The organism is Kitasatospora nipponensis (assembly GCF_039528135.1).
GTDB classification, from domain to species: domain Bacteria; phylum Actinomycetota; class Actinomycetes; order Streptomycetales; family Streptomycetaceae; genus Kitasatospora; species Kitasatospora nipponensis.
Genome location: NZ_BAAALF010000050.1, coordinates 1 through 46661 on the forward strand (window position 1 = coordinate 1; position 46661 = coordinate 46661).

Here is a 46661-nt window from a genome sequence, read left to right on the forward strand (position 1 = left end):
CGGCGCCTTCACCACCTCCACCGACGCCCCCGGCGGCGGTGGCACCTTCACCACCGACAACCTCACCAACTCCCTCCAGGGCGCCTACTGGACGGCCCTGTGGGGCAGCGTGAAGCTGTCCGCGCTGACCGCCCTGGTCGGCACGGTCATCGGCCTGCCGCTCGCCCAGGCGGTGGCCACCTCGCGGTTCCGCGTCCTGCGCGAGGCGGTCCTGTCCGGCTCCGGCGTGCTGGCCAACTTCGGCGGCGTGCCGCTGGCCTTCATGTTCGTCGCCACGCTCGGCAACGCCGGTGAGGTCACCAAGCAGTTCCACCTCACCAGCCACGGCTGGAGCCTGTACACCTTCAGCGGCCTGACGGTGGTGTACCTCTACTTCCTCATCCCGCTGATGATCCTCACCGTCACCCCGGCCCTGGAGGGTCTGCGGGTGCAGTGGCGTGAGGCGGCCGCCAACAACGGCGCCACCCTCGTCCAGTACTGGCGGCACGTCGCGCTGCCGATCCTGCTGCCCTCGCTGCTCGGCGGCTACGTGCTGCTGTTCGGCTCCGCGTTCGCCGCGTACGCCACCGCGGCCGCCATGGTGGGCAGTTCGGTCCCGCTGATCAGCATGCAGATCGCCGACGCGCTCTCCGGCAACGTGCTGGTCGGGCAGGGCAACCTCGCCCTCGCCCTGGGTCTGGACATGATCGTGGTCGCCTGCCTGGTCATGGCGATCTACCTCCCCCTGCAGCGCCGGAGTGCCAAGTGGCTGAGCTGAAGCGTCGATCCCCCGTGGCCAACGTCCGGTTCGGACGCGGCGCGATCCTGCTGCTGGGCACGGTCTACTTCGCGGTGCCGCTGGCCGCCTCGGTGTACTTCAGCATCGACAGCCCGCACGGCCTGGACTTCCACGCCTACACCGCGCTGCTCCAGGCGCCGGGCTTCCTGACCAGCCTCCAGCTCAGCATGGAGCTGGCGCTGGTGACCGTGGCGGCGCTGCTGCTCCTGCTGGTGCCGGCGATGATCGCGGTCAAGCTCGGTGCGCCCAGGCTCGCCCCGGTCGTCGAGGTGGTCTGCTCGCTGCCGCTGGTGGTCCCGGTGGTGGCGCTCACCACCGGCATCATCGGCGTGCTGCGCTGGGGACCGGACTACCTGCACGACACGCCGTTCTTCCAGACCATCGTGGCCATCCAGGACCCGGACTTCCCGGTCGTGCTGGTGATCGCCTACGTGCTGATGGCGCTGCCCTTCGCCTACCGGGCGATCGACGGCGGCCTGCGCGGCGTGGACGTCAAGACCCTGGTCGAGGCGGCCCGCAGCTGCGGCGCGAGCTGGCCGCGCGCGGTCCTGTCGGTCGTCGTGCCCAACCTGCGCACCGCGCTGCTGAACGCCTCGGTCATCACCGTCGCGCTGGTCCTCGGCGAATTCACCACCGCCTCGATCCTCGGCTTCGCGCCGTTCTCGGTGTGGATCAACTCCAACGGCAAGAGTGACGGACAGATGTCGGTCGCGGTCTCGATCCTGAGCCTGCTGATCGTCTGGATCGTCCTGCTCCTGATGTCCGCCGTGGGCCGCGAGCGGCACAGCCGCACCGCCGCCAGGTCCTGATCCCCCACCGCTTTTCCTCCAGGAGTTCTCACCGCCATGACCATCTCCCCGATCTCCGCCCCGCCCGCCGGGGTCGCCCCGCGCCCCGGTAGCGCCACCGTCGAGTTCCGCTCGCTGCGCCGCGCGTTCGGCTCGACGGTGGCCCTCGACGGGCTCGACCTGACGGTCCACCCGGGCGAGCTGCTCGCCCTGCTCGGCCCGTCGGGCTGCGGCAAGACCACCGCGCTGCGGATCCTGGCCGGCTTCGAGACGCACGACTCGGGCGACGTGCTGGTGGACGGCGAGGACGTCACCAGGATCCCCGCGCACAAGCGTGACGCGGGCATGGTCTTCCAGTCCTACAGCCTCTTCCCGCACCTGAGCGCGCTGGACAACGTCTCCTTCGGCCTCAAGATGCGCCGGGTCGGCAAGGAGAGCCGCCGCAGGAAGGCCATGGAGCTGCTGGAGCTGGTCGGCCTGCCGCAGCGCGCCGAGCACTACCCGCACCAGATGTCCGGCGGCCAGCAGCAGCGCATCGCGCTGGCCCGCGCGCTGGCCCTGCAGCCGCGGGTGCTGCTGCTCGACGAGCCGCTCTCCGCGCTGGACGCCAAGGTGCGGCTCAACCTGCGCGAGGAGATCCGCCGCCTGCAGCAGGACCTCGGCATCACCACCCTGTTCGTGACCCACGACCAGGAGGAGGCGCTGTCGATGGCCGACCGCGTCGCGGTGCTGCGCGCCGGGCGGCTCGAGCAGTGCGCCACCCCCTCCGAGCTCTACGCGCGCCCGGCCACCGCCTTCGTCGCGGAGTTCGTCGGCACCATGAGCCGGATCCCGGCCACCCGCTCGGGTGACGGCGTCGAGGTGCTCGGCCGCCGGCACGCCGTGGACGGCACCGTGCCGGCCACCGGCGAGATCGAGGTGCTGGTGCGCCCGGAGAACGTCGGCCTGGTGCCGTCCGCGGGCGGCCCGGCGGTGGTCGTGGGCGCCAGCTTCCTGGGCGCCGTGACCCGGCTGACCGTCAAGCTCCCCGACGCCACCCTCGTCAAGGTCGACCTGCCCACCGAGCAGGCCGCCCGACTGCCGATCGGCGGCGGCGCGCAGCTCACCCTCCCGGACCGCCCGGTCCTGGTGGACGTCCGCGCCGGCTCCGGGCAGTGACCGCCCCGATGGTCCCCGGCTCCCTGCTCCCCGCCGCCGTGCTCTTCGACATGGACGGCACCCTGGTCGACACCGAGCACCTGTGGTGGGAGGCGACCGCCGAGGTCGCCGCCGGCTTCGGGCGCACGCTCGACGACGCGGACGTCCCCGAGGTGCTCGGCCACGCGGTCGAGCACACCGCCGCCCACCTGCACCGCACCTCGCCGCGGACACCGGGCGAGGCGGCGCTGGCCGCGCGGCTGAGCGCCGCCTTCACCGCCCGGGTGCGCGAGCAGGTCGTCCCGCGCCCCGGCGCGCTGGACCTGCTCACCGCCCTGCGCGCGGCCGCCGTGCCCACCGCCCTGGTCTCCGCCTCGCCGCGCGCGGTGGTCGACCTGGTGCTGCGCACCCTGGGCACCGAGTGGTTCACCGTGACGGTGGCCGCCGAGGACACCGAGCACACCAAGCCCGAGCCGGACCCGTACCTCGCCGCCGCGGCCCACCTGGGCCTGGACCCGGCGGACTGCGTGGCCGTCGAGGACACCCCCACCGGCGTCGCCTCCGCGCAGGCGGCCGGCTGCGCGGTGCTGGCGGTGCCCTCCTCGGACGCCGCGATCCCCGCCGGCGCGCGGACAACGTTGCTGGCCAGCCTGCTGCAGGCCGACGTACCCCTGCTCGCGGCCCTCGCGGCGCGGAACGCAGAATAGGCGCCATGCCCTACCTTCTGCTCACGTTCGCCATCCTCAGCGAGGTCTGCGCCACCAGCTGTCTCAAGCTGACCGACGGCTTCAGCCGGCTGTGGCCGAGCATGGGGGTCGGGGTCGGTTACGTGCTCTCCTTCCTGCTGCTCGGCCAGGCCCTGAAGCAGATACCGGTCTCGGTCGCGTACGCGGTCTGGTCCGGCGCGGGGACGGCGGCGGTCGCCGCGATCGGCGTGGCCGCCTTCGGCGAGCAGCTGGGCAAACCGCAGCTGGCCGGGATCGCGCTGATCATCGTGGGCGTGGTGCTGCTCAACCTGCGCGCCTCGCACTGACGCCCGGTCACGAGGGGGTGTCCGCTTCGGCGGACACCCCCTTCGTCGTGCCACCATCAGTGCTGGCGCCGGACGCCCGGCACCTGACGCCCGGCACGTGACGCCTGTCGCGCCACCCGCACCGCCGTACCGCTGCTCCGCCGCACCGCACCTGTCGCACCGTCAGCCCCAGGAGAGAAGCATGTCCGTCGCCACCGGAACGGATGGCCGACCGAAATACCTCGTCCTCGCCGCGATGATCTTCGCCGTCGCGATGACCTTCATCGACCAGACCATCGTGTCCATCGCCGTGCCGCAGATCCAGAGCGAGCTCGGCCTGAGCAACACCGGCATCCAGTGGGCGGTGAACGCCTACCTGATCGCGCTGGCCGCCCTCTTCGCCTTCGGCGGCCGGCTCGCGGACACCGTGGGCCACCTGAAGATGGTGGTGCTGGGCGTGGTGATCTTCGCGGGCGCCTCCGCGCTCTGCGGCCTCACCCCCAAGGGCGGCCTGGCCGAGGCCTGGCTGGTCACCTTCCGCGCCCTCCAGGGAGCCGGCGGCGCGATCATGTTCCCGGCGGCACTGGCGATCGTCGTGCAGACCTTCGCCCTGCGCGAGCGCGGCAAGGCGCTGGCGATGTTCTTCGGCATCGCGGGCGGCCTGACCGCGGTCGGCCCGGTCCTGGGCGGCTACCTCACCCAGTGGACCTGGCGGGCCATCTTCTGGGTCAACATCCCGGTGGCGCTGATCGCCCTGGTGCTGATCGCCCTCTCGCGCCCGCGGACCGAGCACCGCCCCGCGCCGATGGACTACCGCGGCCTGGTGCTGATCGCCTCCGGCGTGGGCCTGAGCGTCTTCGGCTTCCAGCAGGCGCCCATCTGGGGCTGGAGCAACCCCGCGATCGGCCTGTGCATCGCGGCGGGCGTGCTGATCCTGGTGGCCTTCTACTTCGTCGAGCAGCGCACCGCCTCCCCGCTGATCCAGGTCTCGATCTTCCGGATCCGGGCCTTCTCGGTGCAGAACCTGGTGCTCGGCATCTCGATGCTGGTCTTCGTGCCGATCTTCTTCTTCGCCAGCGAGTACGCCCAGGTCGCCCTCGGCAAGAGCGCCTCGCAGGCCGGCCTCTACCTGCTCTACTTCTTCCTCGGCTTCGTCGTCGCCGCGCAGATCGGCGGCCGGATGCTGGACCGCGACGGCGCCAAGCGCCCGGTGGTCATCGGCTGCGTGCTGTCCGCGGTCGGCTTCGCCCTGTGGGCCGGCCAGGTGACCAAGCTCGACTTCAACAGCCAGCAGTGGTACGTCGTCATGGCCGGCGCCGGGATGGGCTTCATGCTCGGCACCGCCAGCACCGACGCGGTCAACCGCGCCTCCCGGCTCTCCTACGGCGAGGCCACCGGCATCACCCAGACCGTGCGCAACTACGCGGCCAGCCTGGGCCTGGCGATCCTCGGCACCACCTTCGTCGCCGAACTCAGCCGCCGGGCCACCGACTCGCTGGTCGCCCAGGGGATGCCGCGCCCGCAGGCCGAGGCGCAGGCCAAGGCCATCTCCCAGGCCCACGGCGGCAGCGGGGGCGTCAGCGCGATCCCGCAGTTCATCCGCCTCGACTTCGCCTACGCCACGCGCACCGTGCTGTACGCGATGGCCGCCGTGATGGCGGTGGCGGCCGTGGTGGCCTTCGTCGGCCTCCAGGCCGGGCGCCAGGAGGCCCCCGAGGAGGAGACCGCCGACGCCGAGGCCGGCCAGCCCTCCGACGCCGCCTGACCGACCTCCCACAGTGCCGTCCCGGCGGATCCCTCCGCCCGCCGGGGCGGCACTGTGCTGCCTGCTCAAGAAGGAGGGCCTCACCATCTCGGCCTACCAGGAGAAGGGCGCAGACGGCACCGTCGACGCGGAGGTCCGCGCCAACCACCCCAGCGACTACAACCTCGCCGCCAACTCTGCCGGCGACGGCGACGAGATGACCCTCAGCGCCACCAGCCCCTGCCTCCAGCCGCCCGGCAGCCCCACCGCTGCGCCCTGAGCTCAGCCGTCGAGCAGGCCGCTCGCCACCCCGATCCGGCGGATCCGCTCCACCGGGTACGGGGTGCGGCGGCTCTCCTTCTGCAGGGCGCGGTAGAAGTCGGCCATCACGTCGGCGATCGGGGTGTAGCGCGCGATGATCTCGGTGGCGGCGGGCGGCAGCGGGTGGGTGTGGGCGGCCCTGGCCAGCCAGTGGGTGAAGTGGGTGACCGTGTAGCAGCGGTCGTAGGTCGCATGCGTGCGGTGGAAGGCCGACTCGGCGGGCGTCAGCGCGAAGCGGTTCGATATCGCCAGGCCGAAGTCGGTGAAGTACAGCCGCTCGCCGTCGGTCATCACGTTCTCGAAGTGGCCGTCGAAGTGCAGCAGCCCGCGCGCGTTCATGAAGGCCGTGGTGGCGGCCAGTTCGCGTTCCACCAGCGCGCAGGCCCCCTCGGCCGCCGCGCCGCCCTCGGCCAGCCGTTCCGTCAGCCACCGGTCCAGGTTCTGCGGGACGTACTCCTGGAAGAGCAGCACGCTCGCCTCGGCCCCCGCCAGCGCGGTGAGCCGGGCACGGACCGCCGGCGAGCCCTCCCAGTAGGCCACCGTGCGCTCCACATCCGCGAGTTCGTCCGGCAGGCCGCTGCCGACCGCCGGCAGGACGCGCCAGTGGTGGAGCAGCGTGAAGCCGTCGTGCGCACCGGCGAGCACCCAGCCGGTGGCCCAGGTGTGCGCGGCGACCTCGCGCCAACTGCCGAAGCCCGGGCTGCCGATGCCGTAGTGGCAGAAGGTCGGCAGGCCGAAGAGGTTGGCCGTCGACCGCAGGTGTTCGGGCCGTTGCTCCAGCGCGGTGAGTGGTAGCCGCTTCACGAAGACCGGCACGCCGTCGACGTCCAGCAGCGCGCCGGTGCCGCCGATCCCGGCACCGGTCGCCGGCGCCGCCGCCACCAGCTGCGCCAACTCGCGGTCGCCGAGCTGCGCGAGGGTGCCGCAGACGTGCCGGTGGGCGGTCAACCGCTCGGCCCGCGACGACACCATGGCCTGCTCCCCCTCGCGCCCGACCATCGGACCCCCACGAACGAACAGTACTGAGCGGGCCGCCGCTTGGGCAGATCCGACGGCGTGATCACACCGCACCCGCGGCGCGCCGTCCACGAGGTGCCGGGCGACCCGGCGGCCACGGCCGCCGGGCCCAGAACGCCGGTCGGTCGACCTCGCAATTAATTCGACAGAACTTCCACATTTCGCCGGCCAAACGAAGAATATCAGGACAAAATTCCATATGGCGCACTACATGGCAATCTTTGCACGAATTGTATTTCATGACCCTGTGATAGCCTGCGACTACTCATTCGCGATATCGCCACGGAACGGCGATATCGCCACTGGCATTGGGGGAGAGAATGCTCGGAAGCAAAACACTCAAGGCCGTCCTCCTGGTCGCGGCCCTGCCGGCCATGACCATCGGAATCACCGGTTCCGCCACTGCGGACGCGTCGGTCACCTGGCGAAACGGCGCGGCGAACGGTTCCCAGGAGCAGGGCCGCTACCTCTACGGCCAGGCCGGCGGCGGGGACGTGGGCCTCTACGACGGCGGCGGCTGGCGGGACGTACTGAACACCGACGGCAGCTGGAACGAGATCGACACCTTCGGCCGATGCCTGACGGGCTACGGCCAGCACGCCTACACGGAGAACTGCAACTCCGGCAAGGACGCCACCAACTGGTACGAGCGGTGGCGCGAGATCCCCGCGAACGGCGGTGGGTGGAAGCTCCAGAATGTCATGAGCGGTTACTTCCTGGACTGGGCCGGCGATCAGAACAACACCGGCCCCGGCTCGGTCTACGTGAACCCGACCGACTGGAACAACCAGAACCAGCGCTGGTACTGATCCCGGCACTCCGCTGGTGGCCGGGCTGGGCCGGATGGACTCCCGGTCGGTGAGCACCCGGCCACGAAAAGTCGGCCGGAGCGACCCCCCCCCCCCCCCCGCCCCACCTCGGTACCTCAGGGCGTCAGCGTCAGCCGCGCGCCGCCCGGCGACGCGCGAGGACCACGATGCCCACGCCCGCGGCCAGCACCACCGCACCCGCGACGCCGTACCCGACCGTGTCACCGGCACCGGTCGACGCCAACTGCTGACCGGCGGCCGGCGTGGCGCTGCGGCTCGCCGACGCGGACGGCGCGGCGGGCGTCGCCGACCGCGAGGCTGCCCCGGCCGCCGTGGACGCGCCGGCCGAAACAGTCGCGGAGGTGGGCCCCGCGGCGGGCGCCGAAGCACTCGCCGAGGCGCTGCCCGACGTCACGGCGGCGGGCTTCACCGTGAAGGTCCCGACGGCGGAATGCGCGCTGCTGTAGGCATCGCTGTGCAGCGCCACCCGGGCCTCCTTCAGGTCGGCCGCCGCCTTGAAGGTCATCTTCACCGTGGTTTCGCCGGGCTGCACGGAGCAGGACACCAACCACTCGCCCTCCCCGCCCCGCCGGTGCTGCCATTCCTGGCTGACGTTCTCGCACTGCGCCCCGTTGTCATAGGCCAGGTCGACCAGGTCGAGGCCGTACGGCAGGCGCAGCCGATCCGGGTTCGGCGTCGGGTCCCACGGCTGGCCGCCCACCGTGCCGTCGGTCGTGATCGTCCAGCCCGTCTGACTGTTGCTCTGCAACTTGACGCTCTGCACCGCGCTCTGCCCGGCGGTGAAGTCGGTCAGCTGGTAGGTGGCCGTGTTCTGCGGGGTCCAGCCCTTCGGTAGGACCTGGTACACGGTGCTGTTGCTCTGGAAGGCCTTGCCGGCCTTCTGGTCGGCTTCGACCTGCGCGAGCGTCAGGTCCGCGTGCGGGACCAGGGTCTGCGAGAGGTCGAACTGCGTGCCGTCCACCACGCTCGCGCCGACGGTGACGGTCCCGTCGGTCCACCCAGACATGGGGGGCGAGCTGTCCGGGCTCGCCAGGGCCGCCCGGGTCACGTCGCACATGAAGGCAGCGGCCTCGGCCGGTGCCGTTCCCGGCACCGCCGGCGTGCAGTTGCTCCCCTTGAAGCTCAGCGAGACGCCGGTGGGCAGCGACGCGGTGGTGCTGCCGTGCGGTTTCACGGTGACCAGGACGTTGGCGTCGACCTTGCCCCCACCCGGGGCCTGCACCCAGATTCCGAACGTCGCCGACCCGCCGGTGAGCACGGAGGACTGGCTCAACCAGTCAGTGAGCTTCAGCGAGCCGAGGTCGTCGGCGGAGGCGGCCGAGCCGGCGGCCAGCTGCAGGGCGCAGAGACCGAGCGCCGCGAGAGCGACTGCCGACGAACGAACGAGTTTCACGAAGCCGTCCTGCTTCTGGTGCGGCGGCCCTCTGGGGCCGCGTCAGCCCGAAGGGCCGTCCCCCCGGAGCGGGGTCACCCTATCGAGTGCTGTGCACACGTTCGACCCCGGGTCCGCAGGGAACCCGGGGTCGAACGGAGGCGTCCCGGAGACCGGGTGGCGTCAGCCGCGCACGGCCCGGCGGCGCGCGACCAGCACGATGCCGACACCGGCGGCCAGCACGGCCGCACCGGCGATGCCGTAACCGACCGTGTTGCCGGCACCGGTGGAGGCGAGCTGCTGACCGGCGGCGGGCGTGGCACTGCGGCTCGCCGACGCGGACGGCGTGGCCGGCTTGCCGCTGGCTGCCTTGGACGGCGTGGCCGAGGCGGTCGCCGGGGCCGAAGCGCCGGCCGGCGCGACGGCGGCGGCCTTCACCGCGAAGGTGCCGGTCGCGTCACTGAACGGGCGGCTGAACGGGTCCTTGGCGTACACGTTGTAGCCGCTGTGCAGCTTCACCTGGGTGTCCTTCAGGGCGGCGTCCGCCTTGAAGGACAGCTTCAGCGTGGTGTCGCCGGGCACCAGCAGGCAGTGCGCGATCCACGGGTCCTCGACCGACTGCTCGTGCTGCGCGGTGACCGGGAGCGCCTGGCAGGTGGCTCCGTTGTCCGCCTCCGCGCTCACCAGGTCCAGGCCTGCCGGCAGCGGGATCTGGCCCTTCGACGTGGGGGTCCAGCTGGCACCGCCCACCGTGCCCTCGGCCGTGATGAGCACGTCCGGGTGGTCGGCGGCGTGCACCTTGACGGTCTGCACCACGCTCTGGCCGGCGGTGAAGTCGGCCAGCTGGAAGGTGCTCTTGCCCTGCGAGGCGCGGTCCTTGGACTCGACCTCGATGACGTGGGTGACGTTCTTGAAGGTCTTGCCGGCCTTCTGGTCCGCCTCGACCTGCGCGAGCGTCAGGTCCGCGTGCGGGACCAGGGTCTGCGTCACGTCGAACAGCGTGCTGTCCACCGCGCTCGCGCCGAGCTGGACCGTCAGGGTGTTGTGCCCCGGCGAACCGTTCGCGCCCTGCGGGCTCGGCGGCATGGTCGCGGTGGCCTTGGTCATGTCGCAGATGAAGGCGGCGGACTGGGCGGCGGCCGTGCCGGGCACCGCCGGCGTGCAGTTGGTGCCGTCGAGGGCCAGCGAGACGCCGGTGGGCAGCGCGGGGGCGGCGGCGCCGTGCGGCTTCACCGTGACCAGGATGTTGGCCTGGGTCGTGGCGCTGGCCGGGCCGCCCACGTAGAGCCCCAGGCCCATCGAGTCACCCGGGGCGACCACGGAGGTCTGGTGCCCGGTGTTGTAACCCCACTCATTGAGGGTCAGCGAGTCGAAGTCGTCGGCGAACGCGGCCGAGCCGGCGGCCAACTGCAGCGAGGTGAGACCGAGCGCGGCAAGGGCGAGCGCCGACGAACGAGCGAGTTTCACGAGCTGTCCTGCTTCTTCTGCGGCGGCCCTGTGGGACCGCGTCAGCCCGAAGGGCTGTCCCCCCGGAGCGGGGTCACCCTATCGGGCGCTGCGCACACGTTCGACCCCGGGTTCGCACTGGGCCGGGGTCGAACGATGCGCGGTCACGACGGGCTGGCTCAGGTGTAGTTGATCCAGCCGTTGGTGACGGTGGTGCCGGGCGGACAGTAGAGGTACACGTCCATGAACCCGCTGTACGGGCCAGAGCTGTTGGTCGCGCCACTGGAGCACTGGACGACCAGTGTCCAGGTGTGCGCGGTCACCGGCGAGCACTGCGCGTGCAGGAACTGCTGGTTGCCGGCGGTGCCGATGTAGACGTTGGCGCAGTTCACCGGTGTTCCGGCGGCCGGTACGGCCGGTGCCGCCTGGGCGGCCGGCGCCCCGATCACGGCCACCGCCGCGAACGCGGCCCCGGTCACCAGACCGGCGAGTACACGCTTACCCATCGAAATCTGCCTCCCCTCGCATGGACGAACCACGGACGGTTCAGGGACCGGTTGTGCAGGTCCCGGGGAGACCCTGACACCCTGTGGTGGATGTGTCCATGACGCGCGCTATGCCACTGGCACGTTCCGGCCAGCGCGCCCGCACCGGCCCGGCCGGGCCTGCCGCGTATGCTTCGGAAGGCCTTGCGTGGTGGGCGCGGGGTGACGGGGCGTGTGGCAGCCTGCGGCGGTCCGCGGCGGCGTGAGCGGAACGGGGACCGCGGGTGAGGCGATGGGTGCTGCGGCACGCGGCATGGCTGCTGGGTCTCTCGCTGCTGGTCCATCTGGTGCTCACCCTGACGGCGACCGACATGTTCGACCTGCGGGTCTACTACCGGGCCGCCCCGCACGTGCTGAGCGGCAGCCTGTACGACTTCCAGCTGGTGCGCGCCGACCCGGGCGCCCTGCCGCTGCCCTTCACCTACCCCCCGTTCGCGGCGCTGCTCTTCCTGCCACTGGCCGCGCTCCCCTGGTGGGCCGCCGCCGGAATCTGGCACCTGCTCTCGCTGCTCTCGCTCGTCCTGCTCATCCGGGGCGCCGCCCGGATGCTCCCCGAGGGCACCGCCCGTCCCACCCGTGACCAGCTGACTCTCTGGACGGCGGGCGCGCTCTGGCTCGAACCGGTCCGTCACACCTTCAACCTCGGGCAGATCAGCCTGATCCTCGGGGCCGTGGTGCTCACCGCCGTCGGCCACCGCCGGCCGGTGGTGGCGGGGCTGGGCGTCGGGCTGGCGGCGGGTATCAAGCTGACGCCGGCCGCCTGCGGGCTCTACTTCCTGGCCGCGCGCAAGTGGGCGGCGGCCGCGTGGTCGGCGGCGGCCTTCGCCGCGACGGTGGGACTGGCGTGGCTGCTGGCGCCGGCGGACTCGGCGCAGTTCTGGTTCCACGCGCTGCGCGACACCGGACGGATCGGACACCTCGAATCCCCGGAGAACCAGTCGCTGCGCGGCGCGCTCACCCGCTTCGTCGGCCACGACATAGGGTTCGCGGCGCCCTGGTGGATCGCGGCGGCCCTGGTGACGGTGGCCGCCGGTCTCGCACTGCGCACCGCTGCCCGGCGCGGCGACACACTCGCCATGGTGATCACCGCCCAGCTGCTCGGGCTGCTGCTCTGCCCGATCTCCTGGAGCCACCACTGGGTCTGGATCCTGCCCACGCTGATCTGGCTGGTGCACGGACCCCTGGCCCGCGCGGCGTGGTGCCGGGTGGCGGCGGCGGCCTGGCTGGTCGCCACCGCCACCTGGGCGGTCCCGCTCACCGGCGTGGTGACCAACCTCAACCCGGCCGCCACCGCCCGCACCCCCTGGTACCTGCTCGGCCCCAGTTGGATCTACCCGCTCTGCGCGCTGCTCACCTTCGCGGCCATCGCCCTCGGGCGCGGGGACGGCGAGTCGGCTCAGAGCGCGTCGGCGGCGACGGCCCTGGCGAACCCCGACCAGGCGGCCGTGGTGAAGGTCAGCGCGGGACCCTGACGGTCCTTGCTGTCACGGACAGGGACGACGGCGTCGAGGTTCAGCGCCCCGCCGTCACGAGGTGGCGCCGAACTCGCCGTCGGTGACGGCCTGCGTGAAGGCGGACCAGGCGGAGGCGGTGAAGGTCAGCGCGGGGCCCTGGCGGTCCTTGCTGTCGCGGACGGGGACGACGGCGTCGAGGTTCAGCGCCACCTCAACGCAGTTCCCACCGTCGCCCTCGCTGTAGCTACTGGTCTGCCAGTCCGCCTTACGGTGCGAGTACACGACTGGCTTCGACTGCTGAGTGATGGTCACGTTGCAGAGCCCTCTCATGACGTGGCGAATCAGGCGGGCAGAGTCCGGAGCGGACAATGCTTCCGCCCGGAGCCGATCATAGAACCGGGAGTAGCCTGCGAGGGCCTCCGGATCGCTGATCAGATGCCCTCGGCTCATGCTTTCCGAGTAGCCCCAGTGCTCGCCGCCCGGCAGGGTCAACAGAGTCATACTGCCGCTCCTGCCAGTACGCTCCCCCAACTCGAACTGGGCGACCTGGATAACGATGTTGGGGTATCGCTCCCCGACCACAAGCAGGCGCTCAAGCTGCTCACGCATCACCGCCCTGCCTCCGACATGGCTCCGGATGCTCGCCTCGTCAAGGATCGCCACAATCTGCGGCCCGCCAGCCGCCAGGAAGCGCTTCTGCCGACTCATCCGGGCCGCAACGCTGTTCGCGATCTCCTGATCACTCGCATCAGGTCGCACGAATCGGAACAACGCCCTCGCATAGGCCGGAGTCTGCAACAGGCCCCAGACCCGCCTGGCGTCGTACCCCCTCGCCACCTCCGCCTTGGCCTCCAGACTCGCGTACAGCTTGAACCAGTCCGGGTGCACCACCTCCCGCTGCCAGTCCACGTCCTTCCACGCCCGCAGCAGCGCCCCCTCCGCCTTCAGCAGCAGGTCCAGCCGCTCGACGTACTCGAGCCGCGGCGCCCGCTCGGCGGCCTCGAAGCGCGACAACAGCGAAGCGTCGCAGTGCATTTCACGGGCCAGCGCGGCCGCCTTCCAGCCCGCCCGTTCGCGCCAGTCGCGCAGCAGCCAGCCCCAGGCCTCCGGCGTCAGCGGAGGGTGCTCGTTCGAACGCCGTGACGCCATGTCCCCACCTGTCCTTCGAGGATCCGTGACAGATACCCACTGTCACGGGGATGGATCTCCCCAACGTACTACCGGCTGCCGATGCTTGGTGGCAGACAGCGACGAAAGGACCGGTGGTGGAGAAGCACAGGGAGAGCTCAAGGCTCACCGTGATCACGAAGCAGGCGCGCGAGGAGGCCGCGAGCGCCCTCGAACGGCTGACCGCCGCGCTGACGGCCGCCGGGCTCGTGCTCCCCTCGGCCGGGCTCGACTCCTCGTCACCGTTCACCGGCATGGTCCTGGTCGACTTCGGGCGGGCCCGCCCGGACGTGGTGGTCGAACTCGCCGACCTCCTCACCGATGGACTGAACGCCCGTGCCCAACATCAGCTTTGAGTCGCCCGACGAGCGGTTCGTCCGCGAGCAGCGAGCCGCCGCGATGCGGACCGTCACGGCCATGGTGGACGCGCTGGCCCTGGCCGGACTGCCCCCACTGGTCTCGCTGGCGGCCGCCCGCGTCACCTGGACACCCCACGGCGTCCACATCGAACTCGGCGGGTGCGGCGTCCGCACCCTCCAGGCGATCGCCGACCACATCTCCGAGCACGCGCACTGCACGGGCCGCGTCATCCCAGGGCACACGCTGCCCTCTGGGCTGGCCGAACTGCCCGGTGTGCGAAAGGAACTGAGCACGTGAGCCGCATGACCCTCGGCGTCTACCGCGTCACCCCCACCGGCCGGCGGATCGACCTGGTCCCGGTACGAGAAGTCAGACCCGCCAACTTCTGGGAGATCAACGCCGCCCTGATCTGGCCCCAGTGCGTCTGCGCCCGCTGCGGCCCGGCCCCCACCGCCCGCCGCCACCAGTGACCCCCTCAGCCGGCGATCCCCGCCAGGTAGTCCCCCAGCTCGATCGCGTAGTTCCCCGAGACGACGGATTCGGCGCGCGGCCCCAGCTCGACGATGAAGAATAGCCCTTGGGCTCGGACGAGGGGCTCTGGCCATCGGGGTCTATTGAGGAAGTCATCGTGCTTCATGCAGGTCACCGGGCCTGGTGCGAGCAGCCCTCGGAGTGCTCCCGCAGGTCATCACGGTGATCGCCGCAGGGAGATCGTCCGTCAACGGACCACTCGGTCACCGCCCGCCGCCATAAACATCATTACATCGCCACGGCAAGCGAGTTGATCGCCCACACGCTCGCCCGGATCCGCGCCCACCGGCACCTTACGATCGCCCGACCACCCCGCCAGGCCCGAACCGCCCGCCACCGCCTCAAATTCAGTAGCGGCGTCAAAAACTTCGCCGCTGGCCTCCGCCGCAACGCACGCGACGCCCGTCGACCCCTCGCACTCCTCGGCCTCGCGTGATCACAAAACGGACACCTGCAGACTATGCCGAAGCCCTGCAGCGGCCCCGGCGAAGCAAACTCCGTTGGGGCCACTGTCGCCGCTGATGGGTCAATGCGTGTGAAATGCGGACCCGCCCGGCCCGCAGACGCGCAACTGGGCGGCAAGCTGCCGCCCAGCACTGCTTCGGCGGGCACGATCACATTCAGCGCCCCGCCAACTCCACAGCCCTGCTCCTGGGCGCGTTCCTCCGACGCGAAACGACGTGTCCCGCTGGGAGATCGGCACTCGGTCCCCGCGCGAGTGGCTGCCCTTCCTCGCGCTGGTGCTGGAGGTGCCGCGCGAGCTGCTGGAAGCGGCGAAGGCGGTCCAGCCCCCCGAGTCCGCGCCGCGTGTGCTGACCGTGGCCGACTTCCTGCCCGAGGGCGACCCGCTGTCCCTGCTGAGCGCCCGTACGGGCCGTCGGATCGGGGCTGGGCAGGTGGCCGACCTGGCTCAGCAGGTCCACGGCCTGCGGCTGGCCGATGACGTGGTGTACGGCAAGGACCTGATCGGCCCCGCCCTGCGGGATCTGCGGGCGGCGGTGAAGCTCTACCGGGAGGGCACCCACACCGAGGAGGTGGGAAGCGAACTGCTTCGGGTCATCGGTGAGTTGTCTCAGATCGCCGGGTGGGTGGCCTCCGACGCGGGCGAGCATGCCGAGGCCGAGCGGATCTACCGGCTCGGCATGAGTGCGGCCCGTGCGGCGGGGGACGGGGTGCTGTCGGGGAACGTCGCGGGCTCGCTGGCCTACCAGTGGAGCAACACCGGACGGGCAACCGACGCGGTGCACCTGGCCCGCGCGGCCCTGGACAGCGCCGGGCCGGACGCCCCGCCCAAGGCTCGCGCGCTCTACCTGGACCGCGTGGCCTGGGCCCACACCCGCGCAGGGCAGGACCGCCCGGCGATGACCGCCCTCGGGGAAGCGGGCGAAGCGCTGGCCCAGGACTCGGCCGGCACCGAATCGCCGTCGTACCTGTACTGGATGGACGCCGGGGAACTCCAGGTCATGGAGGCCCGCGTCTACACCGAGCTGCACCGGCCGCTTCGCGTCGTACCGCTGCTGACGGACGTCCTGGGCCGTTACGACGCAAGTCACGCGAGGGAGTTGGCGCTGTATCTGTCCTGGCTGGCCGTGGCCTACGCCGACGCGAACGAGCCCGAGGCCGCAGCCGGGACCGCTGGCCGGATGCTCGCCCTGGGGCAGAGCGGCAGCGAACGCACCACCGAGCGCGCACGGATCGTGCTGAACCGGTTGCGAGCGTTCCGTGACGTTCCCGAAGTCACCGAGCTGCTGGCGTCCTGATCGTGATCGCACGGGGGTCGAGTTCGGACTGCTGCTTGCGGGAGTCTCGGCACTCGGCGGGCTTGCGCACGCTCTGGTCGCTCGGCACAAGAGCGGTCGGCGGGGAGCCTGCGCTGCGGAGCCGAGGCGGCGTCGGACATCGCCCACGGCGGGCCCGGCGGCGGGAGAGGGAGGGTCGGACCCCTGGCCGACCCTATGCCCGCGATCGGACCGTAGGACGGTCGCAGGCGACAACTTGCTCCGCAAGGCGCAAGGAGTCCTTACCCCACAACTTGCTCCGACCCTGGGCGGTGCTGGGGTAAGCAGCGCTTACCCCACAACTTGCTCCCATCGGGCACCAGTCGAGCCCCGCTCACGACCCGACGGACCGCTGACCGCCTACACCCGTGAAGACCTCGGGGCCGGTCCGACCCTGGGTCGGTCGGCGACGCCGGGCCGGTCCCAGCGGGCGGGACCCGCCTTGAACCTCGTAGAGAAAATCTGGACGCACGGCTCCAGCCCCTGTCGTCCAGCGGCCGACGGGTCAGCAACCTCGCTCGGTGTCGCCCGCTTCGAGGGCTTCGACGCGGGCACGCAGGGCGGTGAGCTGTTCGAGCGTCTCGGCCAGTGCCAGCTCCAGCGCCTCGACGCGCGCCGCCGTCCCGCCGACGGGCGTGTTCCCGGCCTCCCCGTCACCTGAGTCACCGTCAGCGTCGGGGTGGGCGACGAAGGCTCCCTTGCCGGGGCGGGAGATCGCGTAGCCGTCCTGCTTCAGCAGGGCCATGGCCTTCTGCACGGACAGGCTGGAGGCCCCGTACTCCGCCATCAACACGGTCTGTGTCGGCAGCGCGTCCCCGGGCTTCAGCTCCCCGGAGCGGATCCGTTCCCGCAGGGCCCCGGCGATGACCTCGAACGTCAGCAGCACCGTGCCGCCCGCCGGTCTACGTCCCCGCCGCCCCACCGTCACCGCAGGTCACCCCGCCTTCTCTGCGCCTCTACCACCGAAATCCGGCCCGCCCAAAACGGAAGACCGGGGCCACAGTACTCGCGTCCCCACCGGCCACCGAAACAGATGAGGAGGGATGCACTTGAATGCGCGCTTGAAGCGATGCTACCTTCACGCACCGCTGGTGAACACCACCGCTGACCAGGCCAGACGTCCCCGGCCCACCATCCGCGCCCGCCGTCACGCGCACCGTGCCCACGTGCGCCGATCACCCGGGTCGCCCCTCAATCGCCTTTCCCCTTCTCCCGACTCCTGCCGGAGGTCTGTCCCCATGCCCGTGCAGCTCCAACTCCCCACGCCTGCGACCACCTCCACTCCCGCCAGCGCGGCGTTCGCCGCACCGGCGCTCACCAGCAGCGCCGACACGTCCGCAAACAGGAACTCGGCGCTGGAACGCCGGGCGCGGCTGACTGCCAGGCTGGCAAAGCTCGCTGCCGCCGGATACCTCGCACCCTTGGCACCGCCCGCGACCAGCCGCAGTGCTGCGCCATCGGAACGTGCTGCTCCAAGCGGCTGTCCCCGCTGACGCTGGCCTACGTGCACTCCGTGCTCAAGTCCGCTTTGGAGCACGCCGTCCGGGAGGAGGAGATCCCGCGCAACGTCGCCCGCAACGTCCGCATGGGCACACCCCGCCCCCGCCGCTTCGAACCCCTCACCGCCCAGGAAGCCCGCGCGTTCCTCTCTGCCACCCACGGCCACCGGCTGCACGCACTGTTCGAACTCGCCCTGCGCACCGGGCTCCGCAAGGGCGAACTCCTCGGCCTGCGCTGGGAAGACCTCGACCTGGCCGGCGGAACCGCCAGCATCCGCCGCACCCTCCAGCGCACCAACTCCGGCGGCCTGACCGCCCTCCCAACCAAGACCCAGAGCTCCGAACGGCGGATCGCCCTGCCGACGCCGTGCGTGCGCTCACTCGGACAGCACCGCGACCGGCAGCGCCAGGAGCGCGAAGCAGCAGGTTCGGGCTGGAAAGGCAGCGGCTACGTCTTCACCCGGCCGGACGGCTCCCCGATCGAGGGGGCCACCCTCACCCGGCATTTCAACACCCTGCTCCGCCGGGCCACGCTCCGCCGCATCCGCTTCCACGACCTCCGGCATTCGGCGGCCACGCTCCTCCTGGAACAAGGCGTCGAGCTCGTCGTCATCAAGGAACTCCTCGGCCACGCCCACATCGGCGTCACCGCCACCGTCTACGCCCACGTCCGGCTCCGCCTCCAGCGCGACGCCATCGACCTCCTCGGCAACGCCCTCCGCGCCCCGGCCACCCGGCCCGACGACGGCGACGAACCGCCGCTTTGTGCAGCACCCGTCCGCTGACGTTGCCGTCAACTACTGCCGTCAAGACGGCGAAATCCCCCGCCGGAACCTATTCCGACGGGGGATTTCACTATTTCACCTCAACTCAAGAGGCTTGGCGAGCAAGGGCTGGCAAGTCGCTTGTCAGAATCATCAGAAAACGACCTAGCAATTCCTCTATCGACTCATATTACGCGCCAGCCATCGGCCTATCACTCGATCACATCGAGTGATAGGCCGATTATTGCCTACATCGAGCGTGCGAAACTTTCCACTTCGCCCAGAAGGGATGCTTCCCTCTCGGATTTCGGAGCAATCGCAACCCCCGCTCGCCCCAATATTACGAGAGATGCGAGTAGCACGCCTCGCATTAGGCCATGCTGAACTGGGTGCCGCGTCGAGCCGTAGCAGTCGAGCAAGCCCTCAACGAACTGTCGAAATGCCTGGACGTCTACGGCGCACGTATCATCATCCGACGGCGTCAAGCCAGTCGGGCGCTGGACCAGCTCTGACGCACTCTCCGCGAAGGCCAGGTACCACTTTCCGATGCGGAGAGAGGGATCCCACACGGTCTCGCCGGCAACCTCGAAATAATAGCTCATTGAGCAAACTCCAGCCTGATATCCACGCCAGGATTCGCCTGCCTCAGATTGTCGATGTGTGATTCAAGCGCAGATCGGAAGCGAGGATCGATTGAGGGATTAGTCAGCCGGAAACCGATGGGAGCATTTTCATATCCAGGCATGTACTGGCGAGCCTCGATATACTTCTTCAGCTTCCCGTCAATCTGCTTCGAAATCCAGCCGTCATCGCCATACAGTGCACTCTTCTCTTCCCAGAGCACGCCCCCGCCGACGTGATCAATATCAGTGATCCTATTTCCAGTCTCTGGATGATACACGTCGTAATCCCGCTCACCCTCAAGCAGCCCACAGCCCGGTCCAGTGTTATGCACAAGAACCGGCGTAGTACCGGCCAGTACATAGTACGTGTGAAGGCTGTCCACGGTCAGGTTGTAGGTGACGATGCGGCTCGTGTAGTTGCGCACGTTGGCCACGGACGCTGACTGACCGTTGAGGGTTGTGAGGTGGTCTCCGGCGTGAAGATCTGCGGCGTTGGTCCACTGTTTGGTGGTGTCGTCCCAGTAGGGGTGGTGCTGGGTCGACGTCAGGCTCTGATCGCCATGGTCCGTGTGAATGACTAGGTCGGTGAAGTCCGTGTCGGTGAGGGTCTTGATGACCGCGGTGATCTTCTCGGGACGCGTCGTGCCCGAGACTGGGTCTGTGGCCTGAACGCCATCCCCGACCTTTGCGCTGCCAATCTGCTCGGTCTTGCCGTCTGCCAGAGCGATTTCCGTCTCGGCGGGGAAGCTGTTGGTCTCGCAAGCATCTTCGGCCGCGCCCTTGATGGCCTTCCAGATGCGGCCTACCGCCGAGTTTTCGATCGCCTTCCCGATCTTCGTTGCAGCGAGCCCCTTGCCTCCCTTCCCTCCACCGTGCTTGAAGTCCATCACGGCAAGGCCGCCGATGATGCTCTGCAATGCACTGGAGCCCTCGTTGCTGTCGGCCTCGCCGATCGCCGACTGCAACGTGCTTGCAAGGATTCCCTGGTTCATGACTTCCCAGGACTCCTTGGACTGAGTGGGCGGAACGCCAGTGACGGAGTCGTCGTAGCCGTCGATCCGGCCGCCATTGTCCCTCTCGACGTCCGCATAGAAATGCTGACGCAGCGAAGAAAGGTTCTTCGTGTTGTTCGGGACCACCACGCCCGGGTAGATCTCGGTGAATCCCTCGGTCGTCGTCGGGTCCGGCAAAGAGGCATCGAGTTCGGCGCGGCTGACTTGACCGCCCACGTCGGGGCGGGAGTTGGACATCAGCCCCGAGGGGTCACTCTGGTTGACCGGACTGTTGCTCGCGTAGGCGTAGCCGTTCCACTGCTGGGGGTCGGCGCTGTCGAGAAGTGAGTCGACATTGAGGAAACGGCCCGATGTCGGCTGATACTCACGGGCGCCGAGGTTGGTCAGCCCTGTCGACAGGTCCTGCGTACCGCCGACGAAGCCCTTGTCACCGGACCAGGTGCTCGGCTGCGAGCCACGCGGAGCGCCGAACGGGTCCACTGGGCGCCGCGACTCGACCAACGAGGTGGCATCGATGGAGAGTGTGTTGGTGCCGTGCGGGTCGGCGAACTGGTAGGTGGAGGTGCCGCCCTGGCGGACCAGGGTGATGCCGTTGGGGATCGCGTAGGAGCGCACGCCCGAGGTGGTCTGCGCCGTGGTGTCGTAGACCAGCTCGTCGCTGCCCAGGGTGATGGTGGTCTTGCCCGGGTCGTGCCGCACCAGCTGGTTACCGTCGGCGTCGTAGACGTAGGAGGTGGTGCCGGCGCCGCTAGGGGTGATCGAGTCGAGGCGGTTCTCGACGTTCCAGTTGAGTGAGGTGGTGCCCGAGGTGTCGGTCACCGCGGTGGTGTTGCCCGCCGCGTCGTACTGCGAGGTGGCCACGCCGGTGGAGCCGGGCGCCGTGGTGGTGGCGGTGAGCAGGCCGTGCGGGCCGCCGGTGCCGCCACCGGTGTTGGGCGCGCTGGTCGGGGTGTTGCGGGCGGTACCGAAGGTCTGGTTGACCGTCACGTCGTTGGCGGTGTTGCCGCCGGTGTCGTGCTTGATGAGCGACTTGCGGTTGCCCGTGAGGTCGTAGCCGTAGCTCTGCCAGTACGCGGCGGGGCCGCCGACGGTGGTCAGCGAGGGCGCGCTCGCGCCGCTGGTGGGCGTGGAGTTGGCGCAGTTGCCGAGGCCGCCGACCAGGTTGGTGCCGTTGGTGAGCTGGGTGAGCTTCCCGGTGTCCGACCAGGCGGTGGTGAGCCGGCCCAGGTAGTCGTAGCCGAAGCACTGCAGGTCGGTGTTGGCCGGGACGTTGTTCGGGATGTCGCGGACCGCGGTGATCTTGCCGGACTGGTTGTAGGTATAGGTGGTCTGCTGGACCGAGCCGGTGGTCGCGGTCTGCTTGTCGACGAAGCGCTGCAGGGTGCGGCCGGTGGACTCGTCGTAGGTCGTGGTGGAGATGATCTGGGTGCCCCACGGGTTGACGGTGGAGCGAATCGACCGGCCGTAGGCGTCGTAGTCCGAGGAGACGTCGTAGACCGCGCCGTTGTAGCCGGCAATCTGGTCCAGCAAGCCGAAGAGGTCGTGGTTGTAGCCGAGTGTCTCGCTCGCGATGTCACCGACCGCCGAGCGGTTGTCCTTGGACAGCGCACCGGTGATCGGGTCGTAGATCGCCTGGTAGGTGTAGGTGAACGGGGTGCTCTTGCCGATCTCGCTGCCGGGGATCGTGATGGTGGTCTTGGTCGGCCGGTAGCCCACGTCGTAGGTGGCCACCGCGGTGGTGTAGGCCGAGCCGGAGGTGCCACCGACGTACCGGGTGGAGCTGGCCGGCTGGCCGGGCAGCACGGTGTCGTAGGTGTGCGCGGTCAGCTGCTTGCTCGGGTCGGTGGTGGCGGTGCCGCTGAAGGAGCCGGTCTGGCGGCCGAGCAGGTCGTAGCTGTAGGAGACGCTCTGGCTGCGGGCGTCGGTGCTGGTGGCGAGTCGCCCGTCCTGGTCGTAGCTCTGGCTGCTGCTACCGGTGTCCGGGTCGAGCGCCGTGACCTGGTGGCCCTTCAGGTCGTAGCCGTAGCTCCAGGCGTTGCCGGCCGCGTCGGTGCGGGTGGCCGGCTTGCCGTCGGCGGTGTAGGCGTACGAGGTGACGTCGGCGTCGGTGGCGTTGCCGGTGGCCGTGGCGGTCCTGTACTGCCACAGCTGGGTGGTGCGACCACGGGCGTCGGTGACCGTCGTGGTCGCGGTGGTGCCCGCCGGCGGGTTGACGTCGGTGCGGTCGGCACCGGGGTAGGAGGTGGTGCTGCTCACCTGCACCACGCCGTACGCGATCGTCTGCGACTGGACTGCCCGGCCCTGGCCGTCGTAGGTGGTGATGGTCTGGTTGGGGATCTGGTTGGTAGGTGAGTTGTAGTACGTGCCGGTCGGGGCGCTGTCGCCGTTGTACCAGGTCGCGTTCGAGATGAACGCCCGGCCCTGCGAGTCGTACCGGGTGTCGGTGATCAACCGGCCGGCCTGGTAGGCCGAGGTGGCCGGGGTGTCCTGCTGCTGCACGGTGCGGGCCAAGCCGTCCAGGATCTGGACCGAGACCCGGTGGTTCTGGCCGTCCGCGAGCAGCGTCGAGGTGGTCTCCGAGGGCGGCACGACAGTGCCGTTGACCACGCCGGGGATCGAGTAGCTGTAGGTCTCGTTGGCCGGCTGGCCGGTGGTGCGGCCCGGCGCCCAGACCGCGACCAGGCGCCCGAGCTGGTCGTAGCTCTGGCTGATCACCCGCCCGTTGGGGTCGGTGGTGGTCAGCGGCAGGCTGCGCTGGACGTCCAGCACCGTGGTGGTCGAGCGGCCGGTGGCCGCGTCCGACGCGCCGGCCGGGGCCGGGGTGGTGGTGACCGTCTTGTTCGGCAGCTCACCGGGGCCGGCGGTGCCGTAGGAGGTGGTGATCACCGCGCCGTTCGGGTGCGCGCTGTCCGTCGCGTTCGGGTCGGTGACGGAGACGGTGCGGCCGTAGACGTCGTAGCCGGTGTTGCGGGTGACGGTGAACTGCGGGGTGCCGGAACCGTCGAAGTGGTCCAGCTGCAGGCTGGAGCCGGCCTCCTGTTTGGCGCCGAGCTGGCCCAGCGGCAGGCCGTCGTAGACGATCCGGGTCCAGCCGGTGGTGTTGGCGGCGGTCGGGGTGGCGGTGCAGGCGTTGGCGCCGCTGACCTTGACGGTCTCCGACGGCAGGCCGACGACCACCGGGTTGGGACCGGTCGCGTAGCTGGTCCGGGTGCAGATGTCGGGGGTGCCGTCGGCCGAGTCGAGCTCGGTCAGCATCCGGTTGCCGTGCGCCGGGTCGGTGGTGACGGTGGTGCTGCTGGTACGCCAGCCGGTGGTGGTGCGCTCCTTGGTCGCGGCGACGCCCGTGGTCGCGCCGTACCGGGCGACCAGGGCGGGCAGGCTGCCGCGGTTGTGGGTGGCGGTGGTGACCGCGCCGGCCGTGGTGGTCACCGTCGCGCTGTTGGGCTGGGCGTTCGGATCGGTGGTCGCCTGCGGGTAGGTGTCCACCTCCAGCGGCTTGCCGGAGAGCCAGTCGGCGTCGGTCACCGCGCCGCTGGTCGGGCCGGCCACCGAGGCCGAGCGGGCGCTGCCGTTCGACAGGATGTCCCCGTTCATTCCCTGGTAGTAGCTGGTGCTGTTCTGCGACTGCGGACCGTCGTCGGTGCCGGCGCCGCTGACCGCGGTGACGGTGGCGTACCCGCGGAACTGGTCCCAGGTGCGGTCCATGTCCTTCGTGGACGGCGAGTCGTTGCGGTGCCAGGCGGCATTGCCGTAGCTGTAGCTGGTCTGCTGGGAGAGCGAGCCCGGTGTGCCCGGGTTGACGGTGACGCTCTTCACCGGGTAGCGCAGGAACCAGTCGTTGACCGGCTGCGCGCCCTGCGACTGTCCGGCCGGGTGCCACTTGACGTTGTAGCAGGAGAGCGTGTCCTGGTCCGGTTGGAGGTTCTGGGTGTCGCTCGCGGCGCAGCGCGGGGTGCCGTAGTCAACCTGGATGTTGCCGCCGGTCTCGGTGGTGATGCCCTGGATCCGGGGACGGTTGTAGGTCGGACGGGCCGGGGTGATGCTTGCGTCGTAGACCCGGTTGCCGAGCAGTTCGCTGACGAAGCCGACCGGCGGCAGGGTGATGGCGTTGCCGCCGGCGCCCGCGTCCTGGCCGGTGCGCTGCACCGAGGCCAGCCACGGGACGGCGGTGTTCTCGGTGGAGTTGTTGGACTGGACGAAGGTGTGGTTCAGCACGTAGCTGTCCACCGGCTGCAGCTGGCCACCCACCTTCACCTGGGTGGTGATGGAGTTGAGCCACTTGGTGGTGAAGAAGCTGGGGCCGGCGTTGTTGCAGGTGCCGGTAGCCGGGCAGTACTGGTCGAGCGGCACGTCCGGCCAGTTGCCGGGGCTGACGGTCCACTGCGAGGGATCGCAGCCGCTGGGCGAGACGGTGCACCGCTCACCGGAGTTGAAGACCACCTGGGCGGCCGGCAGGTAGCTGCCGTTGTTGCTGAGCTGGTCGGTCAGCAGTTGGCCGTAGGAGATGGTGGAGAGCACGCCGGCCCGGGTGTAACTGACCGCCGTGCCGGTGCCGTTGCCGCTCTGGCCCCTGCCGAGCGAGTAGGTGTTGGCCTCCGGCGTGTAGCTGTAGCTGACCAGGTTGTCGTGCGGGTCGACGACGTAGTCCAGGTTCCAGCGCCAAGCGGTCTGGCACCAGGACGCCTTGGTCTTCGCCGCGTCGTAGCAGGGGTCGCCCGGGTTCGGTGAGAAGACCGGCTCGGTCCAGGCGGAGCCGGAGGCCGGGCCGGTGGTGGTCGGGTTGCCGTCGGTGCCGGGCAGGTGGTTGAGGCCGAAGTAGTAGACCGTGCCGTCGGTGGTGGTGACCTTCAGGTACGAGCCGTTGAAGGTGCCGTTGGTGGCGCCGGTGAGGAACTGGATCCTGGTGGCGTCGTCGTCCTTCAGGTGCCAGCTGCAGTTGGACTGCTCCTGGCTCCCGGGCGCGCCGGACTGGCAGCTGCCGTCGTCCGGCACCAGCTCGCCGGAGTGGCCGGCCAGCGACATGGTGAGGTTGGCGCCGCCCCAGCAGAGGTCGCCGGAGCCCTGGATGCCGTCGTCCTGGCAGGACTTGTAGGTGCGCTCGACGAAGCCGGGGTTGTAGTCCCAGCCGTCACCGATCCAGGAAGCCTGCGCGTTGGTGGAGGAGGTCTTGCCGTCCACCGAGGAGGAGTCGTAGGAGAGCGCGACGCCGGGGGCGGAGCCACCGAGCGAGGGCGGCGTGGAGATCGGGTACGAGTAGCTGAACGAGCCCGCGGAGCCGCCGGACGACCAGCCCTGGGACGGGTTGAGGCTGGTCGCGGAGTAGGAACCCAGGCCGCTGGTGGAGCCGCTCACGGCCGCGAGCACCATCGGTTGCGCGGCACTGGTGGCCGCCTGGGTCAACGCGCTCTGCACCGCGCCGGTCCGGGTCGTCGGGGTCGGCGCGGCGGTCGCGTCCTGCTGCGGCAGCGTCACGTCCGCGACCAGGCGGCCGGCGGTGGCGTCGTAGTGCGAGGGCACCGGGGTCTGCTGGCCGCAGCCCGGAGCCTGCGGGGTGGTCAGGGCGCAGGCGGGCAGCTCGACCAGGGTGGCGCGGGCGGCCCAGTCGCCGCCGTAGCCGGCTGCGGCCGGGTCCAAGCTGACCTGCACCGGGCGGGCCTGCCCGGCCTGCTGGCGGGTCAGCGAGATGACGGGCCCCGCGACGCCGGCTGTCTTCGCCGGAGTGACGGCAACCTTCAGCGGCTCGGCGGCGGCCGCGGCGGCCGGATCACCGGCCGGTGCGGCGAGTGGGGCTACCGAGACCGGCAGACCGGCAGCCGTGGCCTCCACGCCGGCAGCCGGCTGAGCACCGTTCTCGGCGGCGGCGTTCGGCCGGGCACCGGTGGAGTCGGCCGAGGGGGCCGGCGCCAGGGTGAGCTGGGCCGAGGACTGCGGCGCGGGGTTCTTCGCCTGGTTCGGGTGCCACTCAGGGGCGACCGGGAAGGCGGGCTTGGGCGCCGGCAGCGGCTTGGCGCCCGCGCCGTGCACGCCGGCCGTCCTCGGCAGCGCGGTGTTGGGCGGCGACCACTTTCGCGAGTAGTCGGGCTTGCCCGCGGCCAGCGCGAACGTCACCGGTGAGACCAGCGTAGTCAGCACCGCGAGCACGCACACCACGGCGACGCGGAGCCGCAGTCTGCGGACCACTTCGCGAGCACGCCGGACATAGAGACGTGAAGAGAACACCGCGACCCCCACTGATGCACGGTCAAACGCGCCACGAACAGACGAACAGCCGTCCACAAACGGAGCGCACTGTACAGGTGCCGCATCGTCAGGAGTCAATGAGAAAAGCGGAGTTCGTCGTGGTGACCAACGTCACTGTGATCACAGATCATCCACCCTGTGGAGAATTGGGGCACATCGCGACTACGGAGAGTCATATTCACTTGACCGAGTCGCACACCAACCGCCAGGGTGCGAATGATCCGTGCGCGCGACGCGCCGAGCCGTCCCACACGAGGGAACTTCTTCATGCCTTCCAGTCCCAGACGGCGCGGGCGCGCCGTTTCCGGAGCGCTGTCCGCTCTCGCGGCCTTCACGCTCAGCGCGGCCCTGGCGGTTCCGACCTCCTTCGCAGCCGCTCCGTCCGGCTCCTCCCCACAGCCCCCCTCGGACAGCGAGATCGCCGCTGCCGCCGCGATCCGCTCCAAGGAGTTGCCGCCCGACGCCGGTGACGGCCCGATCGCCCAGGCCAAGGCCAAGGGCGTCGACGTGCCGATCCCCTCGCTGACCACCGAGTTCAGCGAGACCGTCGCCACCCCGCAGGGCCACCTGCGCGAGGTGATGCACGGCGACCAGCAGCGCGTGAAGCAGGGCAACGGGTGGGCCGCCCTGGACCCGACCCTGGCCGCCGGCCCGTCCGGCGCCCTGACACCCGAGGTCGCCGCCCACCAAGTGTCGCTCTCCGGCGGCGGAAGCGGCCCGCTGGCCACCCTGACCAGCGAGGACGGCAAGCAGCTCGCGGTGGGCGCGCCCTTCCCGCTGCCCAAGCCCGTACTGGACGGCGCGAGCGCGCTCTACCCCGAGGTCCTGCCGGGCACCGACCTGCGGGTGACGGTCAGCAAGGCGGGCGGCTTCTCCACCGTCCTGATCGTCAAGAACGCCCAGGCGGCGGCCAATCCGGCGCTGAGCAAGCTGCACTGGCCGACCACCGGCACGGGCGTCACTGTCCAGGACGACGGCACCGGCGGCCTGACCGCCGTGGACGGGGACAACAAAACGGTCTTCACCGCACCGACCCCCACCATGTGGGACTCCAGCAGCGCGCTGCCCCCGACCGCCAGCGCTCCCCGGGCTCTGCGCGCCGCCGCGGCGATCAGCTCGGACGCGCCTGCGTCCGCGGCTCCATCCGCGCCCGCGTCCGACCCCGGCCAGCCCGACCCGGCCCTGCTCAGCAGCGCCGACCACCCGGGGCTGGGCGCGAAGGACGCCAAGCTCCAGGTGCACGCCGACGCCTCGGGCGTCGACCTCACCCCGGACCACGACCTGCTGACCGGTTCGGGCGTCAACTACCCGGTCTACATCGACCCCGACTGGATCCACGGCCTCTCGGGGCTCGCCGACTACACCTGGGTCCGCAGCGCCTACGCCGGCAACAACTTCTTCAACGACAGCCACCTGCTCGGCGTGGGCGTCTGCGGCAGCTACCCCACCGGCACCAACTGCAACCCGGCCGACAAAGAGCGCACGATCTACGAGTTCGACACGCGCGGCTGGAACAGCAACATGGTGATCAACAACGCCACGTTGACCACCAACGAGACGGCGAGCGCCGACTTCAGCTGCACCAAGTACCCGGTCAACCTCTACCGGGCGAACGGTCCGATCACCAACGCCGTCACCTGGAACAACCAGCCCGGCTACACCTACCTGCAGCAGCAGCCCGTGCAGGGCGCCGGCCGCAGCGGCTGCTCGGCCACCGTACCGGTCAGCTGGACCGTGACCAGCACGATGCAGCAGGCCGCGCAGAACAACTGGGCCACGCTTCCGTTCATGCTGCAGGGCGACGAGGGCAACGCCTACGCACTCAAGTACTTCGACCACTCCCCCAGCCTGACCGTCGACTTCGACCAGGTGCCGCTGCAACCGGGCAACCCGGCGATCGGTCCCAACGGGCCGCACAGCGTCTACCCGGCCACCGGCAACCAGCAGAGCTGCAACCAGGGCTGGGGCTCCTTCTCCTGGCTCGGCGCGGGCGCCGACCTCTCCGGGAACTTCCTCAGCGCTGTGACGGCCAGTCCGTTGCAGAACCAGACCAGGGTCTGGGGACACCTGTGGGACTACTCCCAGAACGGCTACCCCGACATCTTCAACGGCTGGTCCGGCTGGACCAACAACTGGGGCACGGCCACCATCCCGATCCCGGCCGGCACACTGCAGGACGGCCACAGCTACGGCTTCAGCCTGATGGCCTCCGACGGCGTGACCGGCTTCGGCCCGTCCACCCCGTCCTGCGGCTTCAAGGTCGACGCCACGCCGCCGGTGCTCAGCCAGCCGAACGCCGACAGCGTGATCAGCGAGGCGCAACTGCAGGCCGGCGTCTTCCCTCCCTCCGGCAACGGGCAGGCCCCGCATGCCTTCGTCAACCAGGACGGCTACGTGCCGTTCACCGCGACCGACCCGGCCCCGAACGGACTGAGCTCCGGGATCGCCTGCGTCCGCTGGGGCTGGGACGTGAACGCGTCCGACGACCAGTGGCAGTGCGGCCCGAACATACCCGACCCGTCCAAGGGATTCCCGGTGCACCCGAACCACTGGGGCACCAACATCGTCTACTCGCAGGTCATGGACAACGTGGGCAACGTCTCCCCGCCCGCCCAGTACGCCTTCTACGTGCCGTGGAACCCCGCCGGGCCGCCGGCCGTCTTCGGCGACGTCACGGGTGACGGGCTGCCCGACATCGTGCTGCCGGACGACAACGGCAACCTCCGGGCCATCACCATCCCCGCCGCCGGCCTCTCGGGCGCCAGCACCCCAGTGCCCGCCGGCCGCAACCCGGTGATCGCCAAGGCGTCGGTGGCCCCGTACCAGGAGAACACCGGGTTCACCGGCTACCAGCTGACCCACCGCGGTTCCCTGGTGGGCGGCAAGAACGTGGACGACCTCTTCGTCCACAAGCCCGGCGACAAGTCGCTCTACATCTACGACAACCCGGGCAACACCGGTGGCAACGGCGTCCTGGACAAGCACGAGACCGTGGCCAAGCCGGCTTGCCAGAGCAGTACCACCAACTGCGCCTCCTACCAGGCCGACTGGTCGACCACCCAGGCAATCGCCGCGCTCGGCGACCCGCTGCGGCCGGGCCTGGACACCGGTGCGAAGTTCGCCAACAGCACCGGCCTGGTGACCATCGAATCGACCACCGGTGGTGACGCGGCGCTCTGGTACTACCCCACCGCCAACTATCAGCTCGGCAACCCGGTCAACCTCTCCGCGAGCGGCTGGTTCGGCTACGACCTGATCTCCACCGGCGACTGGGCCAACACCGGCCACCCCGGCATCTTCGCCCGCAACCGGGCCAGCGGCGACATCCGTGGCCTCACCTTCAACACCGGCACCTACACCTACAGCGATGACTTCGGCACCACCTACAGCGTCAACACCCTGACCGGCATCGCCGTCAACACGTCGGTGGGCGGCGGGGTGACCGCCACCTGGTGGCCGACGATCGGCTCGGACGCCGACCCGACCGGCAACACCGGCCGGATGTTCCTCTGGGTCGCCAACGCCAACAACGACGTGGCGATGTGGTCCGGGCAGACCACCAGCGGCCCGGGCGTCTCGTGGACCTCGGGGCCGACCACCTTCACCAGCACCGCGGCCGGCACCAGCCCCGACAGCTGGTCGCTCAGCCAGGCCAGTGGCGGTCAGGACAGCAACGGAACCAACCCGCTGCACGCCCAGAACAACCTCGTCTGGACCACCGACCGCAAGGGCGCCGCGAACGCCGCCGCCATGACCAACGGCACCGCGACCGGGCCGGTCTACTCCTCCAACGGCCTGGTGCTGGACACCGGCAAGAGCTACACCGTGACCGCGTGGGCCAAGCTGAACGGCGGCACCGGTGGCGACCAGTCCGTGGTCTGCCAGGACGGCGTCAACGCCCCCTCGTTCAGCCTGCAGTACCAGCAGTCCACCCAGTCATGGACGGCCAACACCAGCTCGCAGGACGGCTGGGCGGGCAACTGGCAGAACGCGACGGGTGCCCCGCAGACCGCCTACAGCGGCACCTGGACCCACCTGGCGGCCACTTTCAACGCGGACACCCACACGCTGCAGCTCTACGTGAACGGCCAGCAGGCCGGTATGGCGACGACCCCCGCACCGTGGTCGGCGGCCAAGCCGATGACCATCGGCGCCTGCCTCGGGAACAACGACACCACCGTGGTGAACCCGCTGAACGGCGCGGTGGCCGACGTGCACACCTACAACTACGCGCTGACCACCGACCAGGTCGACTCGCTCTACTCGGCGCCGGCACCGGTCACCAGTGACGTCGCCGCCAACAAGTGCCTGGACGACAACACCGCCAGCAGCGCCAACGGCACCAAGGTCCAGGAGTGGACCTGCAACCCGACCACTGCCGAACAGTTCAGCCGGGTGGGCGACGACACCCTTCGGATCCGGGGCAAGTGCCTCGATGCCGCCGCTGCCGGGACGGCCAACGGCACCCTGATCCAGCTGTGGGACTGCAACGGCGGGGCGAACCAGGTCTTCCAGTACCGGTCCGACAAGACCTTCTATAATCCGGCCTCCGGGCGCTGCCTGGACATCAACAACGGCAACACCACCGACGGCACCCAGATCCAGCTCTGGGACTGCAACGCCAGCCCCGGCCAGCGCTGGAACCCCGGTGCGGTGAGCTGATTCAGCGGCACCCGAAGCGCTGAGGCGTGGTCAGGCCATCCGGCCCGGCCACGCCTCAGTCGTTCTGCCTGCGCCTCGGACCTGCGGGTCCACCGGGTCGGTCACCAGCAGCGCGGGGACGACCACCGGAGCCTGTGACTGGCCGTCAACCGGACCACCTCACATGGCAGGCCACCCCCTCGCGACCGGCCGCACGGCAGAGCGGGCCACCCGGCCGAAGAGAACGGCCCGCCATGAAATGCACGGTCATCAGCAGACGATGCTGATCGAGAACGGACGGTCGCTGTCGACGGCGGCGCTACCGGCGCTGGAGGGCGTCGCGGTGCGGATGAAGAGCGTGTTCGAGCTCACCTCGCCGACCAGGATGGACGAGCTGCCCGGACCGGGGTCGCCCCCGCCGTTGGTGTTGATCGTGCCCAGCAGGGCACAGGAGTCGACGCTGCCGGAGGTGAAGACGTCGTAGCGCCCGCCGCCGAAGTGGTTGATGCCGGTGATGCCCGACGAGGCCAGCAGCACGCCGCTCGCGCTGACCTTGGCCCACGCGGTGGTGACCGACGCCGGACGCACGACCTGCCGCGTCTCGGCCGAGGCGGACGTCACGGCGACCGTGCCGCCGATGGCCAGCGCCATCACCGTGGCCCCGAGGACCACCTTCCTGGATCCGTTCATGGCTTTACTCCCTGCCGACGAAGGTATCGATGCAGGTGGAACCCACCCCGGGTCAGGGCCCACTGGAGAGAAGCCTCTCCCGACCCCCTGCCGGTCGCGAAGCACCCGGCGGGCAAAGGCACGTCGAATGGGCCAGCTGTTGACGTGCCCACATCATTCGCCTGCGCGAGGGATGCCACCACTGCGCCCCCTGGGCCGCACGGTGTGCGACGCGGCGGCGCGGCCCGCCGCTCAGAGCAGCAGCCACTCCTCCAGCGAGCCCGGCCAGGTGACCCCGCTCGGCTGCAACTCCCCGTCCGTGGCGGGCCGCGCGGCCTCGATGACGCGCCGCACGCCGTCCCGGCCGCCCACCGCCTGCGGCACGTCCGGGTTGAGCCAGCCGCTCTCGCCGTCCGGCACGTACCCGTTGCCACCGCCGGTCAGGGTGATCGTCACGCCGTCGCGCTGCAGCACGTAGCCGGGCGCGTTCCCCTCGCTCCCCCGGAACCAGAGGCCGGGGCCCTCCTGGACGCACGGCGGCGTCGCGCCGATCGTCCGGTACCCGGTGCCGTAGAGCAACGGCCCGCAGGGGTCGACGAATCCCGGCGTCACCGTCTCGACCACATCCGGACCGACGTCGATCCCGCCCGGCCCGTTCCCGATCCCGAACGGCGTGACCAGCCGCGTCCCGTCCCACACCGAGGCCAGCCGCACCATCCCCGGCACCGTCACCACCCGGGCCACCGCCCGCGACGGCACCCCCTTCTGCGCCACCCACTGCTCGACCCCCACCTCCCTCTGTACCGACCCGATCGGCACCGCCACGACGCACAGTCCGACCAGCGCCACCGCCGCCACGGCCCTCCGTCCGGGCGCGCGGCCCGCCACGGCCCCGGTGACCGCCAGCGTCGCGCCCGCGAACAGCAGCACCGACAGCACCCCGAAGCGGAACGGCGCCACCTGCCAGAGCGCCACCTCCACCAGCACACCCGCGACCACCGCCCCGATCAGCACCCCCCACCGCGGCCGCCGCCCCCAGGCCAGCCACGCCACCAGCCCCACGCACACCCCCGCGGCCGTCACCCCGCTGCTCCCCACCAGCGCGATCAGCAGCACCGCGTCGATGCCCGACCGGCCGGACCCCATCCCCTCCACCAGCGCACCCGTCGCCACCGGCAGCACCCCGGCCTGGGCGGCCAGCCCGGCCCGCAGTCCCACCACCCCCGACCGCCCCACGACCAGCCGTTCATCCACTCCGGCCACCGGAGCCCCCTCTCCCGCCGCCCTACTGGACGAGGGCCCCGGCCGAGCGGTTCCCGCCCGGAAGGTCTACCCGGTGCTCGCAAGCCGGAGGACTCCATGCTGGTGCCCGACGATCACCTCGGATCCCAGGCCTGCCCCCGTGGTGGCAGCGGCCAGGCAGGTGACCGCCACGTCCAGGGCGAGGAGCCGGGCCACGCCGGACTCCGGCTCCCACACCCGCACGCTCCGCCCCGTCCTGCTGCCGGTGACCACGACGTCGCGCCCGTCGTGCAGGGTGGTCGCGGTCAGGGCCGTCAGCGGACCGGCGGCCGGGTCCGGCGGCAGCCCGTCCCCGACCGGGGCGCCGGTGGCCGGATCCCACAGCAGGACCACGCCGTCGCGGTCGGCGGTGGCCAGCAGGGTGCGGCCGTGCAGGGACGCGGTCGCCACCAGGGTCACGCGGTGGCCGACGTCCTTGAGCGCGCGGGCGCTCAGCGGGACGGCCGCGCCCGCGTCCCACGGGTCGTCGACGGCCGGGTCCCAGACGTGCACGCCGCCCTGGGCGTCGGCGGGGACGCTCAGCGGGTGGCCGGCGGCGATCGGGACGGCGGCGACGGCGACGATCGGGCGGCCGGAGGGGTTGAGGCGGCCCACGGACTCACCCGTCAGCGGATCGCGCAGCCGCACCGCGCCCCGGTCCGTCGCGGTGACGAGCAGGGTCCTGCCGCCGGGAACGGTCGCGGCGCACATCCCGGTCACCGCGCCCAGCCAGTTGCCGACCGGCTCGCGGAACGGCTGCCCGGCGACCGGGTCCCAGAGCGCGATCGTCCCGCCGTCGCCGCCGCCGGCCAGCAGCAGGCCGCCGTTGGGCCGCGGAAGGGTCGTCATCGCCCGGACGCGGTCGGGGTGTCCGGGCAGCGGCCCGTACTCCAGGCGGCCGCCGTCCGCGTCCCACAGGCAGAGCCCGCCGCCGTCCCCCGCACCGGCGACCAGCGGCGGCAGACCGGGCCGGGGCACCACCGCCAGCGCGTTGACGCCCTCGCGCGAGCCGGGGGCGGGAGCCGCGAACAGCGTCACGTCGACGGCGCCCGGTGCCCGGCCGGCTGTCGGCAGCGCCGTCCCCCGGACCGGCCCGGCCTCACCCTGCGCGACCCCGGTCAGCGGTCGGGCGCCGCCGGGATCCTCCGCCAGGCAGTCGGCGACCGTCCAGGTCCGTTCGCAGTCCGGGCAACGGAAGTGCCCGGTCAGCAGCATCAGCTTCCTGGCCCACAGCGCGCCGGACCACCCCGGGGCGCCCCCGACCGCGACCAGGGCGGCGGCCAGGCACAGCACCGCCTGCCCCGACGCCTCGCGGGGCACCCCCGCCGCCGCGACCGCGCGCGCCACCCGCAGGAAGGGCTCCCACCCCTCGCCGAGCACGTCGTCGCGCAGGGCCTCGGCGACCTCACCCCAGGGGTGTTCACCCCGGCGGACCAGGGCCGGGTCCGGCAGCGGCGGGGCCTCGAACGGCGGCCGCACCGGGTCCACCAGGAAGGACGGGAGCTCGGTCTCGGCCTCGCACCCGGGGCAGGACAGCACGAGGTCGCTCTGCTGGGGATCGAGGAACCGCCACAGCGCCCCGCCGGCGTGATGACCGGCGAGGGCGACGGCGGCCAGCGCGAGGTGGCCGCCGTCCGCCGCGGGGATGCCGGCGGCGAGCAGGCTCCGCACGGCCGCCCGCTCAGCCGGCCGGAGCGCCGCCTCGAACCCCGCCACGAGGTCGGCCGGGACGGGCGCTCGACCATCCGAGGTCACCATGAAGCCCAGGTCCACCCAGAGGTCCACGAACCGCTCCGGAGCCGGCTGCCGCACCGCCGCCTCGACGAGATGAGGCAGGGCCGCGTACGCGCCGTCGTAGACGGTGTCCGACTGCATCAACCCGTCGGCCACCCCCTGCCAGGCCTCCCGCCACTCGTCCCCGTCGCCGGCCATCAAGGCGACGACCTGCCGCACCTCGTCGGCCGTCACACCGTCCACCTCGGCCCAACGACCGCTCCCCAGGGGCACCTTCGCCATCATGCGAGGAGCGTAACGACCGCCCCCGACACCATCCCCGGCGACCTTCCCCGCCGGGCCCCCGGTCCCTCCAGGAACTCCCGTGACAGCCCGCCACCTTCTCCGCGAGACTGGCGCGATGGCCCTCACCGACACCTCCCCGCACCGGCACCGGCGCCGCGACCTGCTGTGTTACGCCGCCCGGCGCGCAGCGGTGGCCGGGGGCACCGGGGTGGTGCTCGCGGTTCCGCTGGTGTGGCTGCAGCGGGCGACCGAGCGGTGCGATGACGCCTTGCCGCCCGGGCCGATGGCGAGTTCGGAGTGGACCTGCACCGGGTGGATCCTCGCGTGCGTCGGGGCCCTGCCGGCGGTGGTGCTGCTCTGCTGGGCGCTCTTCGCCCGCCTCGGCGTCCGCCCCGGCTGGGCCGTGGCACTGCTCGCGCCCGTCCTCGCGATCCGCGTGATCAGGTTCACCGACCTGCCCGTGCAAGAAGTCGGCTACGCGGTCGAGTTGGCGCTCGTCATGGGCCTCTCCTACGCGGTGGCGGCCCTGCTGCTGGCGCCCCGGCTCGACCGGCGCTACCGGCTCGGGGCCGCGGCCCTCCTGCTCGTCGCCGTCCTCGCACCCTCCGCCCTCGGCTGAGCACCGGGCAACCCTTCCGGCCCGCCGGCCCATTGAAGGGGTAGGACCGGACGCGGAAGGTGGGCATGACCGAACCCGAGGGGTTTGAGGAGTACGTGGCCGCGCGGCAGGGCGCGCTGCTGCGGACCGCGTACCTGCTGACCGGTGACGCCCACCTCGCGCAGGACCTGGTGCAGTCGACGCTGCTGCGGGTCTGGCAGCGCTGGTCCCGCATCGGGCCGATGGAACACGCCGACGGCTACGTCCACCGAGTGATGGTCACCATGCTCGCCGGCTGGCGCCGTCGCCGCTGGCAGGGCGAGGTGCCGCACGGGGATCCGGCGCTGGTGCCGGCGCCGGGCAGCGGCGCGGCGCACGATCCGCACGCGGCGCACGGGGACCGCGCGGTGCTGGTCACGGCGCTGCGCACGCTGCCCCCGCGGCAGCGGGCGGTGGTGGTGCTCCGGTTCCACCTGGACCTGTCCGAGGCACAGGCGGCCGCGGCGCTCGGTTGCAGCGTCGGCACCGTGAAGAGCCAGACGGCCAAGGCCCTGGCGCGGCTGCGCGGTTCCGTGCCCGTCCTGCTGGACGAACCGGCGGACCAACCGGCGGACGAACCGGCGGACCAACCACGCGCCCCGCAGATCGGTCGGAGCGGTCAGAGCGGTCAGAGCCCCGAGGAGGCGCGATGAGCAGCCGGCAGCAGCAGGAACGGGCGCTGGCCCGTGCGTTGGACGATCTCGCCGAGGACGCGCCGTCGCCCACCGGTGACCTCTACGGCCGACTCCGGGCGGGGGCCGCGCGCCGTCGTCGCGCCCAGCAGGTCGTGGTCGGGGCGGGCGTGCTGGCCGTGCTGGCGGTCGGGGTGATCGTCGTGCCGGTGTTGACCGCCGAGCCGACGCCGCGCACCGTGGTGGCGGCGGGCGCGAGCGGCACGCCGGCCGACTGTCCGGCACGCGCCGACGACTGGACCGCCGGCCCGCAACGTCAGGGCTCGGAGCTGGAGTTGGTCCCTCCGGGCGCGGTCGTCGCGCGGGTCTGCCGCTACCAGCCGCTGCCGCCCGCGACCCTGCCCGGCGGCACCGACCAGCCGCTCGTCCGCTCGGGCCTTTTGACCGGCGCTCCACTGGCGACCGCGGTCCGCGCCCTCGACGGCGCCCGGCGGGGCGTGATGCACTGCCCCGCCAACTCCACGACCACCCTGCTGCTGCGCTTCCACTACCCGAGCGGCCCGGACGTGGATGTGCGGATGGGGGCCGCCGGCTGCCGCAACAGCACCAACGGCGCCCTGAACGCCGTCGCCACCGGGGTCGAGATCCCCGGCTACACCGACTGAGCCCGCCGCCGGGCCCCGGTCAGCCCGCCCGGACCACCGGGCGGACCGCCCCGGCGAACTGCGGTCCCAGGACGGGGTCCTGGAAGACGTCGTCGAGGCGGGCCACCAGCGTGCCGGTGCTCCGCGCGTGGATCATGGCGGTGCCGCCGGCGAAGAGGCCGACGTGGTGCAGCGGGGCGTCGGGGCGGGAGAAGAAGAGCAGGTCGCCGGGCAGCAGGTCGGCCCGGGCGACCGGGGTGCCCTTGTGGAACTGGGCGACCGTGTAGTGCGCCAGGTCCACGGCACCGCCGGTGGCCTGGTACCAGCAGTAGAGCGTCAGGCCGCTGCAGTCGAAGCCGACGGTGTCCTCGCCCAGGCAGACGCCGTCGAGGGTCCCACCCACGTCGTCGCAGAAACCCGGGCCCGCGCCCAGCCGGTCGCCGCCGCCCCAGGCGTACGGCACTCCGATCTGACGCTCGGCCACCGCCAGCACCGACGCGCCGAGCGACCCGTCGAGCGCCGCCGCGACGACCTCGGCAGGAGCCCCACCCACCTCGCCGTGCGCCGCCGCCCGGGCCCGGCCCGCTCCGAGGGTCGAGGCCAGCCCCGCCGCGGCCACCGCCGCGAGCGCGCCACCCAGCAACCGCCGTCGCCCGGCCGGCGAGCCGTCCCTGTCCATGCGCTACCTCCTCGCCTCACCCCGTCCGTCACGCTTCGTGACCAGCGTGCCACATGCCGCGCTACCACCCCAGGCACGCGCCGGGTGGGCGTGTTTGGCGGATTCCCGACGGTCCGTCATCCTCCGTTCATCCTTCGGCCGCCGGAGGTCGGATGAATGAGGGCACAGTTGTCCAGCCAACTCTTGGGCAAGACGCCTCCACCTCCCTCACCCTCGCCTCCCCGGCGGACAGGAATACCGTGGCCACAGGCAGTTCCCTCGCTCTGAGCACACCGACCAGCCCCACCGAGGGCGACAGACTCACCTTCCACTGGTCGACCGACACCCCGGACGCCACCAACTGGGTGGGCGTCTACGACGGCGACCGCCAGCCCGGCACCGGGTCCTCGCTGCTCTGGAAGTACACCCCCGCCGCCTCCGGCGACCTCACCCTCGACACCTCGGCGCTGACCGGCGGCCCCTACACCGCGTACCTGCTGGCCAAGGACGGCTACGGGATCCTCGCCAAGAGCGCGCCGTTCAGCTTCCGGTCCAAGCCGGCCGTGGTGGCGCCGCACAGCGCGGTGGACGCGCTGACGGCCACCCCCGTCGCACCCGGCGGTCAGGTTCGGGTCACGTTGGCCGGACTCTGGTCCCGTCCGGCCGGCAACCCCGCCGGCAGCGCCACCTTCCGCCGCGTCGGCGGCGACTCCTGGCTCTCGGTCAGCACGGACGGCACGGTGAGCGGCACCGCACCCGCGACCGCGCAGTCCCGCCCGGCCGTGATCACCGTCGGCGTCAAGGACAGCGCGGGCGCCACCGACACCGTCACCGTGCAGGTCCCGGTGCTGGACCCGGCGGCCAAGAAGCTGCCGGTCAAGGTCGCCAGCTGGAACCTGTGGGACGCCGGCACGCACAGCACCGACGGCCGCGAGAAGCAGCTGCGCACGATCCTCACCCAGGGCTGGGACGTGGTCGCGCTGCAGGAGACCGCCGGCACCAACGCGCAGGCGCTGGCCGACGCGCTGGGCTGGTACGCCTACCAGAGCGCGGGCAGCGTCGGCGTGCTGAGCCGCTACCCGCTCACCGCCGTCACCCCGGTCACCGCCGCGCTGCCCGCCGCCGGTGTCACCGTGCAGCTGCCCGGCGGGCGCAGCCTGCGGGTCTGGGCCGCGCACCTGGACGAGAACGGCTACGGGCCGTACGCCTTCCAGGACGGTCAGAGCGCCGCGCAGCTCCTCGCCGCCGAGAGCGGCTCGCTGCGCCACCAGCAGGCGCAGGCGCTGGCGGCCGCGATCAAGGCCGAGCCGAAGGGCCCGCTGGTGGTGGCCGGCGAACTCTCCTCGCCCTCGCACCTGGACTGGACGGTGGCCACCCGCGGCACCGCGCTCGACTGGCCGGTCACCGAGGCGCTGCAGGCCGCCGGCCTGACCGACAGCTTCCGCGAGGAGCACCCGGACCCGGCGGCGTTCCCGGGCGCCACCTGGTCGCCGGTGCGCAAGCAGCGCGGCGCCAAGCCCGAGCCGCAGGACCGGATCGACTACGTGCTCTACGCCGGCAAGGGCCTGACCATGCGCGAGGCGCACGTGATCGCCACCGGCTGGCCGGCGACCGACCCGAACACCACCGCCAACGGGTGGCCCTCGGACACCGCCGCCGCCGTCGCGACCTTCACCCTCTAGAAAGGGGCCCACCGATGTCCGAGCTCAACCGCCGCTCCGTCCTGGGTGCCGCCGCCGCGGCCGGTGCCGCCGCTATGGTCGGCCTGCCCACCACCGCCGAGGCCGCCGGTACCGGGGCCACCCCCGGCGCGGCCGCCACCGGCGCCAAGAGGAAGAACGACGTCACCGACGTCAAGCACGTGGTGATCCTGATGCAGGAGAACCGCAGTTTCGACCACTACTTCGGCTCGCTCAGCGGCGTGCGCGGCTTCGAGGACAAGCAGGCGCTGCGCTTCCCGAACGGCGACTCGGTCTTCCGCCAGCCGGACGCCGGCCGCAGCGACGGCGGCGCGATGCTGCCGTACCGGATGGACACCAGCAAGTACAACGCGCAGAACGCCGGCGGCCTCGCGCACGACTGGGCGACCGGCCACCAGGCGATCAACAACGGCGCGATGAACAAGTGGATCGCCGCCAAGGGCGAGCGCACCATGGGCTACTTCACCCGCGACGACGTCCCCTACCAGTACGCGCTGGCCGACGCGTTCACCCTCTGCGACGCGTACTTCTGCTCGCTGGCCGGCCCCACCGACCCCAACCGCCTCTACCTGTGGACCGGCACCTCCGGCCCGGGCCGCGACGGCACCACCGGACCGTGGATCGACAACACCCCGGTGACGCAGAACCCGGTCGCCGACTGGACCACCTACGCCGAGCGGCTGGAGGCGGCCAAGGTCAGCTGGCGGGTCTACCACAACCCGAGCGAGGACGACCGCACCGGCGACTACGACGACAACGCGCTCTCCTACTTCAAGCAGTTCCACGCCTTCCCCACCGACGACCCGCGGTACGTCAACGCGATGACCAAGTTCGACCTCACCGCGTTCGACCAGCACTGCAAGGACGGCTCGCTGCCCACCGTCTCCTGGCTGGTCGCGCCGTACCTGTTCTGCGAACACCCCAACGCCAGCCCGGACTACGGCGCCTGGTGGGTCAACTCCGCGCTGCAGTCGCTGATGTCCAACCCGGACGTCTGGGAGCACACCGTCTTCCTGGTCATGTACGACGAGAACGACGGCTACTTCGACCACGTCATCCCGCCCACCCCCGAGCCGGGCACCCCCGAGGAGTTCGCGCAGGGCCGGGCGATCGGCCTGGGCAACCGGGTGCCACTCTGGGTGGCCTCGCCCTGGTCGCGCGGCGGGTACGTCAACTCGCAGGTCTTCGACCACACCTCGGTGCTGCGCTTCCTGGAGGTGGTGACCGGTGTCCAGGAGCCCAACATCTCCCAGTGGCGCCGCACCGTCTGCGGCGACCTGACGAGCTGCTTCGACTTCACCAAGCCGGACTTCTCGATCCCCCAACTGCCGGACACCAACGCGCTGATGGCCAAGGCGGACGCCGGCGCCAAGCTGCCGCCGGTGGCCCTGCCGGCGCTGGGCACCCAGTCGATGCCCAGCCAGGAGCGCGGCACCCGCCCGCACCGCGCGCTGCCGTACCGTCCGTGGGCCGAGGTGGAGGTGGACCGCGCCACCGGCAAGGTCACCTGCACGATGACCAACTTCGGGAAGGTCGGCTACCACTTCACGGTCTACCCGAACATCCTGCAGCCGTTCGCGGGCACCCCCTTCACGGTGGCGCCGGGCGCGAGCCGCACGTACGTGTGGGACGCGGCCACCACCGACGGCCGGTACGACTTCACGGTGCACGGCGCGGACGGCTTCGTCACCCGGTTCGCCGGCACGGTGGTGCGCCTGGAGCAGGAGGACGTGCCGGCCCCGATCGTCACGGCCGACCTGCGCGACCCGCGCTCGATCCGCTTCGAGCTCGCCAACGACGGTGCGGGCCAGGTGAGTTTCACCGCCGCCGGGAACGACTTCGCCGGCACCCCGCAGACCGTCTGGGTCGACGCGGGCCGCACCACCACCATCGACTGGCCGCTGGACGCGGCCGGCCGCTACGACGTCACGATCACCGCCGGCACCGGCACGCGCTTCGCCCAGCGCTACGCCGGCACCGCGCACCAGGTCTGACGCACCCGCTGAGCACCGCTGCCGCGCCGACCCCCGCAGGGTCGGCGCGGCAGCGGCGTTTCACACCGTCAGAGCCGTCAGGGCCGTCAGAGCCGTCAGCGGGCGGCGAGCAGGCCCGGCAGCTCGGCCACCGAGCCGAGCACGTGGGTGGCCCCGTCCGCCGTCAGCCGCTCGGCGCCGTGCGCGCCGGTGAGCACGCCCGCGACCACCGCGGCGCCGGCCCGGGTGCCGGTGAGCATGTCGTAGCCGGTGTCGCCGACCACCGCGAGCTGGTGGACCGAGTCCGTCGCGGTGCGCAGCAGGGCGGTGAGCGCCAGGTCGGGGAAGGGCCGGCCGCGCCCGGCCTCGGCGGGGCAGAGCGTCAGGTCGGCGATCTCCTCCCAGCCCAGCGCGCCCAGGATGCGGTCCTGGGTGGCCCGCGAGAAGCCGGTGGTGAGGACCACCTTTCGGCCCTGACCGCGCAGTTCGGCGATCGCCTCGGCGGCGCCCGGCAGCGCCGCGCAGTGCCCGGCGTCGACCAGGTCGTGGTAGGCCCGCTCGAAGGCGGAGTTGGCCCGCTGGGCCTTCTCCTCGGCGCCGAACAGGTGGCGGAAGACCGAGATCTTCGACTCGCCCATGGTGAGCCGGACGTGCTCCAGCATGGTGCGGTGCTCGGGGCTGCCGGCCTCGACGCCCAGCTCGCCCGCGGCGGCCTGGAAGGCCTGCTCGACCAGGCCGTCGTCGGCCACGGTGGTGCCGGCCATGTCCAGGACGACCAGGCGGATATCGGTGCTGCTCATGACTGTGGTGCCCTTAACTGTGGTGGTGGAGGGGACGGGTGCGGTCCGGGCCTCAGAGCCCGAGGGTCTCGGCGGTGGTCTCGGCGATCGCCGGGGAGCAGGTCATGCCGCGCCCGCCCGGCCCGGTGACCAGCCAGACGCCGCCGGCGACCTGCTCGCGGTGCACCACCCGGGTGGTGTCGGTGCACTGGGCGTAGACGCCGGCCCAGCGGTGGCGCACGCGCGGCAGCGGTCGGCCGAGCAGGTCCTCGGCCACCTCGGCCAGGTGCTCGTACGGCTCCTCGACCACGTCGAAGGAGAACGGGTGCTCGTACTCGTGGGTGTCGCCGATGGTCAGCCCGCCGTCGCGGCGCTGGACCATCAGCAGCTGCATCTTGTGCTCGTCGGCGACCGGCGCCTGCGGCTGCCCGGCCCGCAGCTCCTCCAGCGCGCTGCCGGCGAAGGCCGGGTAGTAGCGGAAGCTGTCGCCGTCGGCGACCGAGGTGGTCAGCGCCTCGCCGAGCGGGTCGGTCTGCATCATCTGCAGCCGCACCCGGCGCACCGGCAGCTCGGGGGCCAGCTCGCGGACCAGGCCGCCCAGCCAGGCGCCGGTGCACAGGATCACCACGTCGCCGGTGTGCAGCTGGCCGTGGTCGTCGCGCACCGCGTGCTCGCCGACCACCTCGCGCACCTCGCGCCCGGGCAGGAAGGTGTAGCGGCCGCTGGCGAGCAGGGCCTCGCGCAGCGCGGGCTGCGCGGTGCGCGGCTCGACGACGGCGTCGCGCTCGCAGTGCAGGGCGCCCAGCAGCGTGCCGCGCAGGGCCGGGTTGACCGCCCGGGTCTCGGCCGCGTCCAGCAGGCGAAAGCCCCGCTCGGCGGCGTCGGGCCGGGTCATCGCCTGCTCGGCGACGGCGAGTTCGAGCTCGGTGCGGATCGCGGTGAGCGAGCCGTTGGGCCGAAAGCCCAGCGCCGGCACCCGCTCGCCGATCCGCTCCCACAGCTCGCGGGCGCGCCGCGCGGTGGCCAGCTCCTCCCCGCCCAGGCGCCCGCTGACCCAGACCAGGCCGAAGTTGCGCACCGAGGCGCCGCGCGCCTCGGCCTCGCGCTCCAGGTGGACCACCTCGTGACCGCGCTCGACGGCCTGCCAGGCGTGCATGGTGCCGACGACGCCTGCTCCAACGACTATGACTCTCATGGCGACCAGGCTGCGTGGTGGAGGTGACCGTCAGGTGTCCGGGCGGCGACCCGCGAACCAACAATCACCAAGTTGTACAGACAACCCATCACCGGGCGTCGCCCGCCCGAGTCCACCGGCGGCTCAGCGCCGCACGGTCGCCCGCAGGTAGTTGCGGCGCCCGAAGTGCGGCTCGTCCACGGCCGTCAGCTCCTCCACCTGGAAGCGGTAGAGCGCCGCCGCCCCGCCGCCCGCCAGGAACAGCGCCCGCACCTGCGGGTCCTGCGCGAAGGCGGGGTAGCGGCCCTGGTAGGCGGCCAGCGCGGCCTGGGCCTGGTGGCCCCAGGCCTCACCGGCCCGCCCGGTCAGCTGCAGTCCGCGCAGTTGCTCGCCGAAGAGCGGCGGCGGCAGGAAGACGGTGGCCGCGGCCCGGGCCTGCTCGGACAGGTGCAGGCTGTGCCGGGTGGAGCGCTCGCTGACGAAGTACAGCACCAGGTCGTCGTCGAAGGCGTAGAAGGCGAGGTTGGCGTGCGGGCCGTGCTCGGGGCCGGCGGTGGCGAGGGTCAGCACCATGGACTCGGCCAGCAGGCCCTCGACGCCCTTGCGCAGTTCCTCGGCGGGCCATTCGCCCTGCGTGACGTCGAGTTGGTACGGCATGGTTGCGTCCCTCCGACCGACCGTTGACCCTGCCTGACAGCAGGCGGAACCAGCAGGACCGGTCCTGACGGGACGTCGGCCCGGCCCTCATGCTGCTCCTGCCGACACGGCGGCACAAGGGGTCGATGATCCGCGGCCCGGCGCCCCGGGCGGGCACGCGAAAGCCGGGCCGACGCCTCGCGTCGACCCGGCTCCCGGACACCTCAGCGCAGCGCCGACTCCCGCGCCCCGGCCGCCGCGCCGACCGGCCCGGCGCCCAGGAAGGTCGCCGGCGCCCCGGCCCGCAACCGTTCCACCAGCGGCGCCGCCCGCCCGGCGGCCACCGTCAGCGGGAGGGCGACCAGCACCCCGACCAGCGCGCCGATCAGCACGTCGTGCGGGTAGTGCACCCCGACCCAGACCCGGGAGGCGCCCATCAGCGCGGCGCAGAGCAGCGCGAGCGCGCCGAGCCGGCGCGAGGCGAACCAGAGCGCGGTCGCCGCCGCGAAGGCGATCACCGTGTGGTTGCTGGGGAACGACCAGTCGTCGGCGGCCGGGCAGCTCTCCAGCGGCACGCTGCCGGCGATCTGCCGGCACGGCCTGACCTCCGCCACCAGGCTCTTGAAGACCGAGTTGGCCACGTAGGCGGCCACCACCACCAGCGGCGCGGCCAGCACCCTGGCCATCACCACCGCGTCCGCCCGCCGGGCCTGCCACCAGGCCCAGAGCATGAAGACCGCGAACAGGCCCAGGCCCAGGTCGGACCAGGTCGTGACGGCCTGGTCGAACCAGTGCGGGGCGTGGGCCGCCCAGCCGGTCACCGTGGTGTACAGGCCACCGTCGATGCCGCTGCCGTCATAGGCGAGCGGGAGCGCCGCAACCATCAGACCTCCTTGTCGGGGCCGGCCTGGGCACGGGCACGCGCGGCCTTGCGGGCGCGGAACAATTCGAGCGCAATCGGGATCACAGAGACAACTACTACCAGACCGATGATCGGGAGCAGGTATGTGTCGATGCTGGGCACCGTCGAGCCCAGCGCGTAGCCGGCCAGCACCACCCCGACCGTCCAGAGCACCCCGCCCAGCACCTGCCAGAGGGTGAAGGTGCGCACCGGCACCCCGAGCGCGCCGGCCATCGGGTTGAGCACCGTGCGCACCACCGGGATGAACCGGGCCAGCACGATCGCCTTGCCGTAGCCGTACTTGGCCAGCAGTTCCTCGGCCCGCTCGGCACCCTGGCGCAGGCTGCGGCGCTCGGTGCGCTCCAGCAGCGGCCGCCCGCCGCGCTGTCCGATCACGTAGCCGACCTGGGCCCCGGCCAGCGCCCCGAGCATCGCGCAGAGGATCACCTGCCAGAGCACCAGGTGCGGTCCCTTGTGCTCACCGGGCACGCAGAGCAGGCCGGCGGTGAAGAGCAGCGAGTCACCGGGCAGGAAGAAACCGACCAGCAGACCGGTCTCGGCGAACAGGATGGCGGCGATGCCGAGGGCTCCGAAAGCCGCGAGCAGCGACGAGGCGTCGAGCACGTTCACGGCCAGCAGGGTGGTGGAGGGCAAGGTTGGCGGACCTCTCATACTGAGGGAGGCGGTCCTGCGGAACGCGCCCCGACCGTCTACAGTGACGTAGACGGTCTACACGACTGTAGACGACGACTGGAGGCCACGTCGACATGCCGGAAGTGCCCGCCGCGCGCCGTCTGTCCGGCGAGCTCGAGTCCCAGGTGCTGGCCGCCCTGTGGGCCGCCCACCAGCCGCTCACCCCGCAGGACGTCCAGCTGGCCCTCGGCGGCGAACTGGCCCGCACCACGATCGCCACGATCCTGGCCCGGCTGCACGACAAGGGGACCGTCGAGCGCACCCGCGCCGGACGGGCCTACGCCTACACGCCGACCGTCCAGGACCCCGCCGGGCTCGCCGCCCGCCGGATGCGCACCGAACTGGACCGCGAGCAGGACCGTTCCACCGTGCTGGCCCGGTTCGTCTCGGACCTCTCCGACGCCGACGAGCGCCTGCTGCGCGAACTGCTGGGCGAGGCCCCCGACCGCGCGGCCGGCCCCGGGCACGGCGAGGGCGGTGAGCGGTGATCCTCGCCGTCTGGGCCCCCTTCGTGGTCCCCTTCCTCGCCGCACCGGCCGCCCGGCGACTGGCCGACGCGCTCGCACCGCGGGCCGCCTCCTGGGTGCTGGCGACCACCGCCGTCCTGCTGGCCGGCGCGAGCGCCGGCTCGCTGGGGCTGCTGGCCGGCGCCGGACTGCTGCCCTTCCTGCTGGTCGCCGCGCTCGGCCACCTCAGCGCGCCCTGGTTCGCCGAGCCCTCCCCCGCCGCCGTGCTGGCCGCCGCCCTGGCGGGGGGCGCGCTGCTGGCCACCGGAGAGCTGGGTCGGCGCACCGCGCACCACCAGTACACCGACCTGCGCCGCGCCCGCACCGCGCTGGGCCACCGCCCGCAGCCGGGCCGGGGCCGCGGCCACCGGCACGAGGACCACCCGCTCGCGGTCCTGGACGACGACCGCGCCGACGCCTACGCGCTGCCCGGACGCCCCGGGCGGATCGTGGTCACCACCGGGATGCTGCGCGCCCTGCCGGCCCCCGAGCGGGCCGCGCTGCTCGCCCACGAACGGGCCCACCTGACCTGCCGCCACCACCTCTTCCTGGCCGCCGCCGAGTACGCGGCGGTGCTGCACCCCGCCCTGCGCGCGCTGCGCGCCCCGCTCGGCTTCCACCTGGAGCGCTGGGCCGACGAGGCGGCGGCCCGCTCGGTCCGGGAGCGGACGGGGGCCGACCGCGCGGGGGGGCGCGCCC

At 71.8% G+C, this 46661-nt stretch carries 39 protein-coding genes and 2 pseudogenes; 22 read left to right on the plus strand and 19 right to left on the minus strand.

Annotated elements, in window-relative coordinates:
- The 7 genes from ABD323_RS16510 to ABD323_RS16540 form a co-directional block, all read left to right on the plus strand.
- A partial coding sequence (locus ABD323_RS16510) for an ABC transporter permease (protein ID WP_344442357.1) occupies window positions 1–757 on the plus strand: 757 nt, incomplete at its 5' end.
- Window positions 745–1587 (plus strand): ABC transporter permease, encoded by an 843-nt coding sequence (locus tag ABD323_RS16515; RefSeq protein ID WP_344442358.1) that lies wholly within the window; start codon window positions 745–747, stop codon window positions 1585–1587. The genes ABD323_RS16510 and ABD323_RS16515, both read left to right, overlap by 13 nt.
- A 36-nt stretch (window positions 1588–1623) precedes the next feature.
- Window positions 1624–2724 (plus strand): ABC transporter ATP-binding protein, encoded by a 1101-nt coding sequence (locus ABD323_RS16520; RefSeq protein ID WP_344442359.1) that lies wholly within the window; start codon window positions 1624–1626, stop codon window positions 2722–2724.
- Window positions 2721–3410 (plus strand): HAD family hydrolase, encoded by a 690-nt coding sequence (locus tag ABD323_RS16525; protein ID WP_344442360.1) that lies wholly within the window; start codon window positions 2721–2723, stop codon window positions 3408–3410. Before ABD323_RS16520 ends, ABD323_RS16525 begins: the two co-directional genes overlap by 4 nt.
- A gap of 5 nt (window positions 3411–3415) precedes the next feature.
- Window positions 3416–3736, plus strand: coding sequence for a DMT family transporter (locus ABD323_RS16530; protein ID WP_344442361.1), 321 nt, complete (start codon window positions 3416–3418; stop codon window positions 3734–3736).
- 181 nt (window positions 3737–3917) lie between these two features.
- On the plus strand, window positions 3918–5480 hold the full coding sequence (locus ABD323_RS16535; protein WP_344442362.1) for an MFS transporter: 1563 nt from the start codon (window positions 3918–3920) through the stop codon (window positions 5478–5480).
- A 13-nt stretch (window positions 5481–5493) separates the two neighbouring features.
- Window positions 5494–5739, plus strand: a complete 246-nt coding sequence (locus ABD323_RS16540; protein ID WP_344442363.1) for a hypothetical protein — start codon at window positions 5494–5496, stop codon at window positions 5737–5739.
- Between the two features lie 2 nt (window positions 5740–5741).
- Here the strand turns inward: ABD323_RS16540 and ABD323_RS16545 are convergent, their stop codons facing one another.
- Window positions 5742–6752 (minus strand): protein kinase family protein, encoded by a 1011-nt coding sequence (locus ABD323_RS16545; protein ID WP_344442364.1) that lies wholly within the window; start codon window positions 6750–6752, stop codon window positions 5742–5744.
- Between the two features lie 365 nt (window positions 6753–7117).
- Here ABD323_RS16545 and ABD323_RS16550 point away from each other — a divergent pair, with 365 nt between their 5' ends.
- Window positions 7118–7606, plus strand: a complete 489-nt coding sequence (locus ABD323_RS16550; protein WP_344442365.1) for a hypothetical protein — start codon at window positions 7118–7120, stop codon at window positions 7604–7606.
- A gap of 130 nt (window positions 7607–7736) precedes the next feature.
- Here the strand turns inward: ABD323_RS16550 and ABD323_RS16555 are convergent, their stop codons facing one another.
- From ABD323_RS16555 to ABD323_RS16565, 3 genes are all read right to left on the minus strand, one after another.
- A complete protein-coding gene (locus ABD323_RS16555) occupies window positions 7737–9020 on the minus strand; it encodes a hypothetical protein (protein WP_344442366.1) in 1284 nt (427 codons plus the stop codon).
- Window positions 9021–9182: 162 nt separating this feature from the next.
- On the minus strand, window positions 9183–10466 hold the full coding sequence (locus tag ABD323_RS16560) for an LPXTG cell wall anchor domain-containing protein (protein ID WP_344442368.1): 1284 nt from the start codon (window positions 10464–10466) through the stop codon (window positions 9183–9185).
- Between the two features lie 158 nt (window positions 10467–10624).
- Window positions 10625–10951, minus strand: a complete 327-nt coding sequence (locus ABD323_RS16565; RefSeq protein WP_344442369.1) for a hypothetical protein — start codon at window positions 10949–10951, stop codon at window positions 10625–10627.
- A gap of 350 nt (window positions 10952–11301) precedes the next feature.
- Here ABD323_RS16565 and ABD323_RS16570 point away from each other — a divergent pair, with 350 nt between their 5' ends.
- On the plus strand, window positions 11302–12462 hold the full coding sequence (locus ABD323_RS16570; RefSeq protein WP_344442398.1) for a glycosyltransferase 87 family protein: 1161 nt from the start codon (window positions 11302–11304) through the stop codon (window positions 12460–12462).
- On the opposite strand, the pseudogene ABD323_RS16575 reads toward ABD323_RS16570, so the two are convergent.
- Both ABD323_RS16575 and ABD323_RS16580 read right to left on the minus strand, forming a co-directional pair.
- Window positions 12444–12506 (minus strand): annotated as a pseudogene (locus tag ABD323_RS16575) (DUF397 domain-containing protein); the annotation flags it as partial. The gene ABD323_RS16570 and the pseudogene ABD323_RS16575 sit on opposite strands and share 19 nt — an antisense overlap.
- Window positions 12507–12516: 10 nt before the next feature.
- A complete protein-coding gene (locus ABD323_RS16580) occupies window positions 12517–13593 on the minus strand; it encodes a Scr1 family TA system antitoxin-like transcriptional regulator (RefSeq protein WP_344442370.1) in 1077 nt (358 codons plus the stop codon).
- Between the two features lie 116 nt (window positions 13594–13709).
- Between ABD323_RS16580 and ABD323_RS16585 the strand changes: the two genes are divergently transcribed.
- The 3 genes from ABD323_RS16585 to ABD323_RS16595 are packed head-to-tail and all read left to right on the plus strand — an operon-like array spanning window position 13710 to window position 14441.
- Window positions 13710–13967, plus strand: coding sequence for a hypothetical protein (locus ABD323_RS16585; RefSeq protein ID WP_344442372.1), 258 nt, complete (start codon window positions 13710–13712; stop codon window positions 13965–13967).
- A complete protein-coding gene (locus ABD323_RS16590) occupies window positions 13948–14268 on the plus strand; it encodes a hypothetical protein (protein WP_344442373.1) in 321 nt (106 codons plus the stop codon). Before ABD323_RS16585 ends, ABD323_RS16590 begins: the two co-directional genes overlap by 20 nt.
- Complete coding sequence (locus ABD323_RS16595) at window positions 14265–14441, plus strand: hypothetical protein (protein ID WP_344442374.1); 177 nt, start codon at window positions 14265–14267, stop codon at window positions 14439–14441. Before ABD323_RS16590 ends, ABD323_RS16595 begins: the two co-directional genes overlap by 4 nt.
- A gap of 5 nt (window positions 14442–14446) precedes the next feature.
- On the opposite strand, the gene ABD323_RS16600 is transcribed toward ABD323_RS16595, so the two are convergent.
- Window positions 14447–14608 (minus strand): hypothetical protein, encoded by a 162-nt coding sequence (locus ABD323_RS16600; protein ID WP_344442376.1) that lies wholly within the window; start codon window positions 14606–14608, stop codon window positions 14447–14449.
- Between the two features lie 574 nt (window positions 14609–15182).
- Here ABD323_RS16600 and ABD323_RS16605 point away from each other — a divergent pair.
- A complete protein-coding gene (locus ABD323_RS16605) occupies window positions 15183–16262 on the plus strand; it encodes an NsdA family TPR-like regulatory protein (protein WP_344442377.1) in 1080 nt (359 codons plus the stop codon).
- 523 nt (window positions 16263–16785) lie between these two features.
- Here ABD323_RS16605 and ABD323_RS16610 read toward each other — a convergent pair.
- On the minus strand, window positions 16786–17166 hold the full coding sequence (locus ABD323_RS16610; RefSeq protein WP_344442378.1) for a winged helix-turn-helix domain-containing protein: 381 nt from the start codon (window positions 17164–17166) through the stop codon (window positions 16786–16788).
- Window positions 17167–17709: 543 nt separating this feature from the next.
- Between ABD323_RS16610 and ABD323_RS16615 the strand changes: the two are divergent.
- Window positions 17710–18564, plus strand: a pseudogene (locus tag ABD323_RS16615) (tyrosine-type recombinase/integrase); the annotation flags it as partial.
- A gap of 227 nt (window positions 18565–18791) precedes the next feature.
- Here the strand turns inward: ABD323_RS16615 and ABD323_RS46025 are convergent.
- Window positions 18792–19145 carry a DUF6086 family protein gene (locus ABD323_RS46025; RefSeq protein ID WP_425556027.1) on the minus strand — a complete coding sequence of 118 codons (354 nt, stop codon included), beginning with the start codon at window positions 19143–19145 and terminating at the stop codon, window positions 18792–18794.
- Window positions 19142–26359 (minus strand): RHS repeat-associated core domain-containing protein, encoded by a 7218-nt coding sequence (locus ABD323_RS16620; RefSeq protein ID WP_344442380.1) that lies wholly within the window; start codon window positions 26357–26359, stop codon window positions 19142–19144. Before ABD323_RS16620 ends, ABD323_RS46025 begins: the two co-directional genes overlap by 4 nt.
- A gap of 327 nt (window positions 26360–26686) precedes the next feature.
- Between ABD323_RS16620 and ABD323_RS16625 the strand changes: the two genes are divergently transcribed.
- The gene (locus ABD323_RS16625; RefSeq protein ID WP_344442381.1) at window positions 26687–31081 is read left to right on the plus strand and encodes a ricin-type beta-trefoil lectin domain protein; all 4395 of its coding nucleotides are present in this window, start codon (window positions 26687–26689) and stop codon (window positions 31079–31081) included.
- 249 nt (window positions 31082–31330) lie between these two features.
- Here ABD323_RS16625 and ABD323_RS16630 read toward each other — a convergent pair whose 3' ends face one another.
- The 3 genes from ABD323_RS16630 to ABD323_RS16640 form a co-directional block, all read right to left on the minus strand.
- Window positions 31331–31750: a hypothetical protein gene (locus ABD323_RS16630; protein WP_344442382.1), complete on the minus strand. Its 420-nt coding sequence runs from the start codon at window positions 31748–31750 to the stop codon at window positions 31331–31333.
- A gap of 231 nt (window positions 31751–31981) precedes the next feature.
- The gene (locus tag ABD323_RS16635) at window positions 31982–32992 is read right to left on the minus strand and encodes a hypothetical protein (protein WP_344442383.1); all 1011 of its coding nucleotides are present in this window, start codon (window positions 32990–32992) and stop codon (window positions 31982–31984) included.
- 66 nt (window positions 32993–33058) lie between these two features.
- A complete protein-coding gene (locus ABD323_RS16640; RefSeq protein ID WP_344442384.1) occupies window positions 33059–35029 on the minus strand; it encodes a WD40 repeat domain-containing protein in 1971 nt (656 codons plus the stop codon).
- Between the two features lie 115 nt (window positions 35030–35144).
- Here ABD323_RS16640 and ABD323_RS16645 point away from each other — a divergent pair, with 115 nt between their 5' ends.
- The 3 genes from ABD323_RS16645 (at window position 35145) to ABD323_RS16655 (ending at window position 36963) form a co-directional block, all read left to right on the plus strand.
- On the plus strand, window positions 35145–35648 hold the full coding sequence (locus tag ABD323_RS16645) for a hypothetical protein (protein WP_344442385.1): 504 nt from the start codon (window positions 35145–35147) through the stop codon (window positions 35646–35648).
- A gap of 65 nt (window positions 35649–35713) precedes the next feature.
- A complete protein-coding gene (locus tag ABD323_RS16650) occupies window positions 35714–36319 on the plus strand; it encodes a SigE family RNA polymerase sigma factor (RefSeq protein WP_344442386.1) in 606 nt (201 codons plus the stop codon).
- Window positions 36316–36963, plus strand: a complete 648-nt coding sequence (locus ABD323_RS16655; RefSeq protein ID WP_344442387.1) for a hypothetical protein — start codon at window positions 36316–36318, stop codon at window positions 36961–36963. The genes ABD323_RS16650 and ABD323_RS16655 overlap by 4 nt, the downstream gene beginning before the upstream one ends.
- 19 nt (window positions 36964–36982) lie before the next feature.
- Here the strand turns inward: ABD323_RS16655 and ABD323_RS16660 are convergent, their stop codons facing one another.
- A complete protein-coding gene (locus tag ABD323_RS16660; protein WP_344442388.1) occupies window positions 36983–37621 on the minus strand; it encodes a C40 family peptidase in 639 nt (212 codons plus the stop codon).
- Window positions 37622–37860: 239 nt separating this feature from the next.
- Here ABD323_RS16660 and ABD323_RS16665 point away from each other — a divergent pair, with 239 nt between their 5' ends.
- A complete protein-coding gene (locus ABD323_RS16665; RefSeq protein ID WP_344442389.1) occupies window positions 37861–39282 on the plus strand; it encodes an endonuclease/exonuclease/phosphatase family protein in 1422 nt (473 codons plus the stop codon).
- Between the two features lie 14 nt (window positions 39283–39296).
- The gene (locus ABD323_RS16670; RefSeq protein ID WP_344442390.1) at window positions 39297–41294 is read left to right on the plus strand and encodes a phosphocholine-specific phospholipase C; all 1998 of its coding nucleotides are present in this window, start codon (window positions 39297–39299) and stop codon (window positions 41292–41294) included.
- A gap of 95 nt (window positions 41295–41389) precedes the next feature.
- Here ABD323_RS16670 and ABD323_RS16675 read toward each other — a convergent pair whose 3' ends face one another.
- From ABD323_RS16675 to ABD323_RS16695, 5 genes are all read right to left on the minus strand, one after another.
- A complete protein-coding gene (locus ABD323_RS16675; protein ID WP_344442391.1) occupies window positions 41390–42073 on the minus strand; it encodes a phosphonatase-like hydrolase in 684 nt (227 codons plus the stop codon).
- A 52-nt stretch (window positions 42074–42125) separates the two neighbouring features.
- Window positions 42126–43247, minus strand: a complete 1122-nt coding sequence (locus tag ABD323_RS16680; RefSeq protein ID WP_344442392.1) for a TIGR03364 family FAD-dependent oxidoreductase — start codon at window positions 43245–43247, stop codon at window positions 42126–42128.
- 123 nt (window positions 43248–43370) lie between these two features.
- Window positions 43371–43883, minus strand: coding sequence for a pyridoxamine 5'-phosphate oxidase family protein (locus tag ABD323_RS16685; RefSeq protein ID WP_344442393.1), 513 nt, complete (start codon window positions 43881–43883; stop codon window positions 43371–43373).
- A 203-nt stretch (window positions 43884–44086) separates the two neighbouring features.
- Complete coding sequence (locus ABD323_RS16690) at window positions 44087–44746, minus strand: phosphatase PAP2 family protein (RefSeq protein ID WP_344442394.1); 660 nt, start codon at window positions 44744–44746, stop codon at window positions 44087–44089.
- Window positions 44746–45435 (minus strand): DedA family protein, encoded by a 690-nt coding sequence (locus ABD323_RS16695; protein WP_425556029.1) that lies wholly within the window; start codon window positions 45433–45435, stop codon window positions 44746–44748. Before ABD323_RS16695 ends, ABD323_RS16690 begins: the two co-directional genes overlap by 1 nt.
- 95 nt (window positions 45436–45530) lie before the next feature.
- Here ABD323_RS16695 and ABD323_RS16700 point away from each other — a divergent pair, with 95 nt between their 5' ends.
- Both ABD323_RS16700 and ABD323_RS16705 read left to right on the plus strand, forming a co-directional pair.
- Complete coding sequence (locus ABD323_RS16700; protein WP_344442396.1) at window positions 45531–45944, plus strand: BlaI/MecI/CopY family transcriptional regulator; 414 nt, start codon at window positions 45531–45533, stop codon at window positions 45942–45944.
- On the plus strand, window positions 45941–46661 hold a 721-nt coding region (locus ABD323_RS16705), incomplete at its 3' end, for a M56 family metallopeptidase (RefSeq protein WP_344442397.1). The genes ABD323_RS16700 and ABD323_RS16705, both read left to right, overlap by 4 nt.

Excerpts from the sequence above, each read along its gene's own strand:
- ABD323_RS16580 (WP_344442370.1), bottom strand. The coding sequence starts at position 13,593 with ATGGCGTCACGGCGTTCGAACGAGCACCCTCCGCTGACGCCGGAGGCC.
- ABD323_RS16670 (WP_344442390.1), top strand. The coding sequence starts at position 39,297 with ATGTCCGAGCTCAACCGCCGCTCCGTCCTGGGTGCCGCCGCCGCGGCC.
- ABD323_RS16700 (WP_344442396.1), top strand. The coding sequence starts at position 45,531 with ATGCCGGAAGTGCCCGCCGCGCGCCGTCTGTCCGGCGAGCTCGAGTCC.
- ABD323_RS16655 (WP_344442387.1), top strand. The coding sequence starts at position 36,316 with ATGAGCAGCCGGCAGCAGCAGGAACGGGCGCTGGCCCGTGCGTTGGAC.
- ABD323_RS16660 (WP_344442388.1), bottom strand. The coding sequence starts at position 37,621 with ATGGACAGGGACGGCTCGCCGGCCGGGCGACGGCGGTTGCTGGGTGGC.
- ABD323_RS16530 (WP_344442361.1), top strand. The coding sequence starts at position 3,416 with ATGCCCTACCTTCTGCTCACGTTCGCCATCCTCAGCGAGGTCTGCGCC.
- ABD323_RS46025 (WP_425556027.1), bottom strand. The coding sequence starts at position 19,145 with ATGAGCTATTATTTCGAGGTTGCCGGCGAGACCGTGTGGGATCCCTCT.
- ABD323_RS16535 (WP_344442362.1), top strand. The coding sequence starts at position 3,918 with ATGTCCGTCGCCACCGGAACGGATGGCCGACCGAAATACCTCGTCCTC.
- ABD323_RS16690 (WP_344442394.1), bottom strand. The coding sequence starts at position 44,746 with ATGGTTGCGGCGCTCCCGCTCGCCTATGACGGCAGCGGCATCGACGGT.
- ABD323_RS16645 (WP_344442385.1), top strand. The coding sequence starts at position 35,145 with ATGGCCCTCACCGACACCTCCCCGCACCGGCACCGGCGCCGCGACCTG.
- ABD323_RS16520 (WP_344442359.1), top strand. The coding sequence starts at position 1,624 with ATGACCATCTCCCCGATCTCCGCCCCGCCCGCCGGGGTCGCCCCGCGC.
- ABD323_RS16550 (WP_344442365.1), top strand. The coding sequence starts at position 7,118 with ATGCTCGGAAGCAAAACACTCAAGGCCGTCCTCCTGGTCGCGGCCCTG.
- ABD323_RS16675 (WP_344442391.1), bottom strand. The coding sequence starts at position 42,073 with ATGAGCAGCACCGATATCCGCCTGGTCGTCCTGGACATGGCCGGCACC.
- ABD323_RS16650 (WP_344442386.1), top strand. The coding sequence starts at position 35,714 with ATGACCGAACCCGAGGGGTTTGAGGAGTACGTGGCCGCGCGGCAGGGC.
- ABD323_RS16545 (WP_344442364.1), bottom strand. The coding sequence starts at position 6,752 with ATGGTGTCGTCGCGGGCCGAGCGGTTGACCGCCCACCGGCACGTCTGC.
- ABD323_RS16680 (WP_344442392.1), bottom strand. The coding sequence starts at position 43,247 with ATGAGAGTCATAGTCGTTGGAGCAGGCGTCGTCGGCACCATGCACGCC.
- ABD323_RS16565 (WP_344442369.1), bottom strand. The coding sequence starts at position 10,951 with ATGGGTAAGCGTGTACTCGCCGGTCTGGTGACCGGGGCCGCGTTCGCG.
- ABD323_RS16600 (WP_344442376.1), bottom strand. The coding sequence starts at position 14,608 with ATGAAGCACGATGACTTCCTCAATAGACCCCGATGGCCAGAGCCCCTC.
- ABD323_RS16640 (WP_344442384.1), bottom strand. The coding sequence starts at position 35,029 with ATGATGGCGAAGGTGCCCCTGGGGAGCGGTCGTTGGGCCGAGGTGGAC.
- ABD323_RS16695 (WP_425556029.1), bottom strand. The coding sequence starts at position 45,435 with ATGAGAGGTCCGCCAACCTTGCCCTCCACCACCCTGCTGGCCGTGAAC.
- ABD323_RS16625 (WP_344442381.1), top strand. The coding sequence starts at position 26,687 with ATGCCTTCCAGTCCCAGACGGCGCGGGCGCGCCGTTTCCGGAGCGCTG.
- ABD323_RS16570 (WP_344442398.1), top strand. The coding sequence starts at position 11,302 with ATGTTCGACCTGCGGGTCTACTACCGGGCCGCCCCGCACGTGCTGAGC.
- ABD323_RS16685 (WP_344442393.1), bottom strand. The coding sequence starts at position 43,883 with ATGCCGTACCAACTCGACGTCACGCAGGGCGAATGGCCCGCCGAGGAA.
- ABD323_RS16630 (WP_344442382.1), bottom strand. The coding sequence starts at position 31,750 with ATGAACGGATCCAGGAAGGTGGTCCTCGGGGCCACGGTGATGGCGCTG.